Genomic DNA, 56,615 nt, shown 5'->3' with positions numbered 1-56,615 from the left:
CGCTTGCTCACGCCCGGTCCGCGCTTTCAAACTGGCGTAGCGATTACAACGATCAACGCCCGCATTCAGGCCTTGGCTGGCTGACACCGGCCGAATTCGCTCAGACACTCAACCCGCGACGTGATGCGGTGCTGCGCAGCCGAAATGGCTCCGCACCGCAACCCGCCGCTACCGAACCAACAACAGCAACCAAAAACCGCTGGAGCGAACTCAAAACTGGATAAAACTTGGGGGCAAGGTCAGTAGAAATCCAGCGCCTGGCGCAGCGGCAGGTTCTCGAAGGGGGCGGCAAAAAGGTCGGGCTGGCGCCATTGGCTCGGCCCATCCTTTCCCTTCAAGCGTCTTGCAACATTGGCCAAAATGGTTGCCGGGTCTACCCGTTCGTGGACGTGCAGCGAGACGGTGTCGACCTCAAAGGATGTGCGTTCGGCCTTGCCGGTCCAATTTAGATAGGGGGCCTGCAGCCGTTTCAATTCGTGCAGCGCATCCTTCATGCGCTCTGGATCCCCGCTTTGCAGCGCGTCGTCGATCAGGTTCTCAATGCCGGCGCGGGCGCTGTCGAAATTCAGGACCGGATCGAGATGCGGGTCATAGGCCCACCTGGTCCGTGCGCCATCCGGGTCGGTGCCGGCGTGGACCATGCCGACTTCCGGATTGTTGACGCGGGTCTCTCCATGACGGTAACTCAGAATCTCGGTGGGTTCGCCCGACCGACGCGGGCTTGCCGAACGTCTGATTCTTGCGCGCTTTGCGCCTAGCTGTTGCGGCTCGTCTTCCTCCTGAATTTCTAGGGTTAGGTCGGCTATGTCAGCCCGGTAGATCGAGCCGCCGCGACCCTTGCCACTGGCCAGCAGACCTTCGTCGACCAGCGCATCGCGTGCCGAGGCATAGTCTTCCTCGGTCAGGTCGGGCAATTGATCGCGCAGCCTTGCTAGGATTGCCGCATTCCCAATGGAAGAGCCGTCTTCAGGGGTCAAGGACAGGATCAGGTCGGCGAGGCTGTCGGACATACGGCGCTATTCCCACGGTTGCAAAAGAATCTCATTGGACAAAGCCATAACGCGAGCAGGCCAGGTTTGCACGTTTCAATCTTCAAACGACCGATCGCGGCAGGTTGACCTGCCACTGAACTCAACCTCGTTGCGGCAGTAGGTTGATGTTCTGCTACATGTCTGTCGCCGATGCTTTAGGCACAAACCCAACTCCGAACCCGAACAGCCGACCGATCTTTTCCAACGTTTCAAGCGTGGGATTCGCCGTCCCGCCTTCAATTTCAGCAACTTGCCGCCTCGTAAGCGACAGCGTCTTGGCAAACTCGTCCTGGGTCATGCCGAAACCCTTTCTGATTTCTGCCACAGCGCCGGGCAGCCTCAGATCGCCATTGCGCGCACGTTCGGCCAGCGTTCTACGGTTTTCGAGAATCTCTTCTTTTGTGGGTTTCTTCCAACGAGCCATTTAGCTCTCCTCCGGCATCACTTGAACGCAGCCAGAACGCTGTCTGTTATCGCCATGCAGCGTCCCATCGCATGGTCTAGAATGTCGGGAGACGCCCCAAAATCTTTCCTCATCGCCGGCACCTTCCGCAAATGTTCGGCGAACTCGCAGAGGGCAGCCGCGAGGGCTTTATGCTCTGCAGGATCAGGCATCAGTTCGGCGCAAATATGCTTCCAATCGGGAAGATGATCGCGACCGCTGTCACGCATCATCGCCCATCGTGTCGAGCGAACGATGCCCTCCTTGGCAAGCCTCATCGGTGCAAAGTCGAAGAGCGGGGATAAACGGTTCGTGCCGTCCTGGTGCTTGCTGAGTGCGGAATTCCGGCCGTGATTGTCGGGATTGCCGAGCGCTAGGTTGGCGATGTCGCGCTTCAGGTATTCGACAATGTCCGCGAAGGGATCGGCCGAAAATTGGCGCAGAACGTTGATGTAAGCCTCATGCGTGCCGACATGGCCGAAATCGGCAACGCCGATCGCGGACACGAGGCTTTCCTGACCCAGCCGTACGGTTCCGCCGCCTTTTTTCTTCTTCCGATCAAAACGGGGAATGACCAGGACGCCTTCGGCGTAGGTTGATGGTTCGCTGACATTCAGACCGATCTTTTGAGCGATCCGCGAATATAGGGCTTCGCCTTCGAGGATCAGGCGATCCACAGGCTCGTTGCTGCGTACCAGCTTGACGATGACGTGGCGCACGGCCTCATCATCGGTCACGAAGCTGTCGGGATAAAAGAGGCCGTCATTCGCCTGAGTCATCGAGACCTTCGGCCATTCGCCTTGCAGGCCGCTTGAGCCGGAGGCGAGCATTCCAAAGCGATCCGCGACTTCCATGAAACGATCTGACCGTTCAAGGATTTCCGCTTCTGTCACCCCTTGGCGCTCAACACCGCGCAGCCGTTCAATTTCGGAGTCTGCCGCTTCTTTGATCCGGATATTGCCTATGCCGCCCGTTGCCGATCGCAGAAGCAGTGGTAGATCGGAAGCGCGCGAGCCTTCAGCAAGGCCGAGGTGCTCGGCAAGCTTTCGCCTTGCATGCCCCTGGGGCATAAGATCCAAGAGGAAGGGCGGCCATCTGCGGCTATATCGATTTTCGAGATCAACGGGATAACGGACTGACAAGGCGCGATGGTCGCGGACCGTTTTTCCGGCCGCGAATTCCGCCGACGCCACCGTGACGAAATAGTCGAGATCGTAGTCGACGATCGACGCGCCCTGGAAGCCGGCCGCGTCGTCTTTGAGTTCTAGCATGGCGGCGTGGTGCCAGTTGCTATCAAAATGAGTTTGAAGCGTCAGTTGCATCTATTGACCCCTTTAATGGATCAATTATACCGAACATCGAAGATATTCAACCCATTAAAGTGGGCTGTAATAGTGCATACCGATCGCACACAATCTACTGAGACGCTTATGAGGATAGGAAAACGGGCTACCCTCGCCGAGATGGAGGCAGATGTTCGCGAAGGAAGCAGGTATCGGCCTTCCTCTGCTTCGTCGTCGTATCACCGAGCTTTGCGAAAGCGCGCGGTGGAATTGGCTGGAAACGTGGCGGAAACGCTGGCTCACTCGTCTACCGATCCGACGGCAATTTCCGATATCGCCGAATTGGTAAAGGACCGGGCAAAGCTTGTCAGCTTAATATAAACGAACGCCAGGAATAATCGCAGAGCGTCATTGACCGGAATGTCGCAATTTGCTACATCATTTGATGAAGAAATTTGGGACATGGATATGGAAGCGGCAATCGTAGCGGACCAGCATGACGTCGATATTCATCTTGCCCATATGGGCCTAACTCGTGACGAACTTGTCCGGTCTATCCGATTCGCAGAGAGTGAGAGAGCGCTTTGCACTGACAACGATCCTGTCGGTTTTGCAAATATGATGGTGTACGCTCGTGCAGGACGTAAACTTCGGGAAATTCTCGTGCCAAAAGGCTGGGAGAAGGACGATACCAATAACCAGTGTGCCGTGAAAAACCCTAAGGCCAAGGTCAGAATTGTGCCGTGCAATTTCGATGATGGCGCCGGCAATCGGTTGCAAACCCCGTCGAACAAATCCCCGAAAGGCGAAGTCAGCAGACGCAAGTCGCTGTGCAATCGTACCGCTTGGCTTCCCGGCTTGGTCCCGATTGAGGCTCCTGTAGATGCAGACGGATATGAAACCTGGCTACTTGGCATGCGTATTGAGGATAATTTGCCCACTGGTGCCGAACTGTCTCTCCCTGTCGATTTCGACGGAAGCTATTTCACCCAGTTTGGGAAACGCATTATCCTGTTGGATGGCTCAGAGGAGAAAATTTCTGAGCGCACTGATGACGACGCGTTCGAGATTATCGACATCACCGTAAAACGAAAATAGCCATGCCTAATCCAGAGAGAATTGATTTGGTCAGACTGAGGCTCGGTCTGACCAAAATGGCGTTTGCCGAACGCCTAGGCGTTGATCGCAAAACAGTACAGAGAATGGAGCAAGGGGGCGAAATTAGTGAACAGCTAATGGATCGCCTGTGCGCGATCTCAGGATATAGCCGTTCGTTTTTCGAAAAGCCGGGCGTTGATTACCCGTCGCCTGACGGTGTGAGCTTTCGTTCATTGCGCTCTTTAACTGCGGGCCCGCGTGACGCGGCCTTGGCGGCCGGTGCGCTTGCTTTCGAAATTGATGACTGGATTCGACACCGCTTCGAGCTTCCCGAACATTCTATTCCCCAACTAAATAATCAAACTCCGGTGGCGGCCGCTGCGGCCGTTCGCGCCGCATGGGGAATTGGTGAAAAACCAATTGCCAACATGGTGAATCTGCTGGAAGCTCATGGGGTAAGAGTCTTCTCTCTCGTCGAGGAAACACGCCACCTCGACGCCTATTCATTTTGGAGAAATGAAAAGCCGTATGTCTTCCTAAATACGCTCAAGACCGCTGAGCACAGTCGGTTTGATGCCGCTCACGAGCTTGGTCACCTAGTTATGCATCGGCACACGGGTTCGAACCACAAAACTGCCGAAGATGAGGCAAACGCATTTGCGTCTGCTCTTCTAATTCCACCAAATGATCTGGTAGCTAAGCTCCCGCGAGCCCAGTCTTTGCGGCAGATCATCCAATGGAAAAAGCGATGGGGAGTTTCGGCGGCGGCGCTAAATTATGCACTTCGTAAAAACGAACTGATTTCCGAATGGCATTATCGCGGCAATTATATTCAACTAAACAAACTCGGCAGGGAAAACGAACCCGACGCAATGGAACGGGAAACATCTCAGGTCTGGAGAAAAATCCTTACGGCGCTTTGGTCTGAAGGAATATCAACGTCCCACATTGCGAGGGAACTTGCTATTCCTGAAAGGGAAATTTCGAATCTACTGTTTGGAATTGCTGCGACTATTGCCACTCCCAATACCTCTGGTGGCGCGCAAATGTTGTACCTTGTCAAGAGCTAACACAGCGAACGCCCTCGCATTCGATGACCGCAAAACATGACACCGGTAGTAAAACAATAAGGAATGAATTTTAAGCGGCGATGCTTCTTTCGACGCGTGCCGGATGACCTGCTTTGCGTACCACGTCAGCAATGTGGCTGGTAAGACCAATATCTCCCACGATAACTAATCCAGCTCCATCTTCAACCTGAAGCACTAGATCGCGAATGTCTTCCAATGGCAATACAGCTTCAATTCTTGTCCATTTATACGCATCCCCGGGCACAAGAACTCCAGTTATAGTTTCGGTGCCGCCACGATGCAATTGGACAACCCATGTTGTTAAGCCATCAAAAACCCACTCGAAACGCACAGGACCAAGCAACTCGTGCAGCTTATCAAATGTAAATCTCACCTCTTCAAAGACGTTGTCAGGGAGTTTCTGAGGTAAGTCGAGACCGAGCATGAAGCGGTCTCCCTCTCCCTCCGTGCCCTCAATAATTACGCTGTTGTCACCACCCGCAATAGCTGCACCCGAATAATTAGCCGGAACGGCTGCTTGACATAGCACAGAAGCAATAAACTCCCCGGAAGGATCTTCTTTTGCGAGGAGCTTAAAGGGATCGATCCAACCCTTTACCGTTGTAAAACGGCCAGGTTGAGGCTCTGTTGGAGCGGTTCTAACCCACACTTCGCCGCTGCGCGTTTCACTTCCGAATACGAAAGGTGCTAGTCGACGACTAATAACTGTCGTTCTCGGAACCCGAAGCCCCAATTTATGTGCGATGAGCAATCCAAATGCTTTGTCGCCAATATGCCGGCTAAACCGATTTGGCCAAGAACTCTTGGCTGTAGCTTCACCAACGACCCCAACCTCTCGTTCCCATATGAGAGTGTGAGTCTTCATCCAGCCTTGCGGGCGAGGATGTATACTGAACTCGATCCTCTCACCACGCACCGATTGAAGCTGGGGCCGGAACCCGTAAACAGTCTCCAGTACATCCATTCCCAATGTAAATGGCAGCGACGCTGTGCCTGGCTTCTCGACGCAACGGGGAGTGTCATCTGGAGCGAACTCAATGACGTCGCTCTGTACAACGCCCGATACACCACCATCCCCGACATCGATGGTCTCATTGACGATTAGGAATAGTCCAGATGCTGAAAGCCGTCGCATCTCGGCTAGAACGGTATCGACTCTCGTCAGGCCGTATACGAATTCCTTGCTACGAGGGTCGTCAGGCAAAAAGCTCCGAATATTTACGGATCCGTCAACGCTCGTTGTAAGGAGAACCTTGATGGCGTTTTCCAGTGTCGGGAACACGTAATTTGGCTCATAACCTGCAACCCGGCAAAAACGTTGCTTGAGTGAGCCTTCAGAAGCAGGTGCAAAGCTTACGAATTGCGCGACATTGCGATCGAGCGCGAGCTCATTGAGAGATTCGTCTTTATAAAAAGCCATGAAATCCTCCTCGCTCTCGTTGCCCATTCGGGCTTTTTAGACTCTTCTCCGGCAGCTTAAACGAAGTTTGCCAGATAGTGGTTATCAAGCTTCTAATATCCCCACCTTTCGCGAGAGGAATCTCCAAGCCTCTTATCCAAGACGATGCTGCGCAGCCAGGTTTGAGAGCGCCATCTCTATAGTTTGATAGAGAGGCTTAAGCCGCGGATGCTGTTGATCAGGAGCTAACCCGATACGAGCTGAGTCCAACAGTCTAAAAGCGGCTACGCTGGTTAGTTCAGTGCCGTCAATGTTCTCGGTTCTCATCCCGAGCGAGTTGGCAAAACTAAACTCCGTAACGCAACCGACACTATACTCCCAATCGGACATAAACATGACAATCCGCGCATGCTTCTTGATGCACTCCCTCCAAAGGTCGAGATATTCAGCCTGTCCCCAACCGGTAACATGCAGGCTCGCAGGCTCCAGAACTATTTCATTCAATCGAGTACGCAGGTCATTTGCAGCCTGAATTAGCGATTCAGAATTCTTGCGGATTAGCGCTTCGCGATGGGGTGTTTTACCGTGACGAAGCGACTCGACAAATGCGCGACCCGTCGTTATCGGGCCGCTAAGGTAGATTACTTTTTTCGGACCTAACGCACAGTCCCATGCCTGGAGAACGGCGGAATGCACCGCGTTTAGATTATCAACCGTCGGTTTTACCGCGTAGACCATTGAGCCTGACCTTCAAATCGGAATAGTCGTTGTCCAGAAGACCGAGTTCTGCTTCGGCTAGTTTCTCTAGTTCGAGACACCCGCCTGCGTCCTCGGCCAGCCTAAGCAAATCAGCGAACTCTTCCACAGGAAAGTCTGCGGCGTCGTTCTTTAGGCGCCTCAGGTAAGACTTGAAACTTGTCGCTTTCGCCGCGTCTTTGAGACTTTCGATAATTTGGCTAGGGTCGCCTTTTTCGGATCGAGCGGCATTCTTCAAGTCACCAAAACCAAACAATACGGAGGCCTTTTTTAACTCCGTCGAAAAAGCACCTTGCGCGAGGCCGAACTTCCCAAGTGTTAGTTCCCGTCGCTTGGAATCAGGTAGCGGCAGCAGATATCTTTTATCAATGCGGCCGGTCCGCTTAATCGCTGGATCAATTCGGTTGTCGTAGTTCGTCGCGACTATGAAGATGCAGCGCTCTGCAGCTCGCAAGTTGTTGAACTTGGGCAACATACCAGGTGTCAAAAACTGGAAGAGGCTATCCTGCTTCTTGTAGAATTCACTATCTCGGTCAAGGAGAAAACTATCGATCTCATCGAACAGAATTACCGCACGTCTTTGATGCGTTAGTGTCTGGAATATTGCCTTTGCGCGACTTTCGACATTCGCTCCGCCATCGCCAAGAAAATCACTCACGGTGACAGTTATTTGCCGCATGCCCAAATATTCGCAGAGCTTATCAGCCACGCTGGTCTTACCTGTTCCAGGAGGGCCATAAAGCATCATTGAAAAATTATTCGGCTTTTCATCTGCCCAGCCTTGAACGAAATCCTCTCCAATGCGGCGATAAACCTGGCTTTTCTGCTCCCCGCCAATTGAAGGATCCATTTCTTCTATGACTTCACTCCAATTGGAGTATTTCTTGGCACCTGCGAGAGAAGGCATGTATTTCCATTGCAGGCCGGACAAAATTAGAGTTGTATTCTGGATTTCCCGATCTAAAAGCTCGTGGTAATTGATCATAAATTCAACTACCAAGCTGGTATCCCATGGATGTACGACCTCAGGGGAGTTGATGTGCTCAGAGTGCCAGCCGAGGCAGTCTTCACCAGCAATCTGCAGACGTACTGCTCTCGCTTGGAGCCAGCTCCAGAAGCGCTTGAGCAATGGTGCGCCTTTGGATGTGTAGGTGTCGTGGAAGCGCCCACTATCCATGATCGCTATGGAGCGCATCAGCGAATTTGCTACTTCCACACTTAGCGGAAGAAAAATCTCGCCGGTTTTTGCAGCAAGAAATGGCTTGCTTGGCCGCCAGTGGGCGCTCGTGTTCTGCTTTTCTCCCAGCACTTCCAAAACGCGATAGAATAGCTTTTCATCGACAGCTTCGCGTGCGCAAAGAACAAGTCCCTCTAGACTGAAAACGAGTTCAGCCGCATCGAATCTGCTGTCGGGAATAGCGCTAAATGACAATTGCTCATGCAACATCACTTCGAAAAAATTTCGGAGAAGTGGAAGGCGTTTATTGAGATCATCCAGCTTGCCAAGAGCCGCAAAGCCTATCGCCGCTCGAACCGCGCGCATTGGCACAAATGCGTTACGATAGTAACGGGAACGTTCCCTTTCCAGAAGTTGGGTTTGGTGCTGGGACAGTGTATCGGATATCATACCATCCAATCGTGTACGTGCCGCATGAATCGAGGTCTCGATATTTTCGAGATTTTTTGCAATATCGGCCTTTTTGGACGCACCAAGATCTACCAGAACCCGATCCGGCTTCAGTGAAGCAAGAAGATCAACGATATGGCTAAGTGTAAGTGGATTTCCCTCCCCAAAGGTACTTGATGTCGGGACTATCTTACCTTCCTTAGCTTCCTTCTGCATGCTTTCGGACAACCTGAGAACATTCTTTAACAGTAAATCATCTATTGATTTATCGCTAATCAGGCGTGCGCGTGTTCCTGAGGTAGTTGAGCAGAATCCAGTCGCTCGTCCGATGGCAGTCAGCACCATAGCAGTAGTGCCGTGGGATACAGTTTGCGGAATGTCGACCGCTTCAGAGCTTTTGCACTCGTATGGCCACCCGTTGTTCGTATTCGACAGTCTTAGAAGCGATATCGCTTCCGAAATCGCTGCGGTTAGCGTCGACATGTCCTGGCAATGAACCAGATAGTCCGACTGCAGATACTCTTCCAACGGAACCATAATTTCTCCCAGCATTTCAATCGTTTGATCACTCGGCGTCGGCACGCTTAGCATGCCCAGACACTGCTGACTTATGATCGATAGTGTTTAATCATTCAATCCTTGATGGAGTTCGGATAGAAATTTCCCGCCGAAATTCTCCTGTCTACCGATCTACATATACCTTCTGATATCGTGAGAGAGGCAATGTTACGAAAAGTAAGGCAATGGTTCATATGCTTAGAACTGCCAGCTACCGAAACGGCTATGGAAGCATCTGATCCGGCTGACCATCTTTCGGCCTCTCAGCGCGCTACCACACGCGAACAGCATCATTGAAAAGCCAAGCACGGGCGTCAACCAAGCATCGGAGCCGCTGCTTGCATCGAACAAAATGAGCGAGACAGCTCCCATTGCTCCGAAGAAGACCATCCCGAAATCGTATTGCTTCGAAAGGCTCGTGAGCCGGGCCGAATGCTGGGCATAGCGCAATCGCCTCGCCAGTTTTCGCTTTTCGGATGCCAGTTGATCACGCTGGCGGCCGATCGTGTAAAAACCCTGTTCGATTTTCTGTTCAAAGCTCGACTTACTCATATCGCTGACCTCAGATATTTCTCTGCAATTTCCTCTGTGAATTCGCCGTGCTGTTCGGCGTAGTCGATCAGGAACCGGATGAGCTTCAAACGCTTATCCGGTTCCACCTGACAGTTTTCCCGCACGATGAAGGCATCAACTTGGTTGGTGACCTCGTGATACATATCGACCGTGTCTCGATTGTAGGAACTGCCTTCCCCGGTCATCATCCAGACTGGATTGACGTTGAACTTCGTGTAGAGCGCGCGCAGCACGCGAACGGGGATCTCTCGTTGGCCGCGTTCATAGGTATTGTAGCCGCCCTGGGAGACCTCAAGCGCTTCCGCAAAGGGGATCTGTTTCAATCCCGAGTTTTCCCGGATCATCGCCAAACGTTTGCCCATCTGAATGAGCAGCGTGTCTTGCATCGAATTATTATTTTTCTGATAATCGCGTTGCATTTTTGAGCTTGGTGTGATTCTTTCGGGTTCATATCATTCTATCATCAGTTGGAGGTGAATTTCCAATGCAGGCGCAACTCTTGTCACCCAAACAACTTGCAGACCGTTCCGGATGGCCGGTCGCACGTATACGCAATCTGATTGCGAAGCAGGAAATCCGGCATGTGCGGATCGGCGGAAGTCTGTTCCTGCCGGAAAGCGCGGTGGATGAGTATCTTGCGGCGAATATGATCGAGCCCAAGCAGAAGGCTTTGGCGCTTGCTGATAGCGCCTCCAGGGGGTGAGGAGCGGCACATGAAGCAGCAAGCTGAAGCGCTGGCCCCACGCCCCATTTACAAGGTCGCAGTCAGCCGCGTCCGTGCGGCGGAACTTCTCGACGTCTCGACGGGCACCTTTGACGACTGGGTTCGCCGTGGCCTTATGCCGAAAGGCGTGAAGATCGGCGCACTGCGCCGTTGGGATGCCGAGGAAATCCGCGCGTCCTGGTACGACATCAAAGAACAGGGCTTGAGCGGAGACGAAGACGATGGCGAAAACCCGTTTGATCACGCGGTTGGGTAGCCAGCGCGTCCCCTTCAAATATTGCTCGCGGGATATCGACCGGCACGGCAATGAGCGGTTCTATCTCCGCCTGCCAAACATGCCGAAATATCGCATGACGTCCGCCTACCTGGACGAGGCTGGCAGCGTCACCCAAGCGTTTACCGAGGAATATCATCGCGTTCTGGCTGGCGATCGTGGCGAGAAAACTGTCCCGGTTTCCCGCCTAGAGCCGGGTTCGGTTCGTTGGCTGGTCGAGACCTATTATCGGTCCAAGGCGTTTCAAAGCCAGTCTCCGGCCACGCAGAAAGACAAGAAGAGCGTTCTCAATCGCTATTGCGTCAATGTGGGCGAACTGCCGTTCAAGAAGATTCGCAAATCCGACATCGAGGCCAGCCAGATGAAGCGCAGCGGCACGCCCGGCGCTGCCGATAAGCTGGTCAAGTATTTGAAGGCGCTCTTCAATTGGGCTATCAGCGCCGAGTTGGCGACGTTCAATCCCGCGAACGGCGTGACCAAAATCCATAAGTCTCCCGGCTTCCACACCTGGAGCGAAGCGGAGTTGGCGCGCTATCGCGCAGCCTATCCGCTCGGCTCCACGGCCCGGCTTGCGATGGAACTGATGCTGAACCTCGGCGTCAGACGCTCGGACCTCGTCAAGCTCGGCTGGCGCAACCTGGTAGGAGACCGCATCGAATTCATGCCGGAGAAGGGTTCCGGCAAATATGCGCAGTCCCTCAGCCTGCCAGTCACGGACGAGCTTCGCTTGGCGTTGGACGCGATTACACATGATCAGCCGACCTTCCTTATCACCGAATACGGCAAGGCGTTCAGCGGCAACGGTTTCGGCAACAAGATGCGCCAGTGGTGCAACGACGCTGATTTGCCGGAATGCTCGTCGCACGGCCTCAGAAAGGCGTCCGCGACGATCCTCGCCGAGGCAGGTGCTACCGAACATCAGCTGATGGCGATCTTCGGCTGGTCTGATTCCAAGATGGCGCAGCACTATACGAAGGCCGCCCAATCCAAGCGCATCATTGATGCCGGTTTCGAGCGTCGGAAAACCTACGTGGCCCGCAAAAATGTCCCACTCTCATCGATCCGTAATTCCGGTGAGACAAATCGAGGAAAAAACGATGGAAAAACAACTTCCGAAGACAGAAATGGTGGGCCCGGAGGGACTCGAACCCCCAACCAAGCGGTTATGAGCCGCCGGCTCTAACCATTGAGCTACAGGCCCTTGGCGCCGTGTCCAGCGCTTGGGTGCCGGGGCAATGGTTCCCGCAGCACGGGTTCCGCTCTAACGCAAATCCTGAGGAGCCACAAGCGGTGAGCGCAAGCATCTGTGGACGATGCATATTTCGTGGGCAGCCACTGGAACCTTCTCGCGCGGGCTACACTTATCCAAGTCACATTCCGCATGAAGAGGGCGATCGCAGATGGTGGCTTCGAACAGTGCCGTGGTGCTCATCGTGGAGGACGAGCCGCTGATCCGGTTCAATATCCTCGATGTGCTGGAGGAGGTCGGCCATGTGGCGCTGGAGGCGGCGAATGCCGACGAGGCTCTGGTGGTGCTGAAGGGCAGGCAGGATGTCGATATCCTGTTCACCGACGTCAATATGGCCGGTTCGATGGACGGTCTCCAGCTTGCCAATCGGGTGAGGGCGATGCGGCCGAACATCGGCATCATCATCACCTCCGGCATGGTGCGGCTCGATCCGATGGCTCTGCCCGCCAATACCGCCTTCCTGCCGAAGCCCTATATGCACGACACGCTGATTTCGACCATCAATTCCCTGATGACGTAACAGCAATGCCCTGATGAGATGACAGGGGCGCGCAGCCGCAAAACGGGGACTGTTTTTGCGGCTGCGCGCGAGGCGCCGGGAGACATGCTCGTCTTCAGGCGGGGCGGAGGGGAACCACACCCTCAGCTGAAGCTGCTCTTCAGCGCCTCGTTCTCGTGATGGGCCTTCTTCTCGTAGATCGTGAACAGCGCCATCGAAAGGAGATAGGAGAGGAAGGGATCCCCTATCTGCGTGGCGATGTCGCGGGATGCGAGAACATGGCGCTCCAGCGCGCCGATATCCTTCTGTATTGCGGTCTGCGTGGCGGTTTCAGCGAGGCGGTTCATGCTGCCATCTCCAGGAATTGGGTCACGACCGATCGGGCCGGCACGTGCCTGACATAAAGGGGTAGGGTGAGGCCGAGGGCGGCGCGCATCTTGCGCAGCACCCGGTCCGATACTTCGAAGGCGCCGCAGCAGACGGGGTATTTGCCGTAGCCATCTGCACGGCCGAGTTCTTCCACTTCGGCGCCGGCGCGCTTGTAGACGCGCTTGAGGTAGGGCTCGTAGTTGGAAATCATCGTATGGATGCCGTGATCGAGCGCGCATTCGCAAAGCGCAAGCAGCATCATGGAGAAGGCGCGTCCGGCATCGACATTGGAGAAATCCTTGGCGATCGCCTCCTCGTCGATGCACATCCGCGTGCCTTCCCAGATGCCGGGAGCGATGAGATTGGCGGCATCGGGAAACGTCTCGCGGAAGACGTCGTAGAGAAGGGTCGGGCCCGTCGTCGGCATCAGGCGCATGCCGCCATAAAGGCGGGTGCGGCTGTCGTTGCACCAGACGAGATAGGCGGGGGCGAGCGAATCGTAGCTGTCGCGTTCGTAGGGGCCGATGACGGGAACGTCCCAGCCGAGCGTATCGGCGAAGACCTTCTTGCGCAGGCGAAACATCTGGTCGAGTACGGCAGCGTATTTCTGATACTCATGTGCCTGAATGATAACGAACATTTTGCCCTCCAGCGTTTTCAAGTTCGTGGAAAGCAGAATGGTTCAGGCGAGCCGGATCGGAAATTCCCTCAGATGGGCCCCCTCAGATGAGGGGGGCAGAGCATGTCGCGCAAAAGTGCGCAGCGGTTTTGCGAGAACGACATGCGCCAACAAAAGACCTAGAGCGCCGTGCGTCCTTTCGGACGCACGGCGCTCTAACACTTTGAACCTACGCATCGTGCTTTGCGAAAATCGATTCCGATTTTCGGGCCGATGCGCTAGGGATTGATGATGCGCAATTGCACGGCCCGCGAGGCGGCGGCCGAGATCGTGGCGCAGCCGAGCTTGAAGCGGGCGGTCTTCAGATAATCGCGCGTCGTGTGCTCTGATATGCCGAGGATGACCGAAATATCCTTGTAATCCTTGCCCAGCGCCGTCCAGTGCAGGCACTCGATCTCGCGCGGCGACAATGACGGCACCGGATCGTTCTCGCCGTGCAGTTCGTAGACGGCCTTGCGGTGGATCAGATGGGCGATCTCGATCCATTCGTTGCGGCAGCGGCGGACGAGTTCGGCCCATTCGTCAGCCGGTATGCGGGCATTCAACGACAAGAGGGCGCGACGCTGCGCCTTGTCGGCGACGGGAATGGAATAGCCATTGCCGCCGATTCCGTGCTTCTGGGCGTCGACCAGCATGGCATAGGCCTCCGGCGTCGGTTCGACCTCGCTCCAGTCGAAGGGCAACTGGCGTTCGAAGCCCTGCTTGACGATCGGGTCGACCTTTACATAGCTGTTCAGAAGGTAGCGGGAGACCCAGGAATCCGGGTAGGTGGTGCGCACGAAGGGCGAATCGATCTTGCTCGCGATCGTCTGGGCGAGATGGTAGGTGACGAAATCGAGGCCATATTCCGCCTGGAGAATGCGGATGGCGGCATCCACATTGGCCGCGGCCTTGATCTGTTCGAAAGCGGACTCGAACTTTTCGCTATAGGTATTTTCAATCATTTCCACTGCCCCAATTCCCTCAATCCTACCGCGAGCGCTGTCATAAATACAAGGCATCCCCACATATGCGGGGAATGACAATCCGGGTCCCATCTGCTAGCGCCTGTCATGAGGAGACCTCATATGGACAGCAAGAGACCATTCGAGATTGCCGAATGCCAACAGGCCGCCAAGGGCCTGAAATCCAGCTGGCAAGACATGGCAGGCTCCGAAGCGCTGATCCGCGCCCTCGTTGCTGAGCGCAACGGTGACACGTCGCTGGCGCTATTCTGGACCGAGGTTCACCGGGCGCTCTGCCAGGAAACCAACGCCTTCTGACGATCGGCCTTCCAGAACGGCTCAGCCTTTTTCTCCACAATTCAGGCAGGCACGCACGCGAGTCGGCAGGGACATCCCATCCGCTTTTCTCCAAAACTGCCGATGAACACGTCTTCATTCTTGTCGCGATTCGATCTGACGGCGAAAGCGTTGGACACTGCGTTCTGGATTTATGGTTAAGAAACCCGCATTATTTCATCGATTTGTGCCAAAACTGATTGACGGAGCGTTTGCGGCAGGAGCTATGGTGTTTGTGGAAACGGTTACATTCCGCCTTGCCTGTACGGCGCCGGCTGCAGAATGTTTCGGATGTCATCACTGATGTGTGGAATGGAATGACTGAAAAGCGCGTGCATCTGGTCTTCAAGACCCATCTCGATATCGGCTTTACCGACCATGCCGAGAAAGTCCGCCGGCAATATCATGAGCGCTTCATACCGCAGGCGATCGAGACGGGCAGGCATTTTCATGCCGAAAATCCCGACGAGCCGAAATTCATCTGGACGACCGGCGCCTGGCTGATCTGGGACCATCTGAATTCGCGCTCCGGTCCTGAGGTCGAGGCGCTGGAACAGGCGATCGAGCGCGGGCTGATCCGCTGGCACGGACTGCCGTTCACCACGCATACGGAGCTGATGTCGCCGGATCTCTTTCGGGCCGGGCTCTCTTATTCGCATGAGCTCGACCGGCGTTTCGGCAAGTCGACGATCGCGGCAAAGATGACCGATGTGCCCGGCCATACGCTCGGCATGGTGCCGCTGCTTTGCGAGGCGGGCATCCGCTTCCTTCATCTCGGCGTCAATACGGCCTCACCGCCGCCTGATGTGCCCGACATCTTCCGCTGGCGGGCGCCTGGCGGCGAGGAAGTGGTCGTCATGTACCAGCGCTCCTATGGCGAAACCTGTTTCCCCGATGGTTTGGAGGATGGCCTGAGCTTTGCCCATACCAACGACAATATCGGGCCGCAGAGCGTGCCGCAAACGGCCGAGGCCTATCGCGAATTACGCGCCCGTGAGCCGGATGCGATCATCCGCGCGGCGACGCTTGACGAGTACGGCGCCATCCTCTGGAGCGAGCGCGAGCGTTTCCCTGTCGTCGAGCTGGAACTCGGCGACAGCTGGATCCATGGCAGCGGCAGCGATCCGGTGAAGACGGCGCGGTTCCTCGCGCTGCAGCGGCTCTACGACCGTTTCGCGGCGGATGGTCTCGACGCGCGGCGTCTCGCCTTCGGGCGCGGACTGGCGATGGTGGCCGAGCATACCTGCGGCGTCGATATCAAATCCTATCTGCGCGACGACAAAGCGTGGTCACGGGCCGATTTCGAGGCCGCGCGCCGATCCGATTATCGCTTCGCCTACACCGAAGCCTCATGGGACGAGCAGCGGGCCTATCTCGATCAGGCGGTCTCGGAGCTCGACGAGACGGACCGGAAGGCGGCCCAGGCCGTGCTTGCCGAACTCGCCACGCCTGCCGTGATCGAGGGCGGTGGGCGGGAGCTCAGCCTGCAGGTCGGCGGCTGGTCGATCGCGCTCAACGGCGTGAGCGGCGATGTCGCCGAAATCACCTCGCCCTCTGGCAGGACGATCTCCGGACGTGACGGCTCGCTGATCGCCTATCGATACGAGAGCTATGATGCCGGCGACGTTATCAGACACATGGAGACCTACCTGACCCATCGCCAGGAATGGGCGGTCCTCGACCATGACAAGCCAGGGCTAGCTCGTTCTGGTGCGGCGCTTTCGAAGCTTTTTCTGCCGGCGCTGGAAGCGACTGATGAGGCGAGCATCCTTCTCTCAATGCCGGCCGAGGCCGTGCAGAAATATGGCGCGCCGCCGCATGTGATGCTGCATTTCACCGCCGAGGGCGATCGCCTCGATCTTAGCCTGACATTGCACGACAAGCCGGCCAACCGTATGCCGGAGGCAAGCTTCCTATCCTTCACGCCTGATGGTGCCGGGGACTGGAATTTCCGCAAGATGGGCCTCTGGCATCGATCCGGGAATATTGCGACGAGCGGCGGCGGACAATTGCAGGCGGTGACATCAGCACGCAACGATCTCGCTCTGGGTGCGCTGACGATCGAAACCTTCGATGCGCCGCTCGTTGCGCCGCAAAGCTCAGATTTCATGACGTTCTATAAGACACGGCCGGACTTCGGCTCTGGCATTCGCTTCAATCTGCACAACAATAAATGGGGAACCAATTTCCCGATGTGGTGGCAGGGAGATTTTCAGGCGCGCTTCCGGTTAAGGTTCGACTGAGTTGCTCTCAGGGATCAATCTGCTCGGCCCGGTGCGGATTGGCCGTCCGGGCCGATACAGGACTGGGTTCAGCCGACGCTTACCGATCGGCCGATCCAGCTCATGCTGGGCGCTTCGGGCTGTTGCGGCCTCGGGCGAAACTTCACCAGTACCTCGCGGCCGTCGGAAGAGGCCCTCGTGCGCTCCAGCGCATCGCGTTCGGCAACCGCCTGGCGCCAGTGTTCGTCGTCGCGGCCGTAAGGGCGGCCCTGTTCCTCCCAGATCGCGTAAGCTCTTTTGCTGATCCATTCGTGGCGTCTGTCGCTCATCTGTCTATTCCATTCGTCAAAAGTGTTATTCGGCAATTCTGTCCTGCAGAACAGGCGGCCGGCGTTTGGCTGCCATCAGCAGGTCGAGTTCGATCGAGGAGGGGCCGAAGCGGGTGAAAAGACTTTCGGCCTGATCGCTCAGGAGACCATATTTGGAGGCGAATTCATCAAGGCTATAGGGGCGGCCGCGCAGGATTCTGCTTCGGCGCTCCGGTTCACGGATTTGCGTCATTGGTGATAACCCCAGACTGTTTTGCGAATGTGAGAACAAAACAAATTACAGAGACAAAAGTTCCGTGAATTTTCAGGGTTTTTTCGTCTCGTCGTGCCATTCCGGAGCGATCTCAGGCGGGTGGCATAGATTTTTAAGACTGGTGGTCGCCGAGAAAATTTCGACTAAAAGACGCAAGAATATCAGGGCGTTATGGAATTCGCTTCCGCGGCGGCGGATAAATGGGCTTTACCCCGGCGCGTTACTCTATAGAATCAATAGTGTTATTCGGTTCGCAGGGGCAGCAAAACGCTCCGTTCCCCGCGTTGGCGCGACCGATACCGGAGGACTTTGGCTTCAACCCATCAAGAGGAGACAGACATGATGAATGCACTGCCGCCACTTCATGACGGCCATGCGCCGTTCAACCTCCAGCAGCTGTTTCGCGAAGCGCTCTATGCCTTCGAGGAATGGGACAGTGAATTGACCGAACCGATCGTGACCTACGAAGGACGGGTCATCCCCATCAGCTTCGTTTTCGAAGCCATGCGTGAATGCACCGACATCGTGCCGATGAACATCGTCGGCGCCGTCACCGAACGGCTGACCAAGCCGTGGGAGGGCGAAGGCCCGCTCGACCAGATGACTTTCTCGACGGCGGCGCGCGTCATGCGCGTGCTGGTGCGCAAGCGCCTTCTCGCCACGGGTGCCGTGGATCTCGTTGCCGTTTCGGCCCACGCGTCCGAAGACCAAAGCCGAGACTGACAGGATAAGGATCGCGGCCATGGCTGCGATCCTTTTCCGCTTCTTGGCGGAACCTCACCCATTCCCAACCGTTTAATTCGGCAGACACGGCCCGCCGCTACAGCGCCGCTGTGGCACTTTGAATTGCCGCATAATTTTATCCTTAAATCGATCCCGATCTAAGGAATTATGCAGTCGTGACGGGCGAGGAATAAGTACCATGCTAAAATCCATCGTTCATGAAATCATCGGCACACCTCGGCGTGAGCCTGACCTTCCGCAATCGCTCGAGCAGTTTCGCGACAGGAAGCGGGTGCTGATCATCTTCGCAGATGCGCAAGACGACCGCGCTCTCATTCAGGACGAATGGCTGCGCAAAGCGCATATGCGCCTCATCGAAGAAGACGTCGAAGTGTTCAGCATTGCCGGCGGCGGCGCGTTTGCGCTGTTCGACGATGACTGGGAACTCGATGCCGACGATATTCGCGAGCGGCTGCAGGGGCCGCCGTCCGGCGAGTTCGGGCTGATCCTGATCGGACGCGACGGAACCGTGAAGCTGCGCTCGAGCGAGCCAATGACCGCGGAGGATATCTTCGCGGCTTTCGAGATGTTGCCGAAGAAGACGCCTTGGTAGTGTTTCGAGATTCCGTTTGAAGCGGGGCGCGGTGAGGCATCATCCGCGCCCGCATCTTTTGCATGTTCAGAGCTCGAAAGCTTCCTTGAGGCCCAGGCTCTTGCGTTCGCGCAGGTCGAGATCGGCCTCGATATGGGCGATGTGGTGCAGCATCAGCTGGCAGGCGCGGTCGAGTTCGTTGGCTTCGATCGCCGAGATGATGTCACCGTGTTCGGAATGACCGCAGCTCGATGCGGTCGACTGCCCGTAGAGCGCAATCACCAGGGACGAGCGGGCGACGAGCTCTTCCATGAAGCGTTGCATGATCGAATTGCCTGATATGAGCGCCAGCGTCAGATGGAAATCGCCCGATGCCTTGATTTCAGCGCGCCGCGCCGTCTGGCCGCGTTCGCTCATCAGGCGACCTTCTTCCAGCAGAAGCTGTCTCAGATGCGCGATGTCATCGGGCGTGATCTGCGCCGCGGCCTCGCGTAATATGCCGGGTTCGACCAGGCGGCGGGCGGAGAAGATCTGGCGAGCCTCTTCGGGCGAGGGGTAGGCGACGAAGGCGCCGCGGTTCTTCTCGACGCTGACGAGGCCCTCATAGGAGAGCGCCTGCAGGGCGGCGCGCGCAAGCGTGCGGCTGACGTTGAAGAGATTGCCGACATCGCTTTCCGAAAGCTTGGTGCCGGGCGAGAGCCTGCGTTCGACGATCGCTTCGCGGATGGCATCGCGGATCTGTTGCGCGCCGGTATCGGCGGAGTCTTCGGCTTGCTGAGCCTTGGCGGCGGATTTCATGAAAATCGATTTCCTGATGACGACAAACCATATCCGTGTTCGCGGCAAAAGTTAAACAGAATTTGTGCCCGAAATGGCGGCAAAATTGTATACGATTTTCTGCACAAATTGCGCACGATAGCCTAAATCATGTGCAGATACCGTTGTGCCTATAATTTGCTCTCGCAAGTTCGGTAGCGATAAAATCTTTAATTCGCAATGGCTTGATGTGCGTGACGGAGTTTGGCACGGCAGATGCATCGTCTTTTCCGAACAGGGGAAGGCATGATGTCGAAAGCGGCAGAGATCGATATAGTATCCGTTTCGAAGGTCTATGGCGCGACGACGGCGGTCCATGCGATCAGCCTGAAGATTCCGGCCGGCTCCTATTGCTGTTTCCTCGGTCCGTCGGGCTGCGGCAAGACCTCGACGCTGCGCATGATTGCCGGCCACGAGAGCATTTCGTCGGGCGATATCCGGCTCGGCAATGTCGTCGTCACCGATTTTCCGCCGGCCAGCCGCGGCACGGCGATGATGTTCCAGTCCTACGCGCTCTTCCCGCATCTCGATTTGATCGACAACGTCGCCTTCAGCCTGAAGATGAAGGGCGTCGACAAGCAAGAGCGGCAGGCCAAGGCGCTCGAGATGCTGAAGCTGATGCAGATGGAGGCCTATGCCAACCGGCGTCCGGCCCAGCTTTCCGGCGGCCAGCAGCAGCGCGTGGCACTGGCGCGCGCGCTGATCACCGATCCGGAAGCGCTGCTGCTCGACGAGCCGCTGTCGGCGCTCGATCCGTTCCTGAAGATCCGCATGCGCGCCGAACTCAAGAAACTGCAGAAGTCGCTCGGCATCACCTTCGTACACGTCACCCATAGCCAGGAAGAGGCGATGGCGCTCGCCGACGTCATCGTCATCATGAATGACGGCCGGATCGAGCAGGCGGCGGCACCTCGCGAGGTCTTCGAGCGGCCGGCGACTGCCTTCGTCGCGCGGTTCATGGGCGACCACAATGTGCTGTCCGGCCGGGTGACGTCGAGCGAGAACGGCGTGCTCGTCATGACCGTGCCGGAAGGTCAGAGCTTTTCCGTGCGCGGGACGGGCAGGGAGGTCGGCGAGCCTGTCGATATCGGTATCCGCACCGACCGCGTGCGCCTGCAGGTGGCGACCGAATGGACGCTCGGCTTCGACGGTATCGTCTCCAACATCGAATATCGCGGCTCTTCCGTGAAGATCACCGTAATCGGCGCCGGCAGCGACGACTTCACCGTCATTGCCGACGACGGCGATTATTTCGCCCGGCCGGTCGCCGTTGGCGACACCGTCTCGCTCAGCTGGGCGCTCGAAGATGCCGTGCTTCTCGGCCGCACTTCCGCATGAACCATTACCATCAAGAACACTGAACCTTCCGTATCAAGAAAAGGGGAACTGACATGACGACTGAAACGACATCGACCAAAGCGGAAAAGGGGCTTTCCCGCCGCACGCTGCTGAAGACGGGTGCTGCCGCCGTAGGCGCCATCGCCGGCTCCGGCGCCATTACCGGCTTTCCCACAATCTGGGCGCAGACGAACATCACGCTTCGCCAGTTCGGCACCGGCGTTTCGAACATCAATGCCATCGCCGAGAAGTGCAAGGCCGATCTCGGCATCACGCTGGAGATGACGGCAACCGATTCCGACGCCGCCGCCCAGCGCGCCGTCACCCAGCCTGACAGCTACGATATTGCCGACATCGAATACTGGATCGCCAAGAAGGTGTTCCCGACCGGCGTGATGCAGCCGATGGACGTCAAGAAGCTGAAATATTACGACAAGATCGTGCCGCTGTTCATCAACGGCAAGCTAAAGCCGGAGAGCGTCATCGCCCAGGGTACGGCGCCGCATACGGTCGGCTTCGTCGAGGCGCAGGGTTCCAAGAAGTTCGCCAAGGAGCCGACACAGTGGATGACGATGGTTCCGACCATCTACAATGCCGACACGCTCGGCATCCGTCCTGATCTCACCGGCCGTCCGATCACCAGCTGGGCCGATATTCTCGATCCGGCCTTCAAGGGCAAGACCGCGATCCTCAACATCCCGTCGATCGGCATCATGGATGCGGCGATGATCATGGAAGCCTCCGGCAAGATCAAATATGCCGACAAGGGCAACATGACGAAGGAAGAAATCGACAAGACGATCGACTTCCTGATCAAGACCAAGGGCGACGGTCAGTTCCGTGCCTTCTGGAAGTCGTTCGACGAAAGCGTCAACCTGATGGCCTCGGGCGAAGTGGTCATCCAGTCGATGTGGTCGCCGGCCGTCGCCGCCGTCCGTTCGAAGGGCATTGCCTGCACCTTCCAGCCGCTCAAGGAAGGCTACCGTGCCTGGGGTGGCGGCCTCGGCCTTGCCTCGCACCTCAAGGGCGCGCAGCTCGATGCAGCCTATGAATATATCAACTGGTACACATCGGGCTGGGTCGGCGGCTACCTCAATCGCCAGGGCTATTATTCCGCCTGCATGGACACCGCCAAGGAATTCATGTCGGCCGACGAATGGGGCTACTGGATCGAAGGCAAGCCGGCGCAGGGCGATATCCTGTCTCCCGAGGGCAAGGTCATGGAGAAGGCCGGCGCTGTTCGCGACGGTGGCTCCTTCGAAGCCCGCATGGGTGCTGTCGCCTGCTGGAACTCCGTCATGGACGAGGACCGCTACATGGTCCGTCGCTGGAACGAGTTCATCGCTGCCTAAGGCCCGGTCGGCGGTTGCCGCTTTTCTCCTCCCCAACCCTCCCCACAAGGGGGAGGGAGTCCGGAGGTGGTGCGGTACAGAAACTCCCTCCCCCTTGTGGGGAGGGTTGGGGAGGGGTCTTCTCAGTCCTCCCTGCCCGAAAGCAAGGTTCGCGGTGGCCCAGGCGCTGCCGCGAATCTCTTCTCCTCGGCGGGGAGAAGGTGCCGGCAGGCGGATGAGGGGGCGGCGCACGAGCCTCTGTCATCACCCCTGACAATGAGACAACGGAGAACCGGATCATGGCGACCATCGCAGCGGAAACGGAGGAGGATGGCCAGGGCGCGCGCGGCGGGCGCGGACTGAGGCTTTCCCCATCGGCGATATCCTATCTCCAGGCGACGCCGCTGTTCGTCATTCTCGGCTTCTTCTTCCTGCTGCCGATCGCCATGATCGCGGTCGTCAGCTTCTGGGACTACGACTTTGCCGGTCTCTATCCCGATTTCCTGACGATGAACTACACCGATACGCTCGGTTCGTGGGTGACGTGGAAGACCTATCTCAACACGCTGAAATTCACAGCGATCGTCTGGTCGCTGACGCTCGTCATCGGATTCTGGGTCGCCTATTTCCTGGCCTTCCACATCCGCAAGACCTCGACGCAGATGATCCTCTTCCTCGTCTGCACCGTGCCATTCATGACGTCGAACATCATCCGCATGATCTCGTGGATCCCGGTGCTCGGGCGCAACGGCCTCGTCAATTCGACGCTGATCGAGATGGGCATCATTCCGCAGCCGATCGAATGGCTGCTCTATTCCGACTTCGCCGTCGTGCTCGCCATGGTACATCTCTATACGCTGTTCATGGTGACGCCGATCTTCAACACGTTGATGCGCATCGACCGGTCGCTGTTCGAGGCGGCGCGCGATGCCGGCGCCTCCGGCTGGCAGGTTTTATGGAATGTCGTCATCCCGCTCGCCAAGCCCGGCATGGCGATCGGCACGATCTTCGTCGTCACGCTCGTCATGGCTGATTTTTCGACGGTGCAGGTGATGTCCGGCGGCCAGAGCGCCTCGGTGGCGCTGATGATGAAGAATCAGATGTCGCTGCTGCAATATCCGGCCGCTGCCGCCAACGCCGTGGTGCTGCTCGCCGTCGTGCTGTTGATGGTCGCGGCCATCCTGCGCGTCGTCGACATCCGCAAGGAGCTTTGAGATGAACCACGAAAAACGCGGCCTTGAATTCTATCTGCTGGCGATCTTCTTCATCATCTTCGTGCTGTTCCTCTACGGCCCGCTTTCGGCAATCCTGATCCTCTCCTTCCAGGGGCCGGATGGCGGCCTGACCTTCCCGATGAACGGCGTTTCCACGCACTGGTTCTTCAACCTGTTCGAGAAGCAGGCGGTCGGCGATTTCGGCGCCTCCTTCCGCCGCTCCTTCACCCTCGGGCTGATGGTGATGGCGGTGACCGTCATCGTCTCGCTGCTTGCCGGCCTTGCCTTCCGGCGACGGTTTCGCGGTTCGACGGCGCTGTTCTATGCCACCGTCGCAAGCCTCGTCGTGCCGTCGATCATCATCTCGCTCGGCATCGGCGTCGTCTTCCAGGAGGGTGGCCTCAAGCCTGCCTGGTATTCGTCGGCCTTCGGCGCCCATCTGACCTGGACGCTGCCTTTCGGCGTGCTGATCATGTTTGCCGTCTTCAACCGCTTCTCGCCGGCCTATGAAGAGGCAGCGCGTGACCTTGGCGCCAACTCCTTGCAGACGTTCCGCCATGTCGTGCTGCCGATGATCGCGCCGAGCCTCGTCGGCGTCGGCCTGTTCGGCTTCACGCTTTCCTATGACGAATTCGCCCGCACGCTGATGACATCAGGCACCTACAATACGCTGCCGCTCGAAATCTACGGCATGACCACCAACGTCACGACGCCGGTGCTCTATGCGCTCGGCACGGTGACGACGCTGTTTTCCTTCACCATCATTCTCCTCGCACTCGGCATCATGACGATGCTCAGCCGGCGGCAGGCAAAGATAAACTGACATGCGCATCCTCATCGTCAATCCGAACACCACGGCCTCCATGACCGAGAAGGCTGCGACCGCCGCGCGTGCGGTCGCAGCATCCGGTACGGAGATCATCGCGGCCACCTCGCGCATGGGGCCGGTTTCCATCGAGGGACATTACGACGGCGCGCTGGCGATCCCCGGTCTGCTCTCCGAACTCAAGGAGCGGGAGCCGGCGGGCTATGACGCGGCCGTTATCGCCTGCTTCGACGATACCGGGCTCGAAGCGGCGCGAACCTTCGCCGATGTACCGATCCTCGGGCTTTGCGAATCCGCCGTGGTGACGGCGGGCTTCCTGGCGCAGCGCTTCACCGTGGTGACGACGCTAGAGCGGTCGCGGGTGCTGATCGACAATCTGGTGCGCCGCTATGGCATGGGCGACCGCGCCAAGGTGCGCGCCTCCGACATCCCGGTGCTGGAGCTGGAAGATCCGGCCTCGGGCGCGATCGGCAAGCTCAGGGCCGAGATCGAGCGGGCGCTTTTGGAAGACGGCGCCGAGGCGATCGTGCTCGGCTGCGCCGGCATGACCGATCTGGCGCGCGAGCTGCAGGAGATCTACGGCGTGCCTGTCGTCGATGGCGTCGCGGCCGCCGTCAAGCAGGCCGAAGCGCTGGTGTCGCTCGGACTTTCCACCAGCAAGCGCGGCTCCTACGCCTCGCCGCTGCCGAAGCCTTTTACCGGGGCGATGAGCGGTTTCTCGCCGGTCCTCAAGGTTGGCTGAACCGATGTCCGTCTCTTTCGATTTCAAGCAGCTCACCGAGCGCGAGCGCTACAAGCTGATGATCGGCACGATCATTCCGCGGCCGATCGCGCTGGTGACGACGGTCGACGAGAATGGCCGGGTCAACGCCGCACCCTTCAGCTTCTTCAACTGCCTTTCGGCCGATCCGCCGATCCTCGCGATCGGGGTCGAGAACAATGCCGACATGTCGTTCAAGGATACCGGCCATAATATCCGCATGACCGAGGTGTTCACGGTCAATATCGTCTCCTTCGCGATCGCCGAGGCGATGCATGTCTGCGGCGCCAAATATCCGCGCGGCGTCGACGAGCTGAGGGAAGCAGGCCTGACGGCGATGCCGGGCGAGAAGGTGGCTTCGCCCTTCATCGCTGAGGCGCCGGCCGCCTTCGAATGCAAGCGGCATGTGACGCTGGAACTCGGCCGCTCGCGGCAGATCGTCATGGGCGAGATCGTCTATGCACATTACCGCGACGGTGTCGTCGATCCGGAAAGGCTGCATGTCGATCCGGCCGCGGTCGATGCCATTGCGAGGCTCGGCGGCGATACCTGCGCCACCATCCGCGACCGTTTCGAGATGCTGACGCCGAAGCTCTGACATAGAGCATTTCCGTTTTCTTCGAGTCACGAAAATGCTCTATCTCTTCGTCTTCGCGCAATTCCGGACGCAAGACCGCTGCGCGCTTTTGCTGCAATTGCTCCAGGGATAGCCCCAAGTTTTTGCTTTACTTTTTCGGCTCCCGCAAGAATGGTCGGCTACGGATCATTGCGGCAGAGGAGCGCTTTACCCATGATAATCGAGGACGATCTCAGCCGGATCGCGGAGCAGGAGAAAGTCCTGAGCTTCGACGCTTTTGACCTGACGACGGCATGGCAGCTCGGCAAGCTCCTGCAGGAACTCGCCACTGAGCGCGGCCTCGGCATCGCGATCGATGTGACGCTGCATTCGATGCCGGTCTTCTATGCGGCACTCCCGGGTGTAACGCCCGACAACGTCAACTGGGTCCGCCGCAAGCGCAATATGGTGCTGCGCTATTTCCGTAGCAGCTATGCCTCCGGCCTGAAGCTGCAGAAGGATGGCAAGACGGTCGAGGATAACGGACTTTCCGGCGCCGATTATGCGCCGCATGGCGGCAGTTTCCCGATCAACGTCAAGGGCACCGGTTGCATCGGCGCCGTCACCGTCTCAGGACTGCCGCAGCGCGACGACCACAATCTTGCGGTCGAGGCGCTGGCGCTGATGCTCGCGAAGGATCTGGATACGCTCCGGCTCGCCCCGTCGCTTTGATGCGGTTTCTCCTGCCGCAATTTTGACAGAAAAAAGCCATGAAAACTGCAAATTCGCGTCGCCGTGCCGGTGACGCGGGCTTGTCCTGCGGCTAAGCTGCGGCATCGCACTCCTCATCTTTACCCGGGACGCCATGATCCGCTTGTTCCTTGCGCTTGCCGCCACCATCGGCTTCGGCCTTTTCCTTGCCTCCTGCAACACGCTTTCCAAGGAGGAATGCGTTGCCGCCGACTGGCGGGTGATCGGCGAGAGCGACGGCGCGGCGGGCTACGAGCCGCAACAGCGCTTCGCCGCACATGCGAAATCCTGCGAGCGGGTGAAGATCGTGCCCGATCAGACGATCTGGTTTCAGGGATATCAAGCCGGCCTAGTGCGCTACTGCACGCCGCTCAGCGGGCTTGCGCGCGGCCAGGCGGGCAGCGGCTACGCCAATGTCTGCCCGCCCGAGACCGCGCCCGGTTTCCTGCGCGGCTTCGGCCTCGGCAGCAAGCAGCACGAGCTGCAGGCGCGCCTCAGCTCGATGCAGAGCGATTATAGCAATAAGGAGACTGATATCGACGAGCTTTCCGACAAGCTGAGAGATGCCAAGGACGGCGACCGGTCGGAACTGCGCCGGCGGATCGAGGATCTGGAAGATGACATGCACGACATCCGCCGCGACCAGCGCGACGTGCAGGACGATCTCGACCGTGTCAACGAGGATGTCGAGTGGTTCCAGCGGAACCCGAACGCCGAACTGCCGGCGCCGGGTTACTGATCCCCGACCTCAGAGCTTCCCGCCGGCCTCGGCGATGCCCTTTGTCAGGCTGCCCGTTGCCGGGAAGAGCGGGATGAGGCAGGCCTGCAGGGCGTGATAGATATCGCCCTTGCCGGGGAACAGCGAGTGCGAGGGAACGAGATCTTCCGTCAATTCCTCGTGCCAGCCGCCGTTCTTGTGGTCGATGAAGGCGCGCTCGATCACGTTCCAGATCTTGCGGTAGCTCTCTTCATGGAAATCGCTCGGCAGGTGCTCGTTGAGGAAATGTGCGGCAGCCGCACCTTCGCAGGCTGGCCACCAGAGCTTGTTGCGCTTGGCAGGCTTGTCGTCCCAATCGAGCGTATAGAAGAAGCCACCCTTGTCGTTGTCCCAGCCGAGCGCCATGGATTGCGCAAAGAGCGCCTTGGCCGCATCCGGCATCCATTCGATGCGTTTGCCGCCGAGCGCCCAGAGCTGCAGGATGAGGCGGGCCCATTCCAGCCAGTGGCCGGGCGTCGTGCCGGCCGGGCGGAACATTTCGTTCGGATGATAGTAGGTCTTGTCGAGATTCCATTCGGCATCGAAATGCTCGGCGACGCGCCAGTCCACCGAACCGGCGGCGCGGCGGATGACGAGATCGGCGATGCTTTCGGCCTTGGTCAGATATTCCCGGTCGCCGGTGGCTTCGAAGGCCGCCATCAGCGCTTCGGTCAGGTGCATGTTGGAGTTCTGGCCGCGATAGGCGCCGCCATCGAGCGGCTGCCAGTCGGCGGTGAATTCCTCGGCGATGGCGCCGTGCTTTTCTTCCCAGAATTTCGTGTTGAGGATCTCGGTGATATCATCAAGCATGCCGTCGGCAAGCGGATGGCCGATCGTCTTTGCGGCTGAGGCGGCCAGCAGCACGAAAGCATGGCCATAGCCCTGCTTGTTGGAATCGACCGGACCGTTATCATCAAGCGACCAGAAATAGCCGCCGTTTTTCCGGTCGCGATGATGGTTCCAGATATAATCCATGCCGTGGTCGACGACGTCGGCAGCGCCTGGACGGCCGAGCAGGGCGCCGATCGAGAAGCAATGCACGGCGCGCGCGGCGATATGGATGCCGCGAACCTGGCCCTCGGCGTCGAGAGGCCCGGCTTCGTCGTCGAGATCGTAGAAACCGCCCTTGGGGTTGACCGAATTGTGCTGGAAGAAATCGAAGAGACCGTTCGCCTGGGTCAGCAGCCAGCCGCGGTGATAGGCGCGGGTCGTCCAGTTTCCAAGCACGGCGTTGCCGGTTGCGGGTGCCATGATGCTCCTCCGATTTCGTGCACAAAGCGTTGTAAACGCCTATATAGGCGTCGTGCGAGTCTGTCATCCGGCGAGATTTGCAAAGCACGAAATCGACAGGCATATATTGACATAAAGATATCTTTATGTGATTTGGAAGTCTGGTCTTACGACGTCAAGGAGCCCTCCCGTGTTTGACAATCTCTTTGGTCCGGAAACGGGCAAGCGTGACGGCAGTGAAGTTTTCGCAGCTTTGAAACAAGCCGCGAGCGAGCGCATCCTTGTTCTCGACGGCGCCATGGGCACGCAGATCCAGGGGCTCGGCTATGACGAAGACCAGTTTCGCGGAACGCGCTTCATTGGCTGCGCCTGTCACCAGAAGGGCAATAACGACCTTCTGATCCTGACCCAGCCGGACGCGATCGAAGAGATCCATTACAGATACGCCAAGGCCGGCGCCGATATTCTTGAGACCAACACCTTCTCCTCGACCCGCATCGCCCAGGCCGATTATGAGATGGAAGGTGCGGTCTACGACCTCAACAAGGAAGGTGCCGAGATCGTGCGCCGGGCAGCACAGCGCGCCGAGCGCGAAGACGGCCGCCGTCGTTTCGTAGCCGGCGCCATCGGGCCGACCAACCGCACCGCCTCGATCTCGCCCGACGTCAACAATCCCGGCTTTCGCGCCGTGACCTTCGACGATCTGCGCTCCGCCTATGGCGAGCAGATCGACGGACTGATCGACGGCGGCGCCGATATCATCCTCATCGAGACGATCTTCGACACGCTGAACGCCAAGGCGGCGATCTTCGCCTGCGAGGAGCGCTTCGAGGCCAAGGGCGTGCGCCTGCCGGTGATGATCTCGGGCACGATCACCGACCTTTCCGGCCGCACGCTGTCCGGCCAAACACCGTCGGCTTTCTGGAACTCGGTGCGCCATGCCAATCCCTTCACGATCGGGCTCAACTGCGCGCTCGGCGCCAATGCGATGCGCCCGCATCTGCAGGAGCTTTCGGGCGTTGCCGACACCTTCATCTGCGCCTATCCGAATGCCGGCCTGCCGAACGAATTCGGCCAGTATGACGAAACGCCGGAGCTGATGGCGGCGCAGATCGACGGCTTCGCTCGCGAGGGCCTCGTCAATATCGTCGGCGGCTGCTGCGGCTCGACGCCGGAGCATATCAAGGCGATCGCCGAGACCGTTGCCAAGTACAAGCCACGGCCGATCCCCGAGCATCGCCCCTTCATGTCGCTGTCGGGCCTCGAACCCTTCGAACTGACGAAGGACATTCCCTTCGTCAATGTCGGCGAGCGCACCAACGTCACCGGCTCGGCCCGCTTCCGCAAGCTGATCACCAACGCCGATTTCACTGCAGCGCTCGATGTCGCCCGCGACCAGGTTGAGAACGGCGCCCAGGTGATCGACATCAATATGGACGAGGGCCTGATCGATTCCGAAAAGGCGATGGTCGAGTTCCTCAACCTGATCGCCGCCGAGCCTGACATCGCCCGTGTGCCTGTCATGATCGACTCGTCGAAATTCTCGATCATCGAATCCGGCCTGAAGCGCGTCCAGGGCAAGCCGATCGTCAACTCGATCTCGCTGAAGGAAGGCGAGGAGAATTTCCTCGCCCAGGCGCGGCTGTTGCACAATTATGGTGCCGCCGTCGTGGTCATGGCCTTCGATGAAACGGGGCAGGCGGACAGCTATGAGCGCAAGGTGGAAATCTGCACGCGCGCCTACAAGCTGCTGACCGAAAAGATCGGCTACCCGCCCGAGGATATCATCTTCGATCCGAACATCTTCGCGGTCGCGACCGGCATCGAGGAGCACAATAATTACGGCGTCGACTTCATCGAGGCGACGCGGACGATCCGCGAGCGCATGCCGCTGGTGCATATTTCGGGCGGTGTTTCGAACCTGTCCTTCTCGTTCCGCGGCAACGAGCCGGTGCGCGAGGCGATGCACGCCGTGTTCCTCTACCACGCCATCCAGGCGGGCATGGACATGGGCATCGTCAATGCCGGCCAGCTTGCTGTTTACGACAACATCGATCCCGAGCTGCGCGAGGCCTGCGAGGATGTAGTGCTGAACCGCCGTCCCGACGGCACCGAGCGGCTGCTCGAAGTGGCGGAGAAATTCCGTGGCGGCGCGGCACGCGAAGGCCGAGTCCAGGATCTTTCCTGGCGCGAATGGAGCGTCGAGAAGCGTCTCGAACATGCGCTGGTCAACGGCATCACCGAATATATCGAGGCCGATACCGAGGAGGCGCGCCAGCAGGCTGCAAGGCCGCTGCACGTCATCGAAGGGCCGCTGATGGCCGGCATGAACGTCGTCGGTGACCTGTTCGGCTCGGGCAAGATGTTCCTGCCGCAGGTGGTCAAGTCGGCGCGCGTGATGAAGCAGGCGGTGGCCGTGCTGCTGCCCTACATGGAAGAGGAAAAGCGCCTCAATGGCGGCGAGGAACGCCGGTCGGCCGGCAAGATCCTGATGGCGACGGTCAAGGGCGATGTGCACGATATCGGCAAGAACATCGTCGGCGTCGTGCTTGCCTGCAACAATTACGAGATCGTCGACCTCGGCGTCATGGTGCCGGCGACGAAGATCCTCGAAACGGCGATTGCCGAAAAGGTCGATGTCATCGGCCTTTCCGGCCTGATCACGCCGTCGCTCGACGAGATGGTGCATGTCGCGGCCGAAATGGAGCGGCAGGGCTTCGAGATCCCGCTGCTGATCGGCGGGGCAACGACCAGCCGCGTGCATACGGCCGTGAAGATCCATCCCGGCTACAACAAGGGGCAGACGATCTACGTGACCGATGCGAGCCGCGCCGTCGGCGTCGTCTCGGCCCTGCTGTCACCGGAGAACCGCCAGGCCTATGTCGACGACATTCGCGCCGAATATGCCAAGGTGGCGGCCGCCCATGCGCGCAGCGAGGCCGAGAAGGTGCGCTTGCCGTTGCCCCGGGCTCGCGAGAATGCCCACAAGATCGACTGGTCTGCCTACCGGCCGGTGAAGCCGCAATTCTTCGGCACACGGGTGTTCGAGGATTACGATCTGGCCGAGCTTGCCAAATATATCGACTGGACGCCGTTCTTCCAGACCTGGGAGCTGCGCGGCCGGTACCCCGCCATTCTCGACGACGAGAAGCAGGGCGAGGCGGCGCGTGCGCTCTGGGCCGATGCGCAGGCCATGCTGAAGAAGATCATCGACGAGAAGTGGTTCCGCCCGCGCGCCGTCATCGGCTTCTGGCCGGCCGGCGCGGTCGGCGATGATATCCGGCTGTTCACGGACGAGAGCCGGAAGCACGAGCTTGAGACCTTCTATACGCTGCGCCAGCAGCTTTCCAAGCGGGACGGGCGGCCGAACGTGGCGCTCTCCGACTTCGTGGCGCCTGTCACAAGCGGTGCTCAGGATTATGTCGGCGGCTTCGTGGTGACAGCGGGTATCGAGGAAATCGCCATCGCCGAGCGTTTCGAACGGGCGAACGACGATTATTCCTCGATCCTCGTCAAAGCGCTGGCCGACCGCTTCGCCGAAGCCTTTGCCGAGCGCATGCACGAGCGGGTGCGGCGCGAATACTGGGGCTATGCCAAGGACGAGACGCTCAGCAAGGAGGATCTCATCACCGAAGCCTATGCCGGCATTCGCCCGGCGCCTGGTTATCCCGCCCAGCCCGACCACACCGAAAAGGCAACACTCTTCAAGTTGCTCGACGCTGAAAAAGCGGCCGGCGTGAAGCTGACAGAGAGTTATGCGATGTGGCCGGGCTCCTCGGTCTCCGGCCTCTATATCGGCCATCCCGACTCCTATTATTTCGGCGTCGCCAAGGTGGAGCGCGATCAGGTGGAAGACTATGCGGCCCGCAAGGGCATGGAGGTTTCCGAGATCGAGCGCTGGCTCGGGCCAGTGCTGAACTATGTGCCGCGCAAGACCGAAACCGAGATCGAGGATGCGGCGTAACCAGCCGTTTGGCGTCGTCCGCTGATAAAGTGATTCAAGAAACGAGGAAGCCGGAAAGTGATTCACTTTCCGGCTTCATGCTTTTGAAAATCAAGAAGATTATTCTTTGGAGCCGATGATGTCGGCTTTGCGTTTCAAGTCACCGCGATCGTCAGCTCCGCGACGAAGTCATAGGCGTCGCCGCGATAGAGCGAGCGGGTGAATTCGACGGCGCGGCCGGAGCCGAGATAGGAGATACGCTCGATCGACAGGCCGGCCGCACCGACGGAGACGCCGAGAAGCTGGGCGTCGGCTTCCTTCATGTTGGTCGCCGAGATGCGCTGCACGGCGCGCACGGGGCGAACCTGGAGGCGTTCGAGCTCGGCATAGAGCGAATTGGTGACGGCTGAGGGATCGGGCAGGAATTCGCCGGAGACGCTGGCGTTCTCGATTGCCAGCGGCTGGTCGTCGGCGATGCGCAGGCGGGAGAGGCGCGAAACCTTGACGTCGGTACCGAGGCCAAGGATCATCATCTCATCGGGCGAGGGGGTATGGATGCCCTTGTGCAGCCATTCGGAGCGGGAGGACATGCCGCGGCGCGCCATATCCTCAGTAAAGGAGGTGAGCTGCGACAGGCGTTGCTCGACCTTGGAGACCGGCTTGGCGACGAAGGTGCCCGAGCCGTGGCGGCGCACCAGCAGGCCGTCGGCGACAAGTTCGTCGATCGCCTTGCGCACGGTGACGCGGCTAACGGCGGCGAATTCGGCGATGTCGCGCTCCGGCGGCAGCGCATCGCCGTGGCCGAGCGTGCCGGTGCGCACGGCCTCTTCGAGCATGCGACGCAGCTTGACGTAGAGCGGGCCGGTGCCGGCAGCCTGCAAGCGCTCCAGGGACAGGATGGTAGCGAGGTCGTCGCTCATGCCGCACCTCTCTGCTTGTTGTTCAAGAGCTTCACCGCAAGTTCCACTGCGCCGTGCAAGGCATCGTTCTTCGGTCTGGCGAGCAGCGGCCTGTAGCGTTCGGAAAGCCAGGGTTCATAGGCTTCGGCAAGACCGCCGAGCAGGCAGATCGAGGGGCATTCGGGCCAGAGCAGCGCGTCGAGGCTTTCGCCGATCGCCGTTGCCGCATCCGTGACGATGCCGACCGCGATGGCATCGCCCTTGGCCGCATGCTGAAAGACGATCGGTGCGTAGCCGGCAAAGTCCTTCGGTCTTGCCGAATGGGCGAATTCGACGATGCGCTCGGGATCGTTGCCGTATTCGGTCATGACCGCGTCGGTGATCGGCGATGCCGGGCGCACCCCGTCACGGGCGAGCAGCGATCGTTCCAGCAGGTCGCGACCGAGGCGGGCGCCGCTTGCCTGGTCGCCGACAACGAAACCCCAGCCGCCGATGCCGTTCAGCCGGCCATCCCTACGGGCATTATAAACCGAGCCGGTGCCGAAGGCGCCGACGATGCCGTCGGCATCGCCGAGCGCGCCCTGCAGGGCGATCAGCGCATCGGTGACGACGCGGCCTTCGGTGAAGGGCAGGGCCTTTTCGATTCGTCTACCATAATCGCCGACATTGGCGCCGGCGACGCCGACGACGGCTGCGACGGAGGAAATGGTTTCAGCGGCAAGCCCGGCATCGCCTAGCGCCTGCCGGGCGGATTCGACGATATTGAGAAGAGAGTTTTCCAGATCCGACAGGATGTTGGCAGGGCCGGCCTTGCCGCGGCCGATGATATTGCCGCTCCTGTCCGCGACCGCGGCCCGGCAGCTCGTTCCGCCGCCGTCTATGCCGATTGCAAGCTCCGTCATCGGGCCTCCGAATATGCCGTTCCCTATGTTTTTTAATACAATACCAAAAAAATACCATTTACCAAGTGGGAATGACGTGGAAAATAAATCTTTTTATCATATTGATTTTGCTTTATTAAATTTTTTTAATGAGTTTTATCAGGCCGAAAAGTTAATTTCGGCTGGACAATTGGTATTTTTTTGGCATTAATTCGGCAAAAGGGAACAGCACTTCGAAGCCCACGAAAACCGGCAGTTAAGTCAAGCCGGAACCGCTTCGAGGATGATCGAGAGAACGCCCCCGGGCCCATCAAGCAGGGGGCGAATTCGGGCATCCATCGGCTTTCCCCATCATTTCGCCGCTCCCGGTGCAGCCGCCGGGAAGGCGCACAGTTCGGCCGCTGGCGATCCGCCTTCGTGTCCGTCGAGCTTTCGGGACCGGCATTGCTGGCGGTCCTCCAAGGGGCGTTGGGTGTTGCCTCAGACACACCAATTGCTTGTTTCAGATCGAAAACAGCGCCTCGCGGCGCTTAAAACAGGAGAGGGAAATGAAAAACACTGCTCTGAAAAGCCTGCTGCTTGCCTCCAGTCTGCTGAGTTCAGCGGGTTTCGTCCACGCCGCCGACGTCACGCTGACGGTCGAAAGCTGGCGTAACGACGACCTGCAGATCTGGCAGGAAAAGATCATCCCGGCTTTCGAAGCCAAGAACCCGGGCATCAAGATCGTCTTCTCGCCGACCGCGCCGACCGAATACAACGCCTCGCTGAATGCCAAGCTCGATGCAGGCTCCGCAGGCGATATCATCACCTGCCGTCCGTTCGATGCCTCGCTCGAACTCTTCAACAAGAAGCAGCTCACTGACATCACCAGCCTGCCTGGCATGGAGAACTTCTCGCCGGTCGCCAAGGCTGCCTGGAGCACCGACGACGGCAAGTCGACCTTTTGCGTGCCGATGGCTTCTGTCATCCACGGCTTCATCTACAACAAGGATGCCTTCGACAAGCTCGGCATCTCTGTGCCGAAGACCCAGGACGAGTTCTACGCAGCGCTCGACAAGATCAAGGCCGACGGCACCTACATTCCGCTCGCCATGGGCACGAAGGACCTCTGGGAAGCCGCTACCATGGGCTACCAGAACATCGGCCCGAACTACTGGAAGGGTGAGGACGGCCGCGCCGCCCTGATCGCCGGCAAGCAGAAGCTGACCGACGCCGACTGGGTCAAGCCCTATGAAGAGCTTGCCAAGTGGAAGCCCTATCTCGGCGACGGCTTCGAAGCACAGACCTACTCCGACAGCCAGAACCTGTTCACGCTCGGTCGCGCCGCGATCTATCCGGCCGGCTCGTGGGAAATCTCGCTGTTCAACAGCCAGGCTCAGTTCAAGATGGGCGCCTTCCCGCCGCCGGTTCCGAAGGCCGGCGACACGGGCTACATCTCCGACCATCCGGATATCGGTGTCGCTCTGAACACCAAGAGCACGCATGCCGAGGAAGCCAAGAAGTTCCTCAGCTGGGTCGCTTCGCCTGAGTTCGCCGATATCTACGCCAACGCGCTGCCGGGCTTCTTCAGCCTGAACTCCAACCCGGTCAAGATGTCCGATCCGCTCGCTCAGGAATTCGTTTCCTGGCGCGGCCCGTACAAGTCGACGGTGCGCTCGACCTACCAGATCCTGTCGCGCGGCACGCCGAACCTCGAAAACGAGACCTGGGTCGAATCGGCCAATGTGATCAACGGCACGGATACGCCTGCGGTTGCTGCCGAAAAGCTCCAGAAGGGCCTCGACAGCTGGTACAAGCCGGCCAAGTGATGTGATCCGGGGCGGCGTTTGCAGCCCCTCATCCGGCCTGCCGGCCACCTTCTCCCCGCTCGCGGGGAGAAGGAGACTCGCAGCGACCTCCCAGCCCGATAGGATCTCAACAGGGCGTGTTCCCTCTCCTCCCAGGTGGCAGAGAGTTAGGGTGAGGCGCAACGTTTTCCACCTGTGCTGCCCTTGCAGCCAGTCGACAAGAACAGGCAAAAGCCATGAGCGAAACCGACAACGCGGCTGATATTGTCCCGATCAAGCGCGCGGTGCGCTGGCACATCTTCGTCTTCATGCTGCCGGCCCTGATCGTCTATTCGGCGGTCATGGTGCTGCCGCTCATCGAAACTCTTCGGCTGTCGCTCTACAATACGGTCGACGGGCAGCCGGCCTTCGTCGGACTGGCGAATTTCAAGGTGCTGTTCGGCGATGCGCGCTGGGCGCGCGATTTCTGGAATGCCCTTGTCAATAACCTGATCTTCTTTGCCATCCACATGTGCGTGCAGAACCCGATCGGGGTGGCGCTTGCCGCCCTGCTTTCGGTGCCGAAGCTGCGCGGCGTCGCCTTCTATCGCACGGCGATGTTCCTGCCGACGCTCTTGTCCTTCGTCATCGTCGGCTTCATCTGGAAGCTCATCCTTTCGCCGATCTGGGGCGTGGCGCCCTGGATGCTCGATCTCATCGGTTTGAAATTCCTGTTCGCACCCTGGCTCGGCAAGTCCGGTTCGGCGCTGATTGCGGTGTCGCTGATCTCGAACTGGCAATATATCGGCATTCCGATGATGCTGATCTATGCCGCACTGCTCAGCATCCCCGAAGAGGTGATCGAGGCGGCCGAATGCGACGGCATCACCGGCTGGGCCCAATTCTGGAAAATCAAGCTGCCGCTCATCCTGCCGGCGATCGGCATCATCTCGATCCTGACCTTCGTCGGCAATTTCAATGCCTTCGACCTGATCTATACCGTGCAGGGGGCGCTTGCCGGACCTGACATGTCGACCGACATTCTCGGCACGCTGCTCTACCGCACCTTCTTCGGTTTCCAGCTTCAGCTCGGCGACCGCTCGATGGGCGCGACGATTGCCACGGTGATGTTCCTCATCATCCTCGCCGGCGTCTCGCTTTATCTGTTCGTCATCCAGCGGCGCATGCGTCGCTACCAATTCTGAGGAGCGCGCATGTCCAAGGCACGCACATCTCCCATCCGCACCGGCCTCGTGCATATGGCGCTGAGCGCCTATACGCTGGTCGCGCTGTTTCCGGTGTTTCTGACCATCGTCAACTCGTTCAAGGATCGTGCCTCGATCTTCCGCGAGCCGCTGATGATCCCGACGCCATCGACCTTCAGTCTGGTCGGCTATCAGACGGTGCTCGGGCAGGGCGATTTCGCCACCTATTTCCAGAACAGCTTCATCGTCACGATCGTCTCGATCCTGCTGGTGCTACTCTTCGGCGCCATGGCGGCCTTCGCGCTCTCGGAGTACCGCTTCCGCGGCAATATGCTGCTTGGTCTCTACATGGCGATCGGCATCATGATCCCGATCCGTCTCGGCACGGTGGCGATCCTGCAGGGCATGGTGGCGGCCGGTCTCGTCAATACGCTGACGGCGCTGGTTCTTGTCTATACCGCGCAGGGCATACCGCTGGCGATCTTCATCCTGTCGGAATTCATGCGCACGGTTTCGGACGATCTGAAGAATGCCGGGCGCATCGACGGGCTTTCCGAATATGCGATCTTCTTCCGCCTGGTGCTGCCGCTGGTGCGCCCGGCCATGGCGACGGTCGCGGTCTTCACGATGATCCCGATCTGGAACGATCTCTGGTTCCCGCTCATCCTGGCGCCCTCCGAGGCCACCAAGACGGTGACGCTCGGCTCGCAGATCTTCATCGGTCAGTTCGTCACCAATTGGAACGCGGTGCTGGCGGCGCTGTCGCTGGCGATCCTGCCGATCCTCGTCCTCTACGTCATCTTCTCGCGGCAGCTGATCCGCGGCATCACGTCAGGAGCCGTCAAGTGAGCCAATCCGAAAAGCCGATCCGTGTCCTCGTTGCCGGCCTCGGCAATATGGGCCGCAGCCACGCGCTCGCCTATCACAACAATCCGGGCTTCGAGATCGTCGGTCTTGTCAATCGTTCCAAGCCGTCGCAGCTTGCGCCGGAACTTGAGCAATATACGATCCATCCCGACTTCACGACGGCGCTCGCCGAGCTGAAACCGGACCTCTGCTCGATCAACACCTATTCCGACAGCCATGCCGATTATGCGGTCGCCGCCTTCGATGCGGGCTGTGATGTCTTCGTTGAAAAGCCGCTGGCGACCACGGTGGCCGACGCCGAGCGCGTCGTCGCCGCAGCGGGGAAGGCCGGGCGCAAGCTGGTGATCGGTTATATCCTTCGCCATCATCCTTCCTGGATGAAGCTGATCGAAGAGGCGCGCAAGCTCGGCCCGCCTTACGTCTTCCGCATGAATCTCAATCAGCAGTCCAGCGGCCCGACCTGGGCGACGCACAAGTCGCTGATGCGCACGACCTCGCCGATCGTCGATTGCGGTGTGCATTATGTCGACGTCATGTGCCAGATCACTGACGCGAGGGCTGTCGAGGTGCGCGGCATGGGGCTGCGCATGTCCGGCGAGATCGCCGCCGACATGTACAATTACGGTCACCTGCAGGTGCTGTTCGAGGATGGTTCCGTCGGCTGGTACGAGGCCGGCTGGGGCCCGATGATCTCGGAAACAGCCTTCTTCGTGAAAGATGTGATGTCGCCAAAAGGCGCGGTGTCGATCGTCATGGATCCGAACGCCAAGTCCGACGATATCGACACGCATACCAAGACCTCGGTGATCCGTCTGCACTCGGCCGAGACCGGCCCGGACGGCAAGTTCATCCGGCCCGACCGGGACATGACGATGGAAGGCGAGCCCGGCCATCAGGAACTCTGCGACCTGGAGCAAGCCTTCATGCTGAGGGCGATCCGCGAGGATCTGGACCTCGACCGCCATATGGCGGATGCGGTGGCGTCGCTGCGCATCTGCCTTGCCGCCGACGAGAGCGTGCGTACCGGCCAGCCGGTCAGAATATAAGGAAAGACCCGTGGGATCGCTTCAACTCAAATCCATCCGCAAGACCTATGGCACGCATGAGGTGCTGAAAGGCATCGACCTCGAGGTCAAGGACGGCGAATTCGTCATCTTCGTCGGGCCGTCGGGCTGTGGGAAATCGACGCTGCTGCGCAGCATTGCAGGCCTCGAAGACGTCACGTCGGGCGCCGTCGTCATCAATGGCCGCGACGAGACGCTGACGCCGCCGGCCAAGCGCGGCATCGCCATGGTGTTTCAGTCCTACGCGCTCTACCCGCATCTGACGGTCAAGGACAATATGGGGCTCGGTCTCAAGCAGGCCGGCACCGCCAAGGACGAGATCGACAAGCGTGTCAGCAAGGCATCCGGCATGCTTTCGCTGGAACCCTATCTGGCGCGGCGGCCGGCCGAGCTCTCCGGCGGCCAGCGCCAGCGTGTCGCCATCGGCCGTGCGATCGTGCGCGAACCGGAACTCTTCCTGTTCGACGAACCGCTGTCGAACCTCGATGCGGCGCTGCGCGTCCAGACCCGCCTCGAAATCGCCCGACTGCACCGCAGCCTGAAGGCGACGATGATCTATGTGACCCACGACCAGGTCGAGGCAATGACACTTGCCGACAAGATCGTTGTCTTGAATGCAGGGGCGATCGAGCAGATCGGTTCGCCGATGGAACTCTACAAACGACCGGCCAATGTTTTCGTTGCCGGCTTCATCGGCTCGCCGCAGATGAATTTCATCGCGGCCGAGAAGGTCGGCGATCACAGCGCCAAGACGATCGGTGTGCGTCCCGAACATATGACGTTGTCGCGCGAGCAGGGGACTTGGGCTGCGAAGGTCGTGCATGTCGAGCATCTCGGCGCCGACACGATCATCTATCTGGAATCTGATCAATGCGGCCTGCTGACCGCGCGTCTTTTCGGCGAGCACCAGTATGAGCCGGACGAGATCGTCTATGCGACGCCGGACCAGGCGCACGTGCATCGTTTCGACGTCGACGATCAGGCGATCCGCTAAGCGCATGACAGAACGGAAAAACCCCGCCAGCCAGCCTGGTGGGGCTTTTTCATTTCCCATCGTGCGCGGTTCGATCAGCCGAGCACGGGCCGCATGAAGCTGCGTTCATAGCTGACGATACTGCGGTTGCGTTTGTCGAGTTCGAAAGCGGCCTGACATTCCGGATCGCTTGCCATACGTGTGCGATAGTCCTCGTAAGCGGCAAGGCTCGGGAAGGAAAACAAGGCAACGGCAATGTTGTTGGCGCCTTCAGACGGCAGGAAATAACCGTGATGGGTGCCGCCCATCTTGTTGACGATCGGAATCCAGAGCCGGGCATATTCCTCGAATTCGGCAAGCTTGTACGGGTCGATCACATAACGCAGGTGGCAGGTAATCATTGACATATCCCATCGCGTAAAATGCCGGACAGAGGGCTGCCGGGCTCATTTGGTTTGCTCAACTTCTGGCACTGACCTTGAAGAGTTCAAGTGCTTTGCGGTGATGGCTGCATCACGATTGCTGACAGGTCGGCCGGCCTGAAATGAAAAAGGCGCCGTTTCGCGGCGCCTTTTGCCTGAGCAGTATTGGTAAACTCAGTCGCGGATGATCAGCAGGTCGGCTGCCATGAAGCGCAGCGTTACCGTTTCGCCGGCCTGTGGCGGGGTGGTGCCGGGGCTGTTGAACATGTCGAAGGAGATGACGTTGCCGCCGACATTCATGCGGGTGCGGATGACCGACCCCAGGAAGTGGGCCGAAACGACCAGACCGGTCAGCGCCGTGTCGCTCTTGACGCTGTCGGAGAGCGAGCCGGCTTCCGGACGCAGCGCCAGCGAAATGGTTTCGCCGGCCTTGTGGGCTGCGACCGACTGCTTCAGCGTTATGCCCTGATCGCCGATCTGGATGCGGTTGGTATCGGGATCGACGACCTTGGCCTCGATGAGGTTCAGCGTGCCGACGAAGGAGGCGACGAAGCGCGTCGCCGGCGTATTGTAGATCTCGAAGGGAGAACCGATCTGGTCGGCCTTGCCGGCGTTCATGACGACGATGCGGTCGGAGATCGACAGGGCCTCTTCCTGATCATGGGTGACGAAGACAGTGGTGATGCCGAGTTGCTGCTGGATCTGGCGGATTTCCTCGCGCAGCGACACGCGGATCTTGGCGTCGAGTGCGGAGAGCGGCTCGTCGAGCAGCAGCACCTGCGGCTTGACGGCAAGTGCGCGGGCAAGGGCAACACGCTGCTGCTGGCCGCCCGACATCTGATAGGGGAAGCGGTCGGCCAGGTGATCGAGCTTGATCAGGCCAAGCATTTCCTTGACGCGGGCGTCGATTTCGGGCTTCGGGGCGCCGGCGACCTTGAGACCGAAGGCGACATTGTCGTGCACCGTCATGTTGGGGAACAGCGCGTAGGCCTGGAACACCATGCCGATATTGCGCTGGTTCGGCTTCAGCGAGCTTTGGTCCTTGCCGTTGATGGTCAGCGTGCCGCCGCTCGGCGTCTCGAAGCCGGCGATCATGCGCAGAACGGTCGTCTTGCCGCAGCCCGACGGTCCCAGGAAGGAGACGAACTCACCCTTCTCGATCGTCATGTTGAAGTTCTTGACGACCTGAACCGGGCCGAAGGATTTCTGAATGTTGGTCAGCGTGAGAAAAGACATGAGCCAGATACCTTAAGCCTTTGCCGGGGCGGCTTTGCCGAAGCGGGAAACGAGATTGAGCAGGCCCATGCTGAGCCAGGTGATCGAGAAGGCGATGACGGCAAGCGCCGAAGGCTCATAGGCCTTGTTGGCGCCGACCAGCTGCAGGTAGGGACCGAAGGCCGGACGGTTCAAAAGTGCGGCAAAGGTGAATTCGCCCATGACGATCGCGAGCGTGATGAAAGCGCCTGAGAGCACGCCGCTCATGACATTCGGGAAAATGCACTTGAACATGATGGTCGTCCATCGGGCGCCGAGGCTTTCGGCCGCTTCCGTCAGCGTGCGGACGTCGATGGCGCGCATGGCGGTATCGACGGCGCGGTACATATAGGGCAGGGACAGGGTGATATAGGAGAAGACCAGCAGGATGTTGGTGCCGGTCGTCGAACCCGTCAGCGGCAGGTAGGATGAAGAATTATACATCCTGAGGTAACCGAAGACGATGACGATCGCCGGAATGACGAGCGGCAGCAGCGTGATGAATTCCACGACTGGACGCATCTGCGGCAGGCGCAGGCGCACCCAATAGGCCGTCGGCACGACGAGCAGCATGCCGAAGACGATGGTGAACAACGCCATCAGCATGGAATAGCCGAAGGTCTCACGGAACTGAATGTCGGAGAAGACCGACTCGTAGGCATCGAGGCTGTATTCGCCGCGGCGCATGCGCAACGAAAACTCGATTGTGCCGATCAACGGAATGACGAAATAGGATGCACCCAGAATGACGGCGATCCAGGCTCCGAGACGTTGAGCTTTCATTTCTGCCACCGTTCGGCGCGCATGCGCAGCATGAGGTAAAGGACGTTGGAGACGCCGGTGATGACGATCATGCCAAGCGCAATGGCGTAACCGAGATTGGCATTGTGCAGAACGTCGCCGCGGATCTGTGCATAGAGCAGGATCGGCACGATGTTCAGCGAGCTGCCGGTCAGCGCGAAAGCGGTGGCGATGGCGCCGAAAGCGTTGGCGAAGAGCAACAGCGTCGTGCCGAGCAGGCTCGGCCAAAGGATCGGCAGCGCGACCATCGTCCAGTATTGGCGGTTGGTGGCGCCGAGGATCTGCGAGGCTTCGCGCCATTCCTTCTTCATGCCGTCGAGGGCCGGCGTCAGGATCAGCACCATCAGCGGGATCTGGAAATACATGTAGGTGATGGTGAGGCCGAAGAAGGACAACAGATTAAAGCCGGTGCCGTAGAGATTGAAGCCGAACCATTCGCGCAGGAAAATCGTCACAAGCCCGGTGCGGCCGAGCGTTGCGAGAAAGGCAAAGGCAAGCGGCACGCCGGCGAAATTCGAGGCGACGCCGGAGAAGGTCAGCAGCGTCGAACGGATGGAGGCGGGCAGGCCGCCGAGCACGACGGCCCAGGCGAGGAAGAAGCCGATCAGCGCACCGCCCAGAGCTGACGCCACCGACACACGGATACTGATCGAGTAGGCGCTCATGATGGATGGGGTAAAGAGATCACCGATATTCTTCAGCGTCAAATCGCCCTCGGGCGTCAGGAATGCGCCCGCCACAAGATAAAGCGTGGGGATGATCAGGAACAGCAGGGAGAAAATGATGAAGGGTGCAATGCCCAGCCAGTCGATCACGCGATCTCTGTTGATCAAGGGGGCACTGCGCACCATAGGCGTTGAAACGGTGCTCATGGAAAAGCTCATCCTGGGGCGTCGGAGTGAGAAAACCTCCCCGCCTTGCGGCGGGGAGGCAGGATCAGAGGTTACTTGACGGCGGCGCCGACAACGGAATCCCAGTTCTTGGTGATGGCTTCCTTGCCAGCGGACTGCTCTTCGAGTGTCGGGAAAACAGCCTTTTCATAGGCTGCAGCCGGCGGCAGCTTGTCGAGCAGTTCCTTCGGGATCTTGTTGTTCTTGGCAAGATCGTTGAAGCGGATCGGGTGGCAATAGCCCTTCAGCCAGCCGAGCTGACCTTCGTCGGAATAGAGGTATTCCATCCAGAGCTTCGCAGCGTTCGGGTGCGGAGCGAAGGCGGAGATAGCCTGGACGTAGACGCCGGCAACGACGCCGGTCTTCGGGACGACGACCTCAAACGGAGGATTGCCTTTCAGGCTTTCGCCCCAGGAGAGGGCGTTGTAATCCCAGGCAACGATGATCGGCGTGGAGCCCTGGGCGAACGGAGCCGCCTTGCCGACGACCGGCACGAAATTGCCGTTCTTGTTCAATTCGGCGAAGAACTTCAGGCCTTCTTCGCCGGCCTTGGCAGCGTCACCGCCGGATGCGGAAAGACCGGCCGCATAGACGCCCTGGACGGCCTGGTTGGCGGTACGCGGATCGCCTGCGAGGGCGACGGTGTTTGCGTAGTCGCTCTTCTTCAGGTCGGCCCAGTCGGCCGGCGATTCCTTGACGAGATCCTTGTTCACGAGGAACGAGAGAACGCCGTAATAGTCGCCGTACCAGTAGCCTTCGGCATCCTTGGCGGTATCCGGGATGGAGTCCCAGGTGGAGACCTTGTAAGGCTGGATCAGGCCGTCTTTCTTTGCGGACGGGCCGAAAGAGAGGCCGACGTCGATGACGTCAGGAGCCTGCGGGCCGGTGTTGCCCTTGTTGGCCTTGATGGCTTCGACTTCGTCGCCCGAACCCGCATCCGGGTTGAGCTCGTTGACCTCGAGGCCATACTTGGCCTTGAAGCCGGCGATGACTTCGCCGTAGCCGCACCAGTCGTGCGGAAGAGCGATCGTCGTCAGGGTGCCTTCCTTCTTGGCGGCGGCAATAAGTTCAGCGCTCGGCTCGGCGGCGGCAATCGCGGTCGAAGCCACGATCATCGCAGTAGAGAGCGACAGAAGTCGAGAAATGTTAGAGATCACTGTTGTTCTCCTTCGGGTTTTCAGTGTCTGGCGATGCTGTTAATGAGATTACATGAAGCTTGTGTGACAGTAGGATGACGTTAATTCTGCTGTTGGTAGCGGAGGTTGTAGCAAATGTTTTATTTGCGACAACGCCGTCTGCCTTCACCAAAATCCGTCATTGTTTTTCTTCTGTTTTAGTCTTGTCCTCCTAACCCGGTTTGCGGAAAAGCCTGGTCTGCTCGAACAGGCCTTCCAGTGTCTTCATGCGTTCCTTCGTCTCGTCCCAGGTCGAATTCTGAACGGCCTCGATCAGCGCTTCGACGATGAAAAGGGTAACGACGGAGGAATCCCAGGCCGACGGCGCCTCGATCCGGACGCGAAAGGTATGCCTGGCGAGCTTGGCCGCGGGCGATCCCCATTGGTCGGTGAAGACGACGATTTCGGCGCCGCGTTTGCGGGCGGCGGTGGCAAGGCTCACCATCTCCTGCTCGTAGCGGCGGATGTCGAAGATGATCAGGATGTCACCGGCATTCATATTGAGGACATATTGCGGCCAACTGCTGGAATTCGACGACAGCAGCGTCGTTGCCGGCCGGATCACTTGCATGTGGGTGAAGAAATACTCGGCAAGCGCGCCGGTGATGCGGCCGCCGACAAAATAGAGGCCGCGCTTGCGGTCGGAAAGCAGCGCGGAAACGCTGTCGAAAGTCGCGGTGTCGAGATCGGTCAGCGTCTGGCGCAGATTGCCCATGATGGCATCGGCGAAACGGTTGAGAATATGCGTGCCCGGGGCATTCTGCGCCCAGCGGTCGTGTTTGGCGATCGGGTTAGAAATCGTCGCCTCGACCTCCAGGTGCAGATGCGCCTGAAAGTCCGGATAGCCCTTAAAGCCAAGCTTCTGCACCATGCGCACGACGGTCGGCGTCGAGACTCCGGCATTCTCGGCAATCGTGGTGATGCTGCCGAGGCCGGAAACCGGATAATTGTCGAGCAGGCTTTCGGCCAACTGCTTCTCGGCGCGCGTCAACACCCCCAAATGCGAGTGTATGACGTCCGAAACCGTCTTCGACGCAACTGTCACGTAACTATGCTCCCCGGGATGGTCTGGCGCCACTTTCCCACTCAAAGTTAACAACGCTGTCATAATCCATGTCAACTACTGTCATGAAAAGAAATTTTCAGTGGATGCTTGACACCGGCTGAAACCTGAAGAATTCTTTTCTTCATAAGGAATTTGTTAAGGGATAAGGAGTGGCGCGTTTGGTGCTGGCCCGGCCGAAAATCCTCAGTGAAGCGGACGGTGACTGCGTCGGGATCGAACGTATCCACGGCCGGAGCCCGGTGCTTCTGGTCTGCGAGCACGCTTCGAATGCGCTTCCGGCCGTTTTCGGCAATCTCGGCCTGCCCAGCGAAGCGCTCTCCAGTCACATTGCCTGGGACCCGGGCGCGCTTGCGGTCGCCCGCAACATATCGGAAGCGCTCGACGCGACGCTCGTTTACCAGCGGTTCTCCCGGCTTATCTACGACTGCAACCGGCCGCCCAGTTCACCCGGCGCCATGCCGGAGACCAGCGAGATCTACGCCATTCCCGGCAATAAGGATTTGAGCCCCGAAGAACGGCTTGCGCGCACCGACGCGCTCTATGTGCCTTTCCACGATGCTATTCGCGGGCTGATCCGCGATCGCCGAGCGAGGGCACAGGACAGCATCATCGTGACGATGCACAGCTTCACGCCGGTCTATCATGGCCGCGAACGCGCCGTCGAACTCGGCATATTGCATGATGAGGACAGCCGGCTTGCCGACCTTATGCTGGAGGCTGCGGCCGAGGCGCCGCTTTACAGGACAGAACGCAACAAGCCTTACGGGCCCGAGGACGGCGTGACCCACACGCTCATCCTGCACGGGCTTTCGAACGGCTTGCGCAATGTGATGATCGAGGTCCGCAACGACCTCATCGCAGACGATACCGGCCAAGGGGTCATGGCCGACTATCTGAAAGGGCTGCTCCAGCAAAGCCTGGACGCCTGACATAAAAAGAAGACCCGAGGGAGCAGTTTAACTGCGGACGTCCGCACGGCGCAAATGTCGCGGGCAATTGGCACTGAATCGGCCCGCAATCCCGCGGCCGATCGTGAACAGGGGGAAGTCATGTCGGATTATACCGAACTGGACAAGAAGCAGGATGTGCACATCCTGCATTCCATGGGTTATGCCCAGGAACTCGAACGACGCATGAGTTCGTTCTCGAACTTCGCCGTCTCATTTTCCATTATCTGCATCCTCTCCGGCGGCATCAATTCGCTGGCGCAGGCGACCTCGGGTGCCGGCGGCGCCGCCATCGGCATCGGCTGGCCGGTCGGCTGCTTCATCTCGCTCGTCTTCGCCATCGGCATGGCGCAGATCAGCTCGGCCTATCCGACGGCCGGCGGCCTCTATCACTGGAGCTCGATCCTCGGAAACCGTTTCACCGGCTGGGTGACCGCCTGGTTCAACCTGCTCGGTCTCGTCACAGTGCTGGGCGCCATCAATGTCGGCACCTATTATTTCTTCATGGGGTCGTTCGGCACCAGCTATTTCGGACTGACCGACACGATAGCGGTGCGCATCATCTTCCTCGTGGTCATCACCGGCGCGCAGGCGCTCGTGAACCACATGGGCATCGGACTGACCGCGAAGCTGACCGATTTCTCGGGTTATCTCATCTTCGCGACCGCTATCGCGCTGTCGGCCGTCTGCCTCATCGCAGCGCCCTCCTACGAGATCGGCCGTCTTTTCACTTTTGCCAACTATTCCGGCGAAGTCGGCGGCAACGTCTGGCCTTCCACCTCGGGCGCCTGGGTCTTCCTTCTCGGCCTGCTGCTGCCGATCTACACCATCACCGGCTATGACGCCTCGGCGCATACATCGGAAGAGACCGTCAAGGCTGCCGAATCGGTTCCGCGCGGCATGGTCTCCTCCGTCCTGTGGTCGGCTCTTTTCGGCTACATCATGCTGTGCGCCTTCGTTCTGATGCTGCCGAACATGGACGATGCGGCAAAGCAGGGCTGGAACGTGTTCTTCTGGGCAATGGACAGCCAGGTGAACCCGATCGTCAAGGACATTCTCTATCTTGCGATCCTGGTCAGCCAGTGGCTGTGCGGTCTTGCGACCGTCACCTCGGTCTCGCGCATGATCTTTGCCTTCTCGCGTGACGGCGGTCTGCCGGCATCAAAGGCGCTGTCGAAGGTCAGCCCGAAATACCGCACGCCGGTGGCGGCGATCTGGACTGGCTCCATCCTGTCGGTACTTTTCGTTTGGTTTACCTCACTCGACTTCATGAAAATCGGTGAGACGCCGGTTTATACGATCGTTGTCTCGTGCACTGTCATCTTCCTGTTCTTCTCCTTCGCGATTCCGATCACGCTCGGCCTCTTCGCCTGGGGCACATCGAAGTGGGACAAGATGGGTCCATGGAACCTCGGCGAAGGCGTCTTCAAGCTCTTTGCCGTGCTCACGATCATCGCTATGATCCTGATCTTCATTCTCGGCATCCAGCCGCCGAACGGTATTGCGCTTTACGTTACCGTCGGCTTCCTGGTGCTCACCGCGATCGTCTGGTTCGGTTTCGAAAGCCGGCGCTTCAAGGGGCCGCCGATCGGCGCCGAAGTGGCGAAGCGCCAGGCCGACATCGCGGCCGCCGAAGCAGCCGTCGGCGAAAGCGGCGAAAACTAAGCATCGAGGCTTCCCTCTCAAATGGTGGGGCCGCATCCTGCGGCCCCATCACGGTTCAACGAAAAGGCATCGGGCCGCAAAGTCCGGCCGAGCGCATGCGATTTCGTTGCCCCGATTTTGTCAATCCAATTCAGGCGGATCAATCATGAGCAGCAGCTACACAATCGACGATCTCAGGAAGGATGTTGCCGAAGGGCGCATCGACACGGTTCTGGCCTGCCAGGTAGACATGCAGGGCCGGCTGATGGGCAAGCGTTTCCAGGCGGAATATTTCGTCGAGAGTGCCTGGAAGGAAACGCACAGCTGCAACTACCTGATCGCCACCGACATGGAGATGGAGACCGTCTCCGGCTACAAGGCGACGAGCTGGGAGAAGGGCTACGGCGACTACACGATGAGGCCGGATCTGGCGACGCTGCGTCGTATTCCCTGGCTCGAAGGCACCGCGTTGGTGCTCTGCGACGTGCTCGACCATCATACGCATGAGGAGGTCGCCCACTCGCCGCGCGCGATCCTGAAAAAGCAGGTGAAGCGGCTCGAGGATATGGGCATGAAGGCCTACATGGCCTCCGAGCTCGAATTCTTCCTGTTCGACCAGAGCTATGAGGCGGCGCAGACTTCCGGCTACCGCAACCTCAAGCTCGCCAGCGCCTATAACGAGGACTACCACATCTTCCAGACCACCAAGGAGGAAGAGGTGATGCGGGCGATCCGCACCGGGCTGCAGGGCGCCGGCATCCCGGTCGAAAACTCCAAGGGCGAGGCTTCGGCCGGCCAGGAGGAGATCAACGTGCGCTACGCCGATGCGCTCGCCATGGCCGACCGGCACGCGATCATCAAGAACGGCTGCAAGGAGATTGCCTGGTCGAAGGGCAAAGCCATCACTTTCCTGGCCAAGTGGAACTACAATGCTGCCGGCAGTTCCTCGCATATCCACCAGTCGCTCTGGAGCCTGGAGGAAAAGCCGCTGTTCTTCGACCATACCGGCAAATACGGCATGTCGCCGCTGATGCACAATTACGTCGCCGGGCTTCTCGCCCATGCGAGCGAGATCACCTATTTCCTGGCGCCCTACATCAACTCCTACAAACGCTTCATGGCGGGCACATTTGCGCCGACCAAGGCGATCTGGAGCAAGGACAACCGTACCGCCGGCTACCGGCTCTGCGGTGAGGAGACCAAGGGAATCCGTATCGAGTGCCGCGTCGGCGGCTCCGATCTCAATCCCTATCTTGCCTTCGCCGCGCTGCTCGCCGCCGGCATTGACGGGATCGAAAACAAGCTTGAACTCGAAGCCCCCTTCGTCGGCGACGCCTATGGCGGCAAGGGCGTTCGCGAGATACCACGCACGCTGCGCGCGGCGGCGACTGAAATGACGGAATCGGCAATGCTGCGCAAAGCCTTCGGCGACGACGTGATCGACCACTACACCCGCGCTGCCGAATGGGAGCAGGAAGAATACGACCGCCGCATCACCGACTGGGAAGTGGCGCGCGGTTTCGAAAGAGCTTAATAGGCATTTGCGGGTTGCTTGCCTCACCCTAACTCTTTCCCCGGCTGCGGGGAGAGGGACTTGCCACACGGATCGCTTGAGAATTCGGGAAACGGTGCGGCATAGCTCCTTCGCTCCGCGAGCGGGGGTTCGAAGGACGGGTCGAAACCAGTGGCTCGACCCGAGTGCCGGCACGCGGATGAGTGGCTATGGCCCTCACTAATTTTGACGCATACGAGGACAGGAACAGATCATGGCAATGATCCAATGCATTTCACCGGTTGACGGTTCGGTCTATGCCGAGCGCGCAGCCCTTTCTCTCGACGCCGCCAAGGACGTGGTGGCGCGCGCCCGCAAGGCGCAGAAGGCCTGGGCGAAACGGCCGCTCGAAGAGCGCGTGCAACTGGTGCTGAAGGGTGCTGCGCGGCTGAACGAGATGTCCGACGTCGTCGTGCCCGAGCTTGCCTGGCAAATGGGCCGGCCGGTCAAATATGGCGGCGAATACAAGGGCTTCAACGAGCGTTCCAACTATGTCGCCTCGATCGCCGCGGATGCTTTGGCGCCTGTCGTCGTCGAGGAGAGCGAGCGTTTCGAGCGCCGCATCGAGCGCGAGGCGCATGGTGTCGTCTTCGTCGTCGCGCCGTGGAATTATCCCTATATGACGGCGATCAACACGATCGCGCCGGCGTTGATGGCCGGCAATACCGTGGTGCTGAAACATGCTTCGCAGACGCTGCTGGTCGGTGAGCGGCTGGTGCAGGCCTTCATCGAGGCCGGCGTTCCCGAGGATGTGTTCCAGAACGTCTTTCTCGACCATGAAACGACGTCGGCGCTGATTGCCGCCGGCAGCTTCAATTTCGTCAACTTCACCGGATCGGTCGAAGGCGGGCGGTCAATGGAGCGGGCCGCCGCCGGCACCTTCACCGGTCTCGGCCTCGAGCTCGGCGGCAAGGATCCGGGTTATGTCATGGAGGACGCCGATCTCGAAGCTGCCGTCGACACGCTGATGGACGGCGCGACCTACAATTCCGGCCAGTGCTGCTGCGGCATCGAGCGCATCTACGTGCATGAATCGCTCTATGACGCCTTCGTCGAGAAGTCGGTTGCCTGGGTGTCGAATTACAAGCTCGGCAATCCGCTCGATCCCGATACGTCGCTCGGGCCGATGGCACATAAGCGCTTCGCCAAGGTGGTGCGCGAGCAGATCGCCGATGCCGTTTCCAAGGGCGCCAAAGCGCTTGTCGATCCAAAGCTTTTCCCCCAGGATGACGGCGGCGCCTATCTTGCACCGCAGATTCTCGTCGACGTCGACCACTCCATGGCCTTCATGCGCGAAGAGACTTTCGGTCCGGCGGTCGGCATCATGAAGGTGAAGAGCGATGAGGAGGCACTCGCTTTGATGAACGACAGCCAGTACGGGCTGACGGCCTCGCTCTGGACCAAAGATGTCGAGCGGGCAGGGCGGCTCGGCCGCGAGATCGAAACCGGCACCGTTTTCATGAACCGCGCGGACTATCTCGACCCGGCACTTTGCTGGACCGGCGTCAAGGAGACCGGCCGCGGCGGCTCGCTGTCGATCATCGGCTTCCAAAATCTGACGCGCCCGAAATCCTTCCATCTGAAGAAAGTCACAGCATGAGCAGCAACATCACCGCAAACTGGAGCTATCCGACATCGGTCAAGCTCGGCCGGGGCCGCATCGCGGAACTGGCCGACGCCTGCAAGAGCCTCGGCATCAAGAAGCCGCTGCTCGTCACCGACCGCGGCCTCGCCTCGATGGCGATCACCAAGACTGCGCTCGATATCCTCGAAGATGCCGGTCTCGGCCGGGCGATCTTCGCCGATGTCGATCCGAACCCGAACGAGAAGAACCTCGAAGCTGGCGTCAGGGCCTTCAAGGACGGCGGCCATGACGGCGTCGTCGCGTTCGGTGGTGGCTCCGGCCTCGATCTGGGCAAGTGCGTCGCCTTCATGGCCGGCCAGACGCGGCCGGTTTGGGACTTCGAAGATATCGGCGACTGGTGGACGCGTGCGAGCCTTGAGGGCATCGCCCCGATCGTCGCGGTGCCGACAACGGCAGGCACCGGTTCGGAAGTCGGGCGCGCCAGCGTCATTACCAATTCCGAAACCCATGTGAAGAAGATCATCTTCCATCCGAAATTCCTGCCTGGCGTTGTCATCTCCGATCCGGAACTGACGGTCGGCATGCCGAAGATCATCACGGCCGGCACCGGCATGGATGCCTTCGCTCATTGCCTGGAGGCCTATTCCTCGCCCTTCTATCACCCGATGTCGGCCGGCATCGCGCTCGAAGGCATGCGTCTCGTCAAGGAATTCCTGCCGCGCGCCTATCGGGAAGGCACCGATCTGGAAGCCCGCGCCAACATGATGGCGGCGGCTGCCATGGGTGCGGTCGCCTTCCAGAAGGGGCTCGGCGCCATCCACGCGCTATCGCACCCGATCGGCGCCGTCTACAACACCCATCACGGCATGACCAATGCGGTGGTGATGCCGGCGGTGCTGCGCTTCAACCGCAAGGCGATCGAGGAGAAGATCGGCCGCGCCGCCGCCTATCTCGGCATCTCGGGCGGTTTCGACGGGTTCTACGACTATGTGCTGAAGCTCCGCTCCGAACTCGGGGTGCCGGAGACGCTGTCGGCGATGGGAATCGCTGCCGACCGCATCGATGAATTGTCGGCCATGGCGATCGAAGATCCGAGTGCGGGCGGCAACCCGGTTGCAATGACGCTCGAAAATACCAAGGTCCTTTTCAGGGATTGCTTCTGACAACATAAGAGCGGACCTACTAACTGGCCTGGAGAACCTCGGTTTTCCGGGCTTTTCGTTGCCGCGATATCCCTAGTTTTAGGGATGTGAAAAATACCGGCTGCAATTTCGCCGCGCGTGTTTCCAATTTGTTAACCATGATTAGAAAGGATGGATTAACCGCACGATGCTCCGAGGGTGCGTAAAAGAGCGATATCGGCTCGCACCATTTCCTTCCGAGGACCGAACATGCCTGTCATCACATTCGCAAATACCAAGGGCGGCGCCGGCAAGACGACCGCTGTTCTCCTGCTCGCGACCGAGCTTGCCCGCAAAGGCTATCGCGTCACCATCCTCGACGCCGACCCGCAGCACTGGATTTCGCGCTGGCACGAGATCTCTGGTCATGTGGCTAATCTTTCGGTCATCGATTTCGTGACAACCGCCTCGCTGCCGCTGCATATCAGCGAGAACAAGCACAATACCGACTATTTCATCGTCGACCTGCCGGGTGCGCGCAATCCGCTGCTTGCCACAGCTGTCGGCCTTTCCGACCACGTGCTGATCCCGATCCAGGGCTGTGCCATGGATGCGCGCGGTGGCGCGCAGGTGCTCGAACTGCTGCAGTATCTGGATGAAAAGGCCGGCATCAAGATCGGCCATTCGGTGGTGCTCACCCGCGTCAACTCGATGGTAACGACGCGGGCGCTGCAAGTCGTCAAGTCGCTGCTCAGCGAGCGGCATGTGCCGGTACTCGATACGGCTATCATCGAACGCTCCGCCTTCCGCGACATCTTCGACTGTGGCGGCACCCTGCACACGATTGATCCCACGCGCGTCAGCAATCTCGACAAGGCCCGGGAAAACGCCACCTGTTTTGCCGAGGAAATGATGCGCAAACTGCCGGTGAGGCTGGTGGCATCCGCCCGTGTGACGAACCCGATGGTCCGCTCGGCCGCCTGAACATCTCTCACATGAAACGACAAGGCCGCCGGAGCGATGCGGCGGCCTTGTCGTTTCTATCGCGAGAATGATTTCAGTCGACGAATTCGACCGTCACTCCCGGCTTGACCATCTTGGCAAGCTCTGTCGCATCCCAGTTGGTTAGACGGATGCAGCCGTGGCTCTGGGTGCGGCCGATCTTCGAGGGTTCGGGCGTGCCGTGAATGCCGTATGTCGGCTTGGAAAGCGCCATCCAGACTGTGCCGACGGGGCCGTTCGGGCCGGGCGGGATGTTGAGGATCTTGTCGTTGGCACCCTGCTGGAAATTGATCTTCGGATTATAGGTATAACCGGGATTGAGGGCGACACGCTCGACATTTACCAAGCCCGACGGAGAGGGGGTGTCGGTGGAGCCGATCGATGCCGGATAGGCGGCGAGGAGATTGCCGGCGCCGTCATAGGCGAAGACCTGCTTGCGGCCCTTGTCGGCGATGATGCGGGCAACTTCACCGCTCTTCGGCTCGCCCGGATTGACGACCTTGATGACGGTGCCTGCAACTGTGAAATCGGCACCGGGGTTCATCTCCTTGAGAAAGGCCTCATCCATGTGGAAGCGTTCGGCCAGCATTTCGGTGGTCGAGGTGTAGGCGAGCGACGGTAGCAGCGCCTTGTGCGAATAATCTTCCGGGATCTCAGCGACGAAGGGGCCAGCAGCATCGGCCGGCGTGATCGTGTAGCTGATGACGGGCAGGCCGCCGTTCATGCGCAGCTCTTCCAGAATGGCATCGGTGTCGTTGGGATCGAGCTTCGAGCCGGTCATCTGGTCATAGGCATAGATCCCCTTGGTGACGTTCGAGCCCATATGGCCGTCGATGACGCCGGGAGAGATGCCGGCGCGATCGAGGAAGACCTGCAATGCGACGATCTCGGGCTTCGACTTGTTCTTCAGCGTGATGACGGGCTCATCGGGTGCGGCGTTCGGCTGGTCGGCGGGCGGGATCTGCTGGTCCGGGTCGATCGAGGCATAATCGTCGCTAGGCTGCGGATTGCCGATGCTGTTATCATCGGGATAGGGCTGCTCACCGAGCGGCCGGCGTTCGATCTCGGCATCGCGCGGAATGCCGCCGGTGACGGCGCCGCGCTCTGAATAACGTGTATCGCCATCGGGATTGTTGTCGGAATAATAGGGGTCGTTGCCATACTGGTCGTTATAGACCTCCCGCGGTCCCGGCCGCGGCGGATAGTAGCCCCGCGCGCGCATCTCGGTGGCGACGACATTGCCGTAGCCGTCGATCAACACGCGATTGCCGCTACGGTCCCGGGCGTAGATATAGCCAGCTGGAACATAGTCGAGGATTTCGCCGCTCGGCGTCACAAGCACGATATCGCTCTGGCGGCGATCGCGGAACTGCTGCGCGCCTGCCTCCGGCGCTGCAGCCGCAAGGGCAGCCAGGACGGCCGCGAAGCAAAATGCCGACTTCAAAAAGCGATTCACGTCTCATACCTCGAACAGTGACTGGGCAGACACACACATGCCAATTTTGACGCTAGTGTGGAATTTATGAAACCGTGCTGAACAAAATATGAAAATCACTAAGATTTCCTTTTACTCATAAACGTTTGCGTCCTTGTGTCAGTTCCGCAAAATCCATGGTTGCTGCAAAAGCACAAGATGGAGGCGACGCCGATTGACGAATGGCGACGCGAAACCTAACGCTAGCGCATCCTGCTTTCCGAAAATCGGATTGGATTTTCGGAAAGCAGGATGCGTCGATTCAAAGTGTTAGAGCGTCCTTTGTGCGTCCGAAAGAACGCACGGCGCTCTAAGGGCTGATTGTTCCCCGAGGAGACCGTGATGATCGAATTTGCCGCCGCAAGCGGGCCGCGCCTGATGCTGGACGAAACATCGGTGCTGGATATCGGCGGATGCATCGTCGACGGTGTCGACATCGCGCCGAAACGCGCCATTCCCGACGACGGTGATGCGCGAATCGATCACTCGCTCGAAGGCTTTCTCTTCACCTGCGGCCCGGATCATATCCGCCACCGCCAGCCAATTCCCGGTCGGGATGACGGCAAGGTCTATCCGCTGCACGGATCGGCCTCCGGCCATGCGGCAAAAGTGCTATGGACGAAGTTCGAGAATGGCCATGCCGAATGCCGCGCCGATATCGACATCACCACCGTCGAAGGACTGCCACAGCGCATCGAGCGGCTGTGGCGGATCGATGGGGCGACCGGCGAGGTGCGGCTCGAGGACCGGGTCGTCAATACGAGCGATCGGACGGTGCCGACCTTCCTGATGTACCACATGAACACCGGCGGCAAATGGCTGGACGAGGGCACGCGGCTCGAAGGCCGGATGCTGGAGAATGGCGGTTTCCCCTGGGCGTTCGGGGAGGAGCCGGGCGGCATCTTCTGCGTTGCGGCGCCGGCGACGGAGGAGGGTTTCGCAGAGGTTCGCCTCGGACCGATCGCCGCAATCGGCGGCAGGACGCTGAGTGTGCGCTTCCGCGCCGACACGCTGCCCCATCTGCAGGTCTGGCGAAACCAGAAGGCGCCGGCCCATATCATCGGTATCGAGCCGGTTTCGCATCGCTGGATATCGCGCGACGAGCTTCAGGCAGCCGGTGAGCTCAACATGCTGGCGCCAGGCGAGAGCCGCAGCTATGCGCTGACCTTTGCCTTCCTATGAGCGAAGTGTTGTTGACGCTGGCAGACCTCCGTCGTAGACCTTCAGCCCACCATTTTTGAGGAGACAAGACGATGGATATTCGCCAGATCGACGATGAATATTCGGTTTCGGGCCAGATCACGCTGGAGGAGCTCGACGAGATCAAGGCGCTGGGGTTCAAATCGATCGTCTGTCACCGTCCAGACCACGAAAGTCCCGACCAGACGTCGTTCTCCGTCATCGAGGCGCGCGCCAAGGAGCTTGGCCTCGAGATCGCCCATGTGCCGGTTGGAC

The 56,615-nt window shown here is 59.3% G+C and carries 56 protein-coding genes, 1 tRNA gene and 1 pseudogene (2 of these 58 running past the window's edge); 33 read left to right on the top strand and 25 right to left on the bottom strand.

Annotated features, from left to right (window positions below):
* The gene (locus J3P73_RS17355) for an IS3-like element ISRle4 family transposase (protein ID WP_085989693.1) occupies positions 1-224 on the top strand (it extends 966 nt beyond the left edge of the window). Within the gene, positions 1-224 belong to an annotated coding region that runs on past the window's edge; the region does not span the whole gene.
* Positions 225-239: 15 nt separating this feature from the next.
* Here the strand turns inward: J3P73_RS17355 and J3P73_RS17350 are convergent.
* The 3 genes from J3P73_RS17350 to J3P73_RS17340 all read right to left on the bottom strand — a co-directional run bounded on the left by J3P73_RS17350 (position 240) and on the right by J3P73_RS17340 (position 2,795).
* Positions 240-1,010, bottom strand: a complete 771-nt coding sequence (locus J3P73_RS17350) for a hypothetical protein (RefSeq protein ID WP_245002685.1) — start codon at positions 1,008-1,010, stop codon at positions 240-242.
* A 154-nt stretch (positions 1,011-1,164) separates the two neighbouring features.
* The gene (locus J3P73_RS17345) at positions 1,165-1,455 is read right to left on the bottom strand and encodes a helix-turn-helix transcriptional regulator (protein WP_207579672.1); all 291 of its coding nucleotides are present in this window, start codon (positions 1,453-1,455) and stop codon (positions 1,165-1,167) included.
* 17 nt (positions 1,456-1,472) lie between these two features.
* A complete protein-coding gene (locus J3P73_RS17340; RefSeq protein WP_207579671.1) occupies positions 1,473-2,795 on the bottom strand; it encodes a type II toxin-antitoxin system HipA family toxin in 1,323 nt (440 codons plus the stop codon).
* A 372-nt stretch (positions 2,796-3,167) separates the two neighbouring features.
* Between J3P73_RS17340 and J3P73_RS17335 the strand changes: the two genes are divergently transcribed.
* Together J3P73_RS17335 and J3P73_RS17330 are read left to right on the top strand one after the other, a co-directional pair.
* Positions 3,168-3,854, top strand: coding sequence for a hypothetical protein (locus J3P73_RS17335; protein ID WP_207579670.1), 687 nt, complete (start codon positions 3,168-3,170; stop codon positions 3,852-3,854).
* A gap of 2 nt (positions 3,855-3,856) precedes the next feature.
* On the top strand, positions 3,857-4,924 hold the full coding sequence (locus J3P73_RS17330) for an XRE family transcriptional regulator (RefSeq protein WP_207579669.1): 1,068 nt from the start codon (positions 3,857-3,859) through the stop codon (positions 4,922-4,924).
* Between the two features lie 70 nt (positions 4,925-4,994).
* Here the strand turns inward: J3P73_RS17330 and J3P73_RS17325 are convergent, their stop codons facing one another.
* The 5 genes from J3P73_RS17325 to J3P73_RS17305 form a co-directional block, all read right to left on the bottom strand.
* Positions 4,995-6,365 carry a hypothetical protein gene (locus J3P73_RS17325; RefSeq protein ID WP_207579668.1) on the bottom strand — a complete coding sequence of 457 codons (1,371 nt, stop codon included), beginning with the start codon at positions 6,363-6,365 and terminating at the stop codon, positions 4,995-4,997.
* A 132-nt stretch (positions 6,366-6,497) separates the two neighbouring features.
* A complete protein-coding gene (locus tag J3P73_RS17320; protein ID WP_207579667.1) occupies positions 6,498-7,082 on the bottom strand; it encodes a DUF4406 domain-containing protein in 585 nt (194 codons plus the stop codon).
* Positions 7,054-9,318: an ATP-binding protein gene (locus J3P73_RS17315; RefSeq protein WP_207579666.1), complete on the bottom strand. Its 2,265-nt coding sequence runs from the start codon at positions 9,316-9,318 to the stop codon at positions 7,054-7,056. The genes J3P73_RS17320 and J3P73_RS17315 overlap by 29 nt, the downstream gene beginning before the upstream one ends.
* A gap of 165 nt (positions 9,319-9,483) precedes the next feature.
* Positions 9,484-9,837 (bottom strand): hypothetical protein, encoded by a 354-nt coding sequence (locus tag J3P73_RS17310; protein WP_207579665.1) that lies wholly within the window; start codon positions 9,835-9,837, stop codon positions 9,484-9,486.
* A complete protein-coding gene (locus J3P73_RS17305; protein WP_245002684.1) occupies positions 9,834-10,277 on the bottom strand; it encodes a helix-turn-helix domain-containing protein in 444 nt (147 codons plus the stop codon). Before J3P73_RS17305 ends, J3P73_RS17310 begins: the two co-directional genes overlap by 4 nt.
* A gap of 65 nt (positions 10,278-10,342) precedes the next feature.
* Between J3P73_RS17305 and J3P73_RS17300 the strand changes: the two genes are divergently transcribed.
* From J3P73_RS17300 to J3P73_RS38280, 3 genes and pseudogenes are all read left to right on the top strand, one after another.
* Complete coding sequence (locus tag J3P73_RS17300; RefSeq protein WP_207579664.1) at positions 10,343-10,561, top strand: helix-turn-helix domain-containing protein; 219 nt, start codon at positions 10,343-10,345, stop codon at positions 10,559-10,561.
* Between the two features lie 10 nt (positions 10,562-10,571).
* On the top strand, positions 10,572-10,838 hold the full coding sequence (locus J3P73_RS17295; RefSeq protein WP_044458832.1) for a helix-turn-helix transcriptional regulator: 267 nt from the start codon (positions 10,572-10,574) through the stop codon (positions 10,836-10,838).
* A pseudogene (locus tag J3P73_RS38280) lies at positions 10,804-11,781 on the top strand (site-specific integrase); the annotation flags it as partial. The gene J3P73_RS17295 and the pseudogene J3P73_RS38280, both read left to right, overlap by 35 nt.
* Positions 11,782-11,981: 200 nt before the next feature.
* On the opposite strand, the gene J3P73_RS17285 reads toward J3P73_RS38280, so the two are convergent.
* Positions 11,982-12,057, bottom strand: a tRNA-Ile gene (locus J3P73_RS17285).
* Positions 12,058-12,256: 199 nt separating this feature from the next.
* Between J3P73_RS17285 and J3P73_RS17280 the strand changes: the two genes are divergently transcribed.
* Positions 12,257-12,625, top strand: coding sequence for a response regulator (locus J3P73_RS17280; RefSeq protein WP_130692259.1), 369 nt, complete (start codon positions 12,257-12,259; stop codon positions 12,623-12,625).
* 122 nt (positions 12,626-12,747) lie between these two features.
* Here the strand turns inward: J3P73_RS17280 and J3P73_RS17275 are convergent, their stop codons facing one another.
* The 3 genes from J3P73_RS17275 to J3P73_RS17265 all read right to left on the bottom strand — a co-directional run bounded on the left by J3P73_RS17275 (position 12,748) and on the right by J3P73_RS17265 (position 14,596).
* Positions 12,748-12,951 carry a hypothetical protein gene (locus tag J3P73_RS17275; RefSeq protein WP_003541563.1) on the bottom strand — a complete coding sequence of 68 codons (204 nt, stop codon included), beginning with the start codon at positions 12,949-12,951 and terminating at the stop codon, positions 12,748-12,750.
* Positions 12,948-13,613, bottom strand: coding sequence for an acyl-homoserine-lactone synthase (locus tag J3P73_RS17270; protein ID WP_003541559.1), 666 nt, complete (start codon positions 13,611-13,613; stop codon positions 12,948-12,950). The genes J3P73_RS17275 and J3P73_RS17270 overlap by 4 nt, the downstream gene beginning before the upstream one ends.
* A 257-nt stretch (positions 13,614-13,870) precedes the next feature.
* Positions 13,871-14,596 (bottom strand): LuxR family transcriptional regulator, encoded by a 726-nt coding sequence (locus J3P73_RS17265; protein ID WP_018074074.1) that lies wholly within the window; start codon positions 14,594-14,596, stop codon positions 13,871-13,873.
* A gap of 123 nt (positions 14,597-14,719) precedes the next feature.
* On the opposite strand from J3P73_RS17265, the gene J3P73_RS17260 reads away from it, so the two are divergent.
* A complete protein-coding gene (locus tag J3P73_RS17260) occupies positions 14,720-14,914 on the top strand; it encodes a hypothetical protein (RefSeq protein WP_018074075.1) in 195 nt (64 codons plus the stop codon).
* 335 nt (positions 14,915-15,249) lie between these two features.
* Positions 15,250-17,175, top strand: coding sequence for a DUF5054 domain-containing protein (locus J3P73_RS17255; protein ID WP_130692257.1), 1,926 nt, complete (start codon positions 15,250-15,252; stop codon positions 17,173-17,175).
* A 68-nt stretch (positions 17,176-17,243) separates the two neighbouring features.
* Here J3P73_RS17255 and J3P73_RS17250 read toward each other — a convergent pair whose 3' ends face one another.
* Both J3P73_RS17250 and J3P73_RS17245 read right to left on the bottom strand, forming a co-directional pair.
* Positions 17,244-17,483, bottom strand: coding sequence for a DUF2934 domain-containing protein (locus J3P73_RS17250; protein ID WP_130689703.1), 240 nt, complete (start codon positions 17,481-17,483; stop codon positions 17,244-17,246).
* 25 nt (positions 17,484-17,508) lie between these two features.
* Positions 17,509-17,715 carry a hypothetical protein gene (locus J3P73_RS17245; RefSeq protein WP_018074078.1) on the bottom strand — a complete coding sequence of 69 codons (207 nt, stop codon included), beginning with the start codon at positions 17,713-17,715 and terminating at the stop codon, positions 17,509-17,511.
* A 360-nt stretch (positions 17,716-18,075) separates the two neighbouring features.
* On the opposite strand from J3P73_RS17245, the gene J3P73_RS17240 reads away from it, so the two are divergent.
* Entirely contained in the window at positions 18,076-18,459 is a 384-nt protein-coding gene (locus J3P73_RS17240) for a BRA0787 family protein (protein WP_026171050.1), read from the top strand.
* A gap of 199 nt (positions 18,460-18,658) precedes the next feature.
* Positions 18,659-19,072 (top strand): DUF4174 domain-containing protein, encoded by a 414-nt coding sequence (locus J3P73_RS17235; protein ID WP_018074080.1) that lies wholly within the window; start codon positions 18,659-18,661, stop codon positions 19,070-19,072.
* Positions 19,073-19,138: 66 nt separating this feature from the next.
* Here J3P73_RS17235 and J3P73_RS17230 read toward each other — a convergent pair whose 3' ends face one another.
* Complete coding sequence (locus J3P73_RS17230) at positions 19,139-19,849, bottom strand: GntR family transcriptional regulator (protein ID WP_024320736.1); 711 nt, start codon at positions 19,847-19,849, stop codon at positions 19,139-19,141.
* A gap of 267 nt (positions 19,850-20,116) precedes the next feature.
* Between J3P73_RS17230 and J3P73_RS17225 the strand changes: the two genes are divergently transcribed.
* The 8 genes from J3P73_RS17225 (at position 20,117) to J3P73_RS17190 (ending at position 27,381) form a co-directional block, all read left to right on the top strand.
* Positions 20,117-21,205, top strand: coding sequence for an ABC transporter ATP-binding protein (locus J3P73_RS17225; RefSeq protein ID WP_024320737.1), 1,089 nt, complete (start codon positions 20,117-20,119; stop codon positions 21,203-21,205).
* A gap of 53 nt (positions 21,206-21,258) precedes the next feature.
* Positions 21,259-22,557 (top strand): ABC transporter substrate-binding protein, encoded by a 1,299-nt coding sequence (locus J3P73_RS17220; protein WP_018074083.1) that lies wholly within the window; start codon positions 21,259-21,261, stop codon positions 22,555-22,557.
* Positions 22,558-22,835: 278 nt separating this feature from the next.
* The gene (locus J3P73_RS17215; RefSeq protein WP_018485015.1) at positions 22,836-23,750 is read left to right on the top strand and encodes an ABC transporter permease; all 915 of its coding nucleotides are present in this window, start codon (positions 22,836-22,838) and stop codon (positions 23,748-23,750) included.
* 1 nt (position 23,751) lies between these two features.
* A complete protein-coding gene (locus J3P73_RS17210; protein ID WP_130675465.1) occupies positions 23,752-24,573 on the top strand; it encodes an ABC transporter permease in 822 nt (273 codons plus the stop codon).
* A 1-nt stretch (position 24,574) separates the two neighbouring features.
* A complete protein-coding gene (locus J3P73_RS17205; protein WP_130692255.1) occupies positions 24,575-25,318 on the top strand; it encodes an aspartate/glutamate racemase family protein in 744 nt (247 codons plus the stop codon).
* Between the two features lie 4 nt (positions 25,319-25,322).
* Complete coding sequence (locus J3P73_RS17200) at positions 25,323-25,934, top strand: flavin reductase family protein (protein WP_027689195.1); 612 nt, start codon at positions 25,323-25,325, stop codon at positions 25,932-25,934.
* 192 nt (positions 25,935-26,126) lie between these two features.
* Positions 26,127-26,624, top strand: coding sequence for a heme-degrading domain-containing protein (locus tag J3P73_RS17195; RefSeq protein WP_130692253.1), 498 nt, complete (start codon positions 26,127-26,129; stop codon positions 26,622-26,624).
* A 133-nt stretch (positions 26,625-26,757) separates the two neighbouring features.
* A complete protein-coding gene (locus tag J3P73_RS17190; RefSeq protein ID WP_128401147.1) occupies positions 26,758-27,381 on the top strand; it encodes a DUF2799 domain-containing protein in 624 nt (207 codons plus the stop codon).
* 9 nt (positions 27,382-27,390) lie between these two features.
* Here the strand turns inward: J3P73_RS17190 and J3P73_RS17185 are convergent, their stop codons facing one another.
* Positions 27,391-28,650 carry an AGE family epimerase/isomerase gene (locus tag J3P73_RS17185; protein WP_130692251.1) on the bottom strand — a complete coding sequence of 420 codons (1,260 nt, stop codon included), beginning with the start codon at positions 28,648-28,650 and terminating at the stop codon, positions 27,391-27,393.
* A gap of 169 nt (positions 28,651-28,819) precedes the next feature.
* Here J3P73_RS17185 and metH point away from each other — a divergent pair, with 169 nt between their 5' ends.
* Positions 28,820-32,593: a methionine synthase gene (metH, locus tag J3P73_RS17180; protein ID WP_130664875.1), complete on the top strand. Its 3,774-nt coding sequence runs from the start codon at positions 28,820-28,822 to the stop codon at positions 32,591-32,593.
* 134 nt (positions 32,594-32,727) lie between these two features.
* On the opposite strand, the gene J3P73_RS17175 is transcribed toward metH, so the two are convergent.
* Both J3P73_RS17175 and J3P73_RS17170 read right to left on the bottom strand, forming a co-directional pair.
* A complete protein-coding gene (locus J3P73_RS17175) occupies positions 32,728-33,492 on the bottom strand; it encodes a GntR family transcriptional regulator (RefSeq protein WP_011652849.1) in 765 nt (254 codons plus the stop codon).
* Positions 33,489-34,373, bottom strand: a complete 885-nt coding sequence (locus J3P73_RS17170; protein WP_024320747.1) for a glucosamine kinase nucleotide-binding domain-containing protein — start codon at positions 34,371-34,373, stop codon at positions 33,489-33,491. Before J3P73_RS17170 ends, J3P73_RS17175 begins: the two co-directional genes overlap by 4 nt.
* A 527-nt stretch (positions 34,374-34,900) precedes the next feature.
* On the opposite strand from J3P73_RS17170, the gene J3P73_RS17165 reads away from it, so the two are divergent.
* From J3P73_RS17165 to J3P73_RS17145, 5 genes are all read left to right on the top strand, one after another.
* On the top strand, positions 34,901-36,160 hold the full coding sequence (locus J3P73_RS17165) for an ABC transporter substrate-binding protein (RefSeq protein WP_130692249.1): 1,260 nt from the start codon (positions 34,901-34,903) through the stop codon (positions 36,158-36,160).
* A 215-nt stretch (positions 36,161-36,375) separates the two neighbouring features.
* Positions 36,376-37,323 (top strand): carbohydrate ABC transporter permease, encoded by a 948-nt coding sequence (locus J3P73_RS17160; protein WP_018074094.1) that lies wholly within the window; start codon positions 36,376-36,378, stop codon positions 37,321-37,323.
* Between the two features lie 9 nt (positions 37,324-37,332).
* Positions 37,333-38,172, top strand: a complete 840-nt coding sequence (locus tag J3P73_RS17155; protein ID WP_130655923.1) for a carbohydrate ABC transporter permease — start codon at positions 37,333-37,335, stop codon at positions 38,170-38,172.
* Positions 38,173-38,219: 47 nt separating this feature from the next.
* Positions 38,220-39,236 (top strand): Gfo/Idh/MocA family protein, encoded by a 1,017-nt coding sequence (locus J3P73_RS17150; protein WP_245002739.1) that lies wholly within the window; start codon positions 38,220-38,222, stop codon positions 39,234-39,236.
* 10 nt (positions 39,237-39,246) lie between these two features.
* Entirely contained in the window at positions 39,247-40,248 is a 1,002-nt protein-coding gene (locus J3P73_RS17145) for an ABC transporter ATP-binding protein (protein WP_018074097.1), read from the top strand.
* 74 nt (positions 40,249-40,322) lie between these two features.
* Here the strand turns inward: J3P73_RS17145 and J3P73_RS17140 are convergent, their stop codons facing one another.
* The 6 genes from J3P73_RS17140 to J3P73_RS17115 all read right to left on the bottom strand — a co-directional run bounded on the left by J3P73_RS17140 (position 40,323) and on the right by J3P73_RS17115 (position 45,814).
* Positions 40,323-40,628, bottom strand: coding sequence for an NIPSNAP family protein (locus J3P73_RS17140; protein ID WP_130655921.1), 306 nt, complete (start codon positions 40,626-40,628; stop codon positions 40,323-40,325).
* A 195-nt stretch (positions 40,629-40,823) separates the two neighbouring features.
* Positions 40,824-41,885, bottom strand: coding sequence for an ABC transporter ATP-binding protein (locus tag J3P73_RS17135; RefSeq protein WP_130655920.1), 1,062 nt, complete (start codon positions 41,883-41,885; stop codon positions 40,824-40,826).
* A gap of 12 nt (positions 41,886-41,897) precedes the next feature.
* Positions 41,898-42,686, bottom strand: coding sequence for an ABC transporter permease (locus J3P73_RS17130; RefSeq protein ID WP_024320752.1), 789 nt, complete (start codon positions 42,684-42,686; stop codon positions 41,898-41,900).
* Positions 42,683-43,576 carry an ABC transporter permease gene (locus tag J3P73_RS17125; RefSeq protein ID WP_020397649.1) on the bottom strand — a complete coding sequence of 298 codons (894 nt, stop codon included), beginning with the start codon at positions 43,574-43,576 and terminating at the stop codon, positions 42,683-42,685. Before J3P73_RS17125 ends, J3P73_RS17130 begins: the two co-directional genes overlap by 4 nt.
* 71 nt (positions 43,577-43,647) lie before the next feature.
* A complete protein-coding gene (locus J3P73_RS17120) occupies positions 43,648-44,751 on the bottom strand; it encodes an ABC transporter substrate-binding protein (RefSeq protein WP_024320753.1) in 1,104 nt (367 codons plus the stop codon).
* A gap of 190 nt (positions 44,752-44,941) precedes the next feature.
* Entirely contained in the window at positions 44,942-45,814 is an 873-nt protein-coding gene (locus tag J3P73_RS17115) for a MurR/RpiR family transcriptional regulator (RefSeq protein ID WP_075224131.1), read from the bottom strand.
* Positions 45,815-45,993: 179 nt separating this feature from the next.
* On the opposite strand from J3P73_RS17115, the gene J3P73_RS17110 reads away from it, so the two are divergent.
* The 6 genes from J3P73_RS17110 to J3P73_RS17085 all read left to right on the top strand — a co-directional run bounded on the left by J3P73_RS17110 (position 45,994) and on the right by J3P73_RS17085 (position 53,668).
* Complete coding sequence (locus tag J3P73_RS17110) at positions 45,994-46,764, top strand: N-formylglutamate amidohydrolase (RefSeq protein ID WP_075224130.1); 771 nt, start codon at positions 45,994-45,996, stop codon at positions 46,762-46,764.
* Between the two features lie 120 nt (positions 46,765-46,884).
* Positions 46,885-48,447: an amino acid permease gene (locus J3P73_RS17105; RefSeq protein ID WP_024320756.1), complete on the top strand. Its 1,563-nt coding sequence runs from the start codon at positions 46,885-46,887 to the stop codon at positions 48,445-48,447.
* Positions 48,448-48,592: 145 nt separating this feature from the next.
* Positions 48,593-49,960 (top strand): glutamine synthetase family protein, encoded by a 1,368-nt coding sequence (locus J3P73_RS17100; RefSeq protein WP_018074106.1) that lies wholly within the window; start codon positions 48,593-48,595, stop codon positions 49,958-49,960.
* 232 nt (positions 49,961-50,192) lie between these two features.
* Complete coding sequence (locus J3P73_RS17095; RefSeq protein ID WP_018074107.1) at positions 50,193-51,578, top strand: aldehyde dehydrogenase family protein; 1,386 nt, start codon at positions 50,193-50,195, stop codon at positions 51,576-51,578.
* Positions 51,575-52,726 carry an iron-containing alcohol dehydrogenase gene (locus J3P73_RS17090; protein WP_018074108.1) on the top strand — a complete coding sequence of 384 codons (1,152 nt, stop codon included), beginning with the start codon at positions 51,575-51,577 and terminating at the stop codon, positions 52,724-52,726. The genes J3P73_RS17095 and J3P73_RS17090 overlap by 4 nt, the downstream gene beginning before the upstream one ends.
* A gap of 228 nt (positions 52,727-52,954) precedes the next feature.
* Complete coding sequence (locus J3P73_RS17085; RefSeq protein ID WP_018074109.1) at positions 52,955-53,668, top strand: ParA family protein; 714 nt, start codon at positions 52,955-52,957, stop codon at positions 53,666-53,668.
* Between the two features lie 73 nt (positions 53,669-53,741).
* Here the strand turns inward: J3P73_RS17085 and J3P73_RS17080 are convergent, their stop codons facing one another.
* Positions 53,742-55,142, bottom strand: a complete 1,401-nt coding sequence (locus J3P73_RS17080; RefSeq protein WP_018074110.1) for a L,D-transpeptidase — start codon at positions 55,140-55,142, stop codon at positions 53,742-53,744.
* A 360-nt stretch (positions 55,143-55,502) separates the two neighbouring features.
* Here J3P73_RS17080 and J3P73_RS17075 point away from each other — a divergent pair, with 360 nt between their 5' ends.
* On the top strand, positions 55,503-56,342 hold the full coding sequence (locus J3P73_RS17075; RefSeq protein ID WP_018074111.1) for an aldose 1-epimerase family protein: 840 nt from the start codon (positions 55,503-55,505) through the stop codon (positions 56,340-56,342).
* Positions 56,343-56,413: 71 nt separating this feature from the next.
* Positions 56,414-56,615, top strand: the 5' portion of a protein-coding gene (locus tag J3P73_RS17070; RefSeq protein ID WP_018074112.1) for a protein tyrosine phosphatase family protein. The gene runs 137 nt beyond the window's last position; only the first 202 of its 339 coding nucleotides appear in the window; the start codon lies at positions 56,414-56,416; its stop codon lies off the right edge, out of view.

The sequence above is a fragment of the Rhizobium ruizarguesonis genome (assembly GCF_017357285.1).
GTDB lineage: Bacteria > Pseudomonadota > Alphaproteobacteria > Rhizobiales > Rhizobiaceae > Rhizobium > Rhizobium ruizarguesonis.
Note: the sequence above shows the minus strand (reverse complement) of the source record. Positions and strands in the feature narration are given on the sequence as shown.

Bases quoted from the DNA above. Each gene is read 5' to 3' on its own strand.
- J3P73_RS17350 (WP_245002685.1), bottom strand. From the start codon at position 1,010: ATGTCCGACAGCCTCGCCGACCTGATCCTGTCCTTGACCCCTGAAGAC.
- J3P73_RS17345 (WP_207579672.1), bottom strand. From the start codon at position 1,455: ATGGCTCGTTGGAAGAAACCCACAAAAGAAGAGATTCTCGAAAACCGT.
- J3P73_RS17340 (WP_207579671.1), bottom strand. From the start codon at position 2,795: ATGCAACTGACGCTTCAAACTCATTTTGATAGCAACTGGCACCACGCC.
- J3P73_RS17330 (WP_207579669.1), top strand. From the start codon at position 3,857: ATGCCTAATCCAGAGAGAATTGATTTGGTCAGACTGAGGCTCGGTCTG.
- J3P73_RS17325 (WP_207579668.1), bottom strand. From the start codon at position 6,365: ATGGCTTTTTATAAAGACGAATCTCTCAATGAGCTCGCGCTCGATCGC.
- J3P73_RS17320 (WP_207579667.1), bottom strand. From the start codon at position 7,082: ATGGTCTACGCGGTAAAACCGACGGTTGATAATCTAAACGCGGTGCAT.
- J3P73_RS17315 (WP_207579666.1), bottom strand. From the start codon at position 9,318: ATGCTAAGCGTGCCGACGCCGAGTGATCAAACGATTGAAATGCTGGGA.
- J3P73_RS17310 (WP_207579665.1), bottom strand. From the start codon at position 9,837: ATGAGTAAGTCGAGCTTTGAACAGAAAATCGAACAGGGTTTTTACACG.
- J3P73_RS17305 (WP_245002684.1), bottom strand. From the start codon at position 10,277: ATGCAACGCGATTATCAGAAAAATAATAATTCGATGCAAGACACGCTG.
- J3P73_RS17300 (WP_207579664.1), top strand. From the start codon at position 10,343: ATGCAGGCGCAACTCTTGTCACCCAAACAACTTGCAGACCGTTCCGGA.
- J3P73_RS17295 (WP_044458832.1), top strand. From the start codon at position 10,572: ATGAAGCAGCAAGCTGAAGCGCTGGCCCCACGCCCCATTTACAAGGTC.
- J3P73_RS17280 (WP_130692259.1), top strand. From the start codon at position 12,257: ATGGTGGCTTCGAACAGTGCCGTGGTGCTCATCGTGGAGGACGAGCCG.
- J3P73_RS17275 (WP_003541563.1), bottom strand. From the start codon at position 12,951: ATGAACCGCCTCGCTGAAACCGCCACGCAGACCGCAATACAGAAGGAT.
- J3P73_RS17270 (WP_003541559.1), bottom strand. From the start codon at position 13,613: ATGTTCGTTATCATTCAGGCACATGAGTATCAGAAATACGCTGCCGTA.
- J3P73_RS17265 (WP_018074074.1), bottom strand. From the start codon at position 14,596: ATGATTGAAAATACCTATAGCGAAAAGTTCGAGTCCGCTTTCGAACAG.
- J3P73_RS17260 (WP_018074075.1), top strand. From the start codon at position 14,720: ATGGACAGCAAGAGACCATTCGAGATTGCCGAATGCCAACAGGCCGCC.
- J3P73_RS17255 (WP_130692257.1), top strand. From the start codon at position 15,250: ATGACTGAAAAGCGCGTGCATCTGGTCTTCAAGACCCATCTCGATATC.
- J3P73_RS17250 (WP_130689703.1), bottom strand. From the start codon at position 17,483: ATGAGCGACAGACGCCACGAATGGATCAGCAAAAGAGCTTACGCGATC.
- J3P73_RS17245 (WP_018074078.1), bottom strand. From the start codon at position 17,715: ATGACGCAAATCCGTGAACCGGAGCGCCGAAGCAGAATCCTGCGCGGC.
- J3P73_RS17240 (WP_026171050.1), top strand. From the start codon at position 18,076: ATGATGAATGCACTGCCGCCACTTCATGACGGCCATGCGCCGTTCAAC.
- J3P73_RS17235 (WP_018074080.1), top strand. From the start codon at position 18,659: ATGCTAAAATCCATCGTTCATGAAATCATCGGCACACCTCGGCGTGAG.
- J3P73_RS17230 (WP_024320736.1), bottom strand. From the start codon at position 19,849: ATGAAATCCGCCGCCAAGGCTCAGCAAGCCGAAGACTCCGCCGATACC.
- J3P73_RS17225 (WP_024320737.1), top strand. From the start codon at position 20,117: ATGTCGAAAGCGGCAGAGATCGATATAGTATCCGTTTCGAAGGTCTAT.
- J3P73_RS17220 (WP_018074083.1), top strand. From the start codon at position 21,259: ATGACGACTGAAACGACATCGACCAAAGCGGAAAAGGGGCTTTCCCGC.
- J3P73_RS17215 (WP_018485015.1), top strand. From the start codon at position 22,836: ATGGCGACCATCGCAGCGGAAACGGAGGAGGATGGCCAGGGCGCGCGC.
- J3P73_RS17210 (WP_130675465.1), top strand. From the start codon at position 23,752: ATGAACCACGAAAAACGCGGCCTTGAATTCTATCTGCTGGCGATCTTC.
- J3P73_RS17205 (WP_130692255.1), top strand. From the start codon at position 24,575: ATGCGCATCCTCATCGTCAATCCGAACACCACGGCCTCCATGACCGAG.
- J3P73_RS17200 (WP_027689195.1), top strand. From the start codon at position 25,323: ATGTCCGTCTCTTTCGATTTCAAGCAGCTCACCGAGCGCGAGCGCTAC.
- J3P73_RS17195 (WP_130692253.1), top strand. From the start codon at position 26,127: ATGATAATCGAGGACGATCTCAGCCGGATCGCGGAGCAGGAGAAAGTC.
- J3P73_RS17190 (WP_128401147.1), top strand. From the start codon at position 26,758: ATGATCCGCTTGTTCCTTGCGCTTGCCGCCACCATCGGCTTCGGCCTT.
- J3P73_RS17185 (WP_130692251.1), bottom strand. From the start codon at position 28,650: ATGGCACCCGCAACCGGCAACGCCGTGCTTGGAAACTGGACGACCCGC.
- J3P73_RS17175 (WP_011652849.1), bottom strand. From the start codon at position 33,492: ATGAGCGACGACCTCGCTACCATCCTGTCCCTGGAGCGCTTGCAGGCT.
- J3P73_RS17170 (WP_024320747.1), bottom strand. From the start codon at position 34,373: ATGACGGAGCTTGCAATCGGCATAGACGGCGGCGGAACGAGCTGCCGG.
- J3P73_RS17165 (WP_130692249.1), top strand. From the start codon at position 34,901: ATGAAAAACACTGCTCTGAAAAGCCTGCTGCTTGCCTCCAGTCTGCTG.
- J3P73_RS17160 (WP_018074094.1), top strand. From the start codon at position 36,376: ATGAGCGAAACCGACAACGCGGCTGATATTGTCCCGATCAAGCGCGCG.
- J3P73_RS17155 (WP_130655923.1), top strand. From the start codon at position 37,333: ATGTCCAAGGCACGCACATCTCCCATCCGCACCGGCCTCGTGCATATG.
- J3P73_RS17150 (WP_245002739.1), top strand. From the start codon at position 38,220: ATGGGCCGCAGCCACGCGCTCGCCTATCACAACAATCCGGGCTTCGAG.
- J3P73_RS17140 (WP_130655921.1), bottom strand. From the start codon at position 40,628: ATGATTACCTGCCACCTGCGTTATGTGATCGACCCGTACAAGCTTGCC.
- J3P73_RS17135 (WP_130655920.1), bottom strand. From the start codon at position 41,885: ATGTCTTTTCTCACGCTGACCAACATTCAGAAATCCTTCGGCCCGGTT.
- J3P73_RS17130 (WP_024320752.1), bottom strand. From the start codon at position 42,686: ATGAAAGCTCAACGTCTCGGAGCCTGGATCGCCGTCATTCTGGGTGCA.
- J3P73_RS17125 (WP_020397649.1), bottom strand. From the start codon at position 43,576: ATGAGCACCGTTTCAACGCCTATGGTGCGCAGTGCCCCCTTGATCAAC.
- J3P73_RS17105 (WP_024320756.1), top strand. From the start codon at position 46,885: ATGTCGGATTATACCGAACTGGACAAGAAGCAGGATGTGCACATCCTG.
- J3P73_RS17100 (WP_018074106.1), top strand. From the start codon at position 48,593: ATGAGCAGCAGCTACACAATCGACGATCTCAGGAAGGATGTTGCCGAA.
- J3P73_RS17095 (WP_018074107.1), top strand. From the start codon at position 50,193: ATGGCAATGATCCAATGCATTTCACCGGTTGACGGTTCGGTCTATGCC.
- J3P73_RS17090 (WP_018074108.1), top strand. From the start codon at position 51,575: ATGAGCAGCAACATCACCGCAAACTGGAGCTATCCGACATCGGTCAAG.
- J3P73_RS17085 (WP_018074109.1), top strand. From the start codon at position 52,955: ATGCCTGTCATCACATTCGCAAATACCAAGGGCGGCGCCGGCAAGACG.
- J3P73_RS17075 (WP_018074111.1), top strand. From the start codon at position 55,503: ATGATCGAATTTGCCGCCGCAAGCGGGCCGCGCCTGATGCTGGACGAA.